Genomic DNA, 47,217 nt, shown 5'->3' on the forward strand with positions numbered 1-47,217 from the left:
TCCGTCGTCGGCAGCGTCAGATGTGTATAAGAGACAGGGGCTCACACCCCGGCGTCGAGCCAGGCGGCCACGTCCTCGAGCGCCTGCTTGCGCACCCGTTCCGGCGCGAGGCTGGCCTCCAGCGAGCCCCTGGCCAGCGCGGCCAGGCCCGCGTCGTCGAACCCGAGGTCGCGGGCCGCGGCGTACTGGGCGGCGAGCCGCGACCCGAACAGCAGGGGGTCGTCGGCCCCGAGGGCGACCCGCACCCCGGCGTCGACGATCTGCCGCAGCGGCACGTCGGCCGGATCGGCGTACACGCCGAGCGCGACGTTGCTGCCCGGGCACACCTCGAGGGTGACGCCCGCCTCGGCGACTGCGTCGAGCACCTGCGGGTCCTCGACACAGCGCACCCCGTGGCCGATGCGGTTCGGGGAGAGTGCCTCCAGCGTCTCCATGACGGCCTGGGCGCCGAGCAGCTCGCCGCCGTGCGGCACGAGCACGAGGCCCGCCCGTCGGGCGATCTGGAAGGCGTGCGCGAACTCGGCGGTGCTCCCGCGCCGTTCGTCGTTGCTCAGGCCGAACCCGACGACGTGGCCCGGCTCGTCGCCGGCATACCTCGCCGCGAGCCTCGCGAGCGTGCGGGCCTCGAGGGGATGGCGCATGCGGCTGGCCGCCACGACGACGCCGACGCCGATGCGGCCCGATGCCGAGACGGACCGTGCCTCGTCGAGGACGACCTCGAGCGCGGGCGTCAGGCCGCCGACGAACGGCGCGTACGACGTCGGGTCGACCTGGATCTCGAGCCAGCGCGACCCCTCGGCGGCGTCGTCCTCGGCGGCCTCGCGCACGATGCGGCGCATGTCCGCCTCACCGCGCACGCAGCTGCGGGCGGCGTCGTAGAGGCGCTGGAAGCGGAACCAGCCCCGCTCGTCGGTGGCCCGCGCCAGGCGGGGCGGCCACGCACCGAGGAGCGCGTCCGGCAGCCGCATCCCGTGCGTCTCGGCGAGCTCGCGCACCGTCGCGACGCGCATCGACCCGGTGAAGTGCAGGTGCAGGTGGGCCTTGGGCAGGGCCCGCACGTCGCGCGTCATGGCCGACAGCATGGCACCGCGCCGGCCGCAGCCCGAGGACCGGCGTTTCGCGCGCTTCTGAACGGAGCGCGCGAAACCCGGTCGGTGCGCGGGAAATGTCGCGCGCCCGAACCTGGATTCGCGCGCTTCTGGACGGAGCGCGCGAAACGTGGTCGGAGCGCGGGAAATGTCGCGCGCCGGAACCTGGATTCGCGCGCCGACGCGGCCGCGTCGTGCGTTGTGTCCGGGGTCAGCGGTCCTCGGGCTCGTCCGCGATCTCGTCGACGACGTGCACCGCGGCCTCCTCGGCGGACGCGGCAGCCCCGTCGATCCCGACGTCGGTGGCCCACACCTGCTTCTCGGCGTCCTCGTGCGCCCCCTCGTCGTCGGCGACGAGGCGACCGGCGCGCTGGTCGCCGACCTCGTTGTCACCGAGCCAGTCGTCCTCGGCCGCGATGGAGTCGGGGTCGTCACCGCCGAGGCGGTCCTCGTCGAGGCCACTCTCGTTCTCGGGCCGCCCGTACGCCGAGGCGGGGTCGGGCTCCTCCTGCAGGATGCGCTGGTCGATCGTCTCGTCGAGGGACTGCTCGTAGGCGGTCGTCCCGAACGCGTCGGTGCCTCGCTCGGTCTCGGGCGGGGAGTAGCCCCGGTCCAGCGGGTCGTCGACGTCCTCGTCGTCCAGGTCCTCGATGTTCGAGGGCTGGTCCTCGTCGTCGACGCTGTAGGTCGTCAGGTCGTCGCTGATGCTGTCGTCGGGCCCGGTGTCGCTCACCGTGTCGCTCCTTCCGCGGCGGGGACGGTGCTCTGCGAGGTCCCTACCCCGGCTGCACGCTCCCGTGTCACCTTCTCGGCGGCGGCGAGGGCCACGCACGTCGCGACGCCCGCCATGGCGGTGCGGACCTCCTCGAGGGTCGGGAAGGTCGGGGCGAGGCGGATGTTGCGGTCGCGCGGGTCCTGACCGTGCGGGAACGAGGCCCCCGCCGGGGTCAGGGCGATGCCGGCCGCCTTGGCCAGCTCGACGACGCGCGAGGCCGTGCCGTCGAGCACGTCGAGGTTGACGAAGTAGCCGCCGGTCGGGTGGCTCCACGTGGCCACCTCGAGCCCCGCCAGGCCCGCGGTCAGGGCCTCGTCGACGGCGGCGAACTTCGGGGCGATGATCTCGCGGTGCCGGCGCATGTGCGCGCGGACGCCGTCGGCGTCGCGGAAGAACTCGACGTGGCGCAGGTGGTTGACCTTGTCGGGACCGATCGAGGCCATCGACAGGTGCTTGAGGTACCACCGGACGGTCGCCTCGCTCGCCGCGAGGACCGCGACGCCCGCCCCCGCGAAGGTGATCTTCGAGGTCGAGGCGAACATGATCGGCCGGTTCGGGTTCCCCGAGGCGGCCGCCAGCGTGAGGATGTCCGCACTCTTGCCCTCGTCGTCGGTGAGGTGGTGGAACGCGTAGGCGTTGTCCCAGAAGATCGTGAAGTCCGGCGCCGCGGTCGGCATCGCGGCGAGGCGGGCCGCGACCTCCTGCGACACGACGGCCCCCGTCGGGTTGGCGTAGGTCGGCACGATCCAGATGCCCTTGACGGTCGGGTCGTCCTTGACGAGCGCCTCGACGGCCGCCATGTCCGGGCCGTCGTCGTGCATGTCGACGTTGACCATCTCGATGCCGAGCTCGGCGAGCATCGAGAAGTGGCGGTCGTAGCCGGGCACGGGGCAGATGAACTTCACGGCGGGCTCCTGCGACCACGGCCGCGGCGAGCCGACGCCGCCGAACAGGAGCAGGTCGACGACCGTCGTGTACATCATCGTCAGGCTCGAGTTGCCGCCGGCGACGACCTGCGACGCGTCGACCCCGAGCAGGTCGGCGAAGATCTCGCGCAGCTCGGACAGCCCCTCGAGGCCGCCGTAGTTGCGGACGTCGACGCCGCCGCGGTCCTTCGTCGTCGTCGGCAGCCGGAGCAGGTCGTCGGACAGGTCCAGCTGGGCGCTCGAGGGCTTGCCGCGCGTCAGGTCCAGCGTGAGGCTGCGGTCCTTCAGGGCCGCATAGGCTGCCTGCTGCTCCGTGAGGAAGGCGGCGAGGTCGTCGTCGGACAGGGACGCGAGGGGGCTGCGCGAGTTCGTCACGTCCACGATCCTGCCACCGGGTGCGCGACCCGAGCAGGGCGGTCCGCATGCCGGTGGTGTGGCGCCGCGACGGCCGGTTCGCGTCGGGCCGATCCGTCCCGTATGATCGTCGCTCGGACGGCTGACGCTGGCCATGCTGTCGCATGCCGTCCCGCCGCGGTCGCCCCACGACCACGGCGAAGGGCAATAGCTCAATTGGTAGAGCACTGGTCTCCAAAACCAGCGGTTGGGGGTTCGAGTCCCTCTTGCCCTGCGCATCCCAGTGATGTGGTCGTCGTGCAAGGCGGCACGCGGCTCCTGCCCCGGACCTCGGGGCCTGTCGCGGGCCGTTTCCCAGGCAGAAAGTAGGAATCGTGACGGAGACGAGCGCCAAGCGCGGGTCCGGCCGGGCCGGCCAGGCTCGCGGCGGCAACCCGCTGTCGCGGTTCTTCGGTGCGATGAGCCTCTTCGTCCGGCAGATCCTCGACGAGCTGCGCAAGGTCGTGCGTCCCACGGGTCCCGAGCTCGTGCGGTACACGACGGTCGTCGTGGTCTTCGTCGTGGTCATGATGGCCCTGGTGTCGGCGCTCGACTTCGGTCTGAGCAAGCTGATCTCGTGGGTCCTCACCGGTTCGACGACCTAGGTCGCGCATCGGGCCGGGCGCGCGGGACACGGCCGCCCCCGTCACCGGGAGTCAGCCCAGCCGCACCGGCTGGTCCACGAGCAAGGAAGTAGGTCAGAGCGTGTCCGAGCAGTTCGCCCCGCAGGGCGCCCCGAACGGCGAGAACACCGAGAGCGACGTCGTCGAGCCGCTGGTCGACGCGTCCGACGCCTCGGTCGACGCCGCGGGTGAGGACACCGCCGACGTGACTCTCGACGAGACGACCGGTGAGGTCGCCCAGGGCGCCGCGGACGCCGAGGGCGACGCGGACGTCGACGCCGAGGGCGACGCCGACGCCGACGGTGCCGGCGCGCCGGAGAGCGCCGACCCCGTCGCGGACTTCAAGCGTGACCTCCGGATGCGTGACGGCGACTGGTTCGTCGTGCACTCTTACGCGGGCTACGAGAACCGGGTCAAGGCCAACCTCGAGACGCGCATCCAGACCCTCAACATGGAGGACTTCATCTTCGAGATCGAGGTGCCCATGGAGGAGGTCACCGAGATCAAGAACGGCCAGAAGAAGCAGGTCCGCCGCGTCCGGATGCCCGGGTACGTCCTCGTGCGCATGGACCTCACCGACGAGAGCTGGGGCGCCGTGCGCCACACGCCGGGCGTGACCGGTTTCGTCGGCAACGCCCACCAGCCCGTGCCGCTGTCCGTCGACGAGGTGTTCACGATGCTCGCGCCGAGCCTCGAGGCCGCCGCCCCCGCCGGTGGCGCCGCCGCGGCTGCGTCGAGCGCGCCGAAGGACGTGCGGGTCGTCGACTTCGAGGTCGGCGAGTCCGTCACCGTCATGGAGGGCCCGTTCGAGACCCTCCCCGCCACGATCTCCGAGATCAACACCGACACCCAGAAGCTCAAGGTGCTGGTCTCCATCTTCGGCCGGGAGACCCCGGTCGAGCTGTCCTTCGGCCAGGTCGCCAAGATCTGACCGACCGGACCACGCGGTCCGCACCATCGCCCCCGCGGCACCCCGCGGAGGCATGCAACCGGGTCATCGCCCACGGCGTCGGCCCACAACGAAGAAGGTAGGCACCCATGCCCCCCAAGAAGAAGGTCTCCGGCTTCATCAAGCTGCAGATCCAGGCCGGTCAGGCCACGCCCGCTCCGCCCGTCGGCCCGGCCCTCGGCCAGCACGGCGTCAACATCATGGAGTTCGTCAAGGCGTACAACGCCGCGACGGAGGCCCAGCGCGGCAACGTCATCCCGGTCGAGATCACGGTCTACGAGGACCGCTCGTTCACGTTCGTCACCAAGACGCCGCCGGCCGCCGAGCTCATCAAGAAGGCCGCCGGTGTGGCCAAGGGCTCCGGCGAGCCGCACAAGACGAAGGTCGCCAAGCTCTCGCGCGACCAGGTCCTCGAGATCGCCCGCCAGAAGATGGAGGACCTCAACGCCCACGACGAGGAGATGGCGGCGCGCATCATCGCCGGCACCGCTCGCTCGATGGGCATCGACACCGAGCTCTGAGAGCCCGGGTCACCCTGATGTCGGGAGCCCGCCCCCTCGGGGGCGGGCCGCCCCGAACCGAGCCGCACGGCACACCGGCCACCGAGGCCGGCCCCCGGCCGGCGGCTCCGTGGGAGACCAGCGCACGGTCGCACCACGACTCCACGAAACAGCAAGGAGCAGTCATGAAGCGCAGCAAGAACTACCGCGCAGCCGCCGAGCTCATCACGCCCGGCAAGGTCTACGCGCCCCTCGAGGCCGTCCGCGTCGCCAAGCAGACGGCCAAGGCCAAGTACGACGAGACCGTCGAGGTGGCCTTCCGCCTCGGCGTCGACCCGCGCAAGGCCGACCAGGCCGTCCGTGGCACCGTCAACCTGCCGCACGGCACGGGCAAGACGGCCCGCGTCCTCGTGTTCGCCAACGCCGACAAGGCCGAGGCTGCCCGTGAGGCCGGCGCCGAGTACGTCGGCTCGGACGACATGCTCGAGAAGGTCCAGGGCGGCTGGCTCGACTTCGACGCCGTCGTCGCGACGCCCGACATGATGGGCAAGGTCGGTCGACTCGGCAAGGTCCTCGGCCCGCGCGGTCTCATGCCGAACCCGAAGACCGGCACGGTCACGATGGACGTCGCCAAGGCCGTCACCGACATCAAGGGCGGCAAGATCGAGTTCCGCGTCGACAAGCACGCGAACCTCCACTTCATCATCGGCAAGGCCTCCTTCGACGAGAAGTCGCTCGTCGAGAACTACGCCGCGGCGCTCGAGGAGATCCTGCGTCTCAAGCCGGCCAGCTCGAAGGGCCGCTACATCGAGAAGGCCACCATCTCCACGACGATGGGCCCCGGCATCCCGCTCGACTTCAGCAAGACGCGCAACCTCCTCGTCGAGGAGGACGCGACCGCCTGAGGTCGCTCCACGCCCTCGGTCACCGACGGCCCACGGCCGGTCCGACGCCAGAGCCCGCCACCCCTCGGGTGGCGGGCTCTGCTCGTGTCCGCCGAATCGGCCGGGTCGCCAGGGCGCCCGAACGGCCTTGCGCGAGTACGGTCGACGGATGAGCCGACAGACACGCAGCACCAGACGTTGGGTCGTGGCGGGTGTCAGCGCGGGCCTCCCGCTCGCCCTGCTCGCGCCTCAGGCGGGCGCGCAGCCCGCGACCCCGACCTCCGCCCCCAGCCACACGACCGACCGCGGATGGCACGGCCGCCCCGCCACGCTGCCGAAGGTGCCCGTCATGACGGGTTCCGGTGGAGCGGTCAGCTCCGTCGACCGGGACGCCTCGCAGGTCGGCATCGACGTCCTCGCCCGGGGCGGCAACGCGGCCGACGCGGCCGTGGCCACCGCCGCCGCCCTCGGGGTCACCGAGCCGTACAGCGCCGGCATCGGCGGTGGCGGCTTCCTCGTCTACTACGACGCCCGCACCAAGAAGGTGAGCACGATCGACGGCCGCGAGACGGCGCCGATGTCCTTCACCGACCAGGCCTTCATCGACCCGGCGACCGGCCAGCCCTATGCCTTCAACACGGCTGTGAACTCCGGCCTGTCGGTCGGTGTCCCGGGAACTCCCGCGCTGTGGGCCAAGGCCCTGCGCGACTACGGCACGCTCTCCTTCAACGAGGCGCTCAAGCCGGCCGAGCGCCTGGCGGCGAAGGGCTTCGTCGTCGACCAGACCTTCCACGACCAGACCGCCCAGAACGCCGACCGCTTCTCGAGGTTCCCCGCCACGGCGCGGGTGTTCCTGCCCGGGGGGCAGCCGCCCGCCGTCGGCTCGACGTTCACCAACCCCGACATGGCCAAGGCGTACCGGACGCTGCGCACCCAGGGGGTCGACGTCCTCTACCGCGGGCGCCTCGGCGAGGCGATCGTCCGCGAGGTCAACGCGCCGCACACCAAGCCCGGTCAGGAGGTCATGGGCGGCACGATGACGCTGCGCGACCTCGCGGCCTACCGTGCGCTGACCAAGGCGCCGATCCACTCGCGGTACGAGGGTCTCGACGTCTACGGCATGCCGGTGCCGAGCTCGGGCGGCATCGCCGTGGCCGAGATCCTCAACCTCATGAAGGCCTACGAGGACCGCACCGGGGTGGCGACCAGCGACGTCAGCGACGTCCAGTACCTCCACCGCTTCTCGGAGGCGTCGGCCACGGCGTTCGCCGACCGCAACCGGTACGTCGGTGACGTCCCCGGCGTGCCGGTGTCCCAGCTCGTCAACCCCGACTTCGCCGCCGAGCGCGCCTGCCTGTTCGACCCGGCCAAGGCCCACTCGCGGCCCATACCTCCGGGCGTGCCCGACGGCTCCTACGACACCTCGTGCGCCACCGCACCCGCGTCGGCGCAGCCCAGCGAGGGGCAGTCGACCACTCACCTCACGGCGGCGGACCGGTGGGGGAACGTGGCGTCCTACACGTTGACCATCGAACAGACGGGCGGCTCGGGGATCACCGTGCCGGGCTGGGGCTTCCTGCTCAACAACGAGCTGACCGACTTCAACTTCGCCCCGACGCAGGGCGATGCGCCCGACCCCAACCTCCCGGGCCCGGGCAAGCGGCCGCGCTCGTCCATGAGCCCGACGATCATCCTGAAGGACGGCACGCCGTTCCTGGCGGTCGGCTCGCCCGGTGGCGCCACGATCATCACGTCGGTGTCGCAGACGATCCTCGGCTACCTCGACCGTGACCTCTCCCTCGTCGACGCGATCGCCGCACCGCGGCTCTCGTCGCGCAACAGCGCCTCGGGGGAGGGTGCGGAGCCGGCGTTCCTGGCCAGCCCCGCGGCCGCCGGTCTGCGCGCCCTGGGCCACACGCTGACCGACGCCGGCGAGATCGGTGCCGTCACGGCCATCCGCAGCCTCGGCGACGGGATCTTCGAGGCGGCGGCCGAACCGGTGCGCCGGGGCGGGGGGTCCGCGATGGTGGTCCACCCGGCTCCCTGACGCGGGATCGACCTGCTGCGACCGACGCGCTCGCCGCCTGCCCACAGGAGCAGGTGGCGGGCGCGTCGCACGTGCGGGTCCGGCCCTCCCACCTGCGTTCTGCTGGGGAGCGCTTCGACAATTCGGGCCAACCACCCATAACACCTCGAGCTGCGCGCTCGTTTGCCGGGTGGGTCGGTCACAGGGGACCGACGCTGTGTGGGATCGAGTCAGGAGCTTCCATGAGCACCATGCATCGCGCGGTACGGACCGCGTTCCTCTCGGCGGCGCTTGCCGTCTCCACCCTCCCGCTGACGGGACCCGCGCAGGCCGCCGGCCTCCCGAACGTCGGGGTCCTGTCATACGCCTACGGCACCTACGCCGCCGTGGGCTCGAAGGTGGTGTCCGGGCCGGTGGCCTACGCCGGCATCGGGTGCACGACGACGTTCGGGCGTACCGTCAAGGGCACCGCTGCCGCCGTCAACGCCGCGCCCCTCGGCACCGTCGGGGCGACGTCGACCACGGCCTCCTCGTCCATCGAGAACGGGCTCAAGGTCAGCCGCACGACGGCCACGACGGGCGCTGTCAACCTCGTGGGCGGGCTCGTGCGCACCAGCGCCGTCAGCTCGGCCAGCACCGCCGTCGTCAACGGCAGCACCACGTTCACCGGCGGCAACCGGGCTCAGCTCGTCGGTCTCACGGTTGCCGGTCAGGCCCAGAGCGCGACCCCCGCGCCGAACACGGCCCTCTACCTGCGCGGCAGCGACGGCAAGCCGTACGCGACCGTCTACCTCAACCGCCAGACCAAGGCGTGGGTCGGCTCGGAGTGGCGGGTCCAGACCGTCGCGCTCCAGGTCGTCGTCACCGGCCGGAACCCGTTCGGCATCGACATCGGGTCCAACGTCCTCGTCGGCGTCTCCAGCTCGTCGCTGACCCGCCCGGTCGTGGGTCTCGTCGCGGGCACCGGCTACGCCACGAGCGCCAACGCCGCCGACGGCCGAGTGCTGTCGAGCCCGACGGCCCTGGCCCACCCGCAGTGCGCCGGCAGCACCGGCTCCGCCAACGTCGCGTCGGCCACCGTTCCGGGCGTCGTCACGACCGGCACGACGACGACCACGGTGGCCGCCACGGCCACGACGTCCTCCCGGGCGGTGCGGGTCGTCAACCGGGTCGGCTCCCCGCGGGTGCTCGCCGGTGTCATCGGGGCCGACGCGCTCGTCGCGGACACCGCGGTGACACAGTCGAGCCCGTCGGCTGCGCCCGTCCTCGTCGACCGCAGCTCGTTCACCGGGCTGAGCATCCCCAAGCTTCCGGCCGTCAACGGGTCGGTACCGCCGAACACCGTCGTCACGGTGCCGGGCCTGGGCAAGGTGACGCTGCACAAGGTCACCCGCACCGCGAAGTCGATCGAGGTCGTCATGGTCGAGATCGTCACCGACCGCGTCCTCGGCTCACTGCCGACCGGTTCGGTCATCCGCATCGGCTACAGCTACAGCGCCGTCCTCTGACGGACGCGACCGGGGCGTCGGGCCGAGCACGGTGCCCGGCGCCCCGGGCGCGCCCCCTGGACGACGGGCCGCGGGGCCGGGAACCGGCGCGGGCTGCCGGACGCGTCAGGCGGGCTTCGGGCTCGGCCAGTTCCAGGCGGTGCAGCCCTTGAGGCCGTAGCTCTGCTGCATCATCACCGGCGCGGCCTGGCCGGGACCCCCGCAGTAGGCGTGCGCGTGACCGATGCCGTGGCCCACCTCGTGGTTGACGAGGTAGGTGCGGTACCCGGTGACGTCCTTGCCGTACGCATCGGCGCCGAGGACCCACCGACGCAGGTTGAGCACGACGCGCCCCGAGTTGTGGCAGCTGACCTGGCCGCGGGTCTCGAGCGGGGCGCAGAGGCGGTCGGTGGTGTCCGGGCTCGCGAGGGTGATGCGCAGGTCCGGCGTGGTGCCCGCGGCGACCTGCTGGGGCGAGACACCGACGAAGCGGACGTGGTCGACGCCCTGCCAGCCCCGTCCGTCGGTGAGCACCGAGACGACCGTCCGCGTGTACTCGTCGGGATCGACGTCCAGGCCGCCCTCCATCTCGAGCGTGTAGCGGACGACGCGTCCGCTCGAGACGTGCGTGCGCTCGGCGTCGGTGGGCACGGCGAGGACGGTGAAGCGTCCGTCGCCCCGCTCGACGACGTGCGTCGCCGACGAGGTCGACGTGCCCTCCGACGCGGTGCCGGACGTCGGGCCCTGCGTCGTCGAGAGGGGACGCTGGCCCGCGACCGCGGCGTCGGAGCCCGGCATGAGCGGCGACGTCGGCACCGTCTCCACCGCGTCGACGTGGACGAGGGGGCCGGTCCCGGCGGTGAGGGCGACCCGGGACAGCACTGGGAGGGCGGCGGGGGAGTCGGTCTCACGCGCACCGGCCCAGCTCACCGACCAGACGTCGGCCGCGACGCAGGCCAGCACCGCTGTGCCGGCCCAGAGCCGCCGGCGCCGGAGGGCCCGCACGCCGGGGTGCTCGTGCCGGCGTGGTCCACCGCCAGTCACCATGGCCCCACGCTAGGTGCTCGTGGGGACGATTGCGAGGATGCTGGCGCGGACCCGCCGGATCGGGCGGGCCGCCGTGTCGCGTGGCGGGACTTCGCCGCGCGCTCGCGGCGCGCTCGCCGAGCCTGACGGGTTCTCGCCGGGCGCGGGATGGCTCGATTTTGTCGTGGCGGCCCGAGCACGTACGCTGGTCCGCGACCAATGACCGCCGGTTGGAGACGTGGTTCCACGACTCCCGAAGGTCCCGCACGATGCGGGCAACCGGCGCAGGCCGATCGAGCGAGAGCGGCACGCCCACGTGCCCGTCCGAGCCCCGAGCGCCTGCGCCGGGGCTCTTTTCGTGCAGGCCCTACGGAGATCCTCCGCCCGGCGTCACCACGCAAGGGAAGGAGGCCCAGATGGCGAACGCCGAGAAGACGGCAGCCATCGCCGAGATCACGGACCGTTTCCGTGAGTCCGGCGCGGCCGTTCTCACCGAGTACCGCGGTCTGACCGTGAAGCAGCTGTCCGAGCTGCGCAGCTCGATCCGAGAGCACGCCACCTACGCCGTGGTCAAGAACACGCTCACGGAGCTCGCCGCCAAGGAGGCCGGGATCACGGCCTTCGACGGCCAGCTCCAGGGCCCGTCCGCGATCGCCTTCGTCACCGGTGACCCGGTCGAGGCGGCCAAGGGCCTGCGTGACTTCGCCAAGGCACACCCGCTCCTCGTCATCAAGGCCGGCGTCCTCGACGGCAAGCCGCTGACGGCCGAGGACATCACGAAGCTCGCGGACCTCGAGTCCCGCGAGGTTCTCCTGGCCAAGCTGGCGGGCGCCATGAAGGGCTCGCTCACCAAGGCCGCGTACCTGTTCGTCGCTCCTCTGTCGCAGACGGCCCGTGTGGTCGACGCGCTGCGCCAGAAGGTCGAGGCCCAGGGACCCGCCGCGCCGGCTGCCGCCGACGAGGCCACCACCGACGTCGCCGAGGGTGGCGACGAGAGCTGACGCACGGCGTCGCTCAACCACCACAACGCCACTCACGGCAAGAAACAGGAAGGAAGCCATCATGGCGAAGCTCAGCACCGACGAGCTCCTTGACGCCTTCAAGGAGATGACCCTCATCGAGCTCTCCGAGTTCGTGAAGCAGTTCGAGGAGACCTTCGAGGTCACCGCTGCTGCCCCCGTTGCCGCCGCTCCGGCGGCCGGCGGCGGCGCCGCTGCCCCCGTCGAGGAGGAGGAGAAGGACTCGTTCGACGTCGTTCTCACCGCCGCGGGCGAGAAGAAGATCCAGGTCATCAAGGAGGTCCGCGCCCTCACGAGCCTCGGCCTCAAGGAGGCCAAGGACCTCGTGGACGGCGCCCCGAAGCCCGTTCTCGAGAACGTCGACAAGGCTGCGGCCGAGAAGGCCAAGGAGCAGCTCGAGGGCGCCGGCGCGACCGTCGAGCTCAAGTGATCTGACCCGGCACTTGCCGGGATCACTGCCTCGCGAAGGCGGGTCCGACCATGCGGTCGGGCCCGCCTTCGCGTTGTCGCGCCGCGGGTCGAGGTGGCTCGTCGCGGTGGATTGCGACGGGATACCTCGAACCAGATGGCGTCGTCAGAACCCCGATCCGGGGTTGAGGATGCCCTGGGGGTCGAGGGCGGACTTGATGCGATGCGTCAGCGCCATGACGTCCGGGCCCACTTGCTCCGGGAGGGCGGCGCGCTTGAGCCGCCCGACGCCGTGCTCGCCCGTGATGGTGCCGCCGAGGCCGATGGCCAGGGTCATGACCTCGCGGAAGGCGATGGCCGCGCGCGCCCGGGCGGCCTCGTCGCCGGGAGGGTGCACGATGACCGGGTGGGTGTTGCCGTCGCCGGCGTGGGCGACGACGGGGATCTCGACCTCGCGACGGCGCGCGATCTCGGCGATGCCGGTGAGCAGCTCCGGCAGGCGGGGCACCGGCACACCGACGTCCTCGAGCATGAGCAGGCCCCGGCGCTCGATGGCCACGATGGCCGCCCGGCGCGCGGCGACGAACAGCTCGCCCTCGTCGGGGTCGGTCGTCGTGAAGCACTCCCGCGAGCCGTTCGCGGTGCACAGCTGCTCCATGACCGCGATCTCCTGGGCCCGGGCCTCGCCGGGCGCGTCGGACTGGGCCACGAGGAGGGCACCGGCGTCCCGGTCCAGGCCCATCGCGCGGTGGTCCTCGACGGCGTTGATCGAGGCCTGGTCCATCAGCTCCATCATCGAGGCGCGCAACCGCCCACCGATCGCGACGACCGCGCGGGCGGCGTCGGCGACGTCGTCGAAGGTGGCCACGAGCGTCGCCGGCGGGGCCTGGGCCGGCACGAGGCGCAGCGTCGCCCGGGTGACGACCCCGAGCGTGCCCTCGCTGCCGACGAAGAGCTTGACGAGCGACAGGCCGGCGGAGTCCTTGATGCGCGCGCCGCCGAGCCGGACCAGGGTGCCGTCGGCGAGGACGACGTCGAGCCCGAGGACGTAGTCGCTCGTCACGCCGTACTTGACGCAGCACAGGCCGCCGGCATTGGTCGCGACGTTGCCGCCGATCGAGCAGATCTCGAACGAGGACGGGTCCGGCGGGTACCAGAGGCCGTGCTCGGCGGCGGCCCGTTTGACCTCGGCGTTGAGGGCGCCGGGCTCGACGACGGCCGTGCGGGTGGCCGGGTCGACCTCGACGCGGCGCATCCGCTCGAGGCTGAGCACGACGCACCCGTCGACGGCGTTCGAGCCGCCGGACAGGCCGCTGCCGGCGCCGCGGGGCACGACGGGCACGCCGTGCGCCGACGCCCACCGGAGCGTGGCCTGGACGTCGGCGGCGGTCGTGGCGCGCACGACGACGCTCGGCGTCCCGGCACCGGGGTCGGCCGTGTAGTCGAAGCGGTAGGCCGCGACGCTGTCGGGTGCCGTGAGGACCGCGCCCGCCGGCAGCGCGTCGACCAGTTCGGAGAGGTCCTGCAGCTCGGGAGCGTCCTTGCCCACTGTCGTCACCACTCCACCGTAACGACGCCGGAGCACGCTCGCCGCCGCGGCGGCCGGTGCCCGTGGGCGCGGTGCGCCTGCCGGTAGGTTGACCGCATGGGATGGCGCTCGCATGCCAAGGGCCTCGCCTCCGGAGCGGTTCCGGGGGCTGCTCCGCGAGCAGTTCCGGGAACAGTTCCGGGGGCTGGCGAGGGGTCGACGCCGCACGGGACGCCGCCGGGTGGTGCGGCACCCTCGGGTCGCTACGGACCTCTCGTCAGCGTCACCCGGTTCGACGTCGCGCCGCCCGAGCTCGAGTGGCAGCTACCCCTCAACGGTGAGCTCTACCGGCTCATGCCGGGCTCGGACCGGCCCGACTACTCGCTGCTCGTCCTCGAGCGCCCGGTGCACTTCTATCCCGCGGAGGGGTTCGACCTCGGCCGCGTCGAGCCGGAGCAGCGCGTCCAGGACCGGCGCGGCCGCCGGATGGTGCGGGTCCACGCGATGCTGCTGTGCGCGCGCTTCGTCGGCCAGCAGCTGCACCCGGGCATGAGGGATCTGGCGGTCAACCTCGCCTACGTCATCGACAACTCGCTCGCGCGCGACGCCGTCGTGGACTTCGCCAAGATCGAGTTCGCCGCCGTCGGCTTCCTCAGCGAGGGACACTCGCCGCGCCGGTCCGAGGGGTCCGCGTCCGGGTCCGCACCGGAGGTCGTCGACCCCGACGACGCGTCGGCACGCGTCGGCGAACTGCTCGACGGTGTGGCCCGCACGCTGCACGCCGGCGTCGTCGCGTTCCGGGGCCGGGACGTCGAGCGCCTCGCGGCCACCATCACGGTCGGGCCCGACCACCGGCTCACCGGCCTGTCCGGCAACGCCGACGGGCAGGCCCCCGTCCCGACGCCCGAGACGTTCGACCGGCTCAACGCGGCTCTCGCGGGGCTGGCCCGGCTCGGGGCGGCCGGCCGCGTCGCGTCGGTGACGCTGCACGTCGAGGACGGCCGGCCACGGCACGAGGTCACCGCCACGCACGGCTAGGGATCCGGGGTCGCCGGCTGCGCGGTGGGCTCAGCCGACGACGTCGTGGTAGGCGGTCACGGCCTCCGGGCGGGCCCGCCGGCCGGTGCTGATCTCCCAGACGCCGCCGTCGAAGCTCTCGAAGACGAGGACGGCATCGGCCCCCGACGTGTACTCGACGAACTCGCACGTGCCGTCCCGGCCGGTGCCGGTGTCGCCCGTGGCCGTGTACGTGGCCGTGCCGGCCTCGTCGAGGTCCCACTCGCGCCCGTCGAGGGTGAGGCCGCGCAGATCCGGCTCGCCGACGAGGTCGTGGCGCGCGGTCCACTCGATGACGGTGTCGCGGTCGCGGGGGCTGATCGCGACCCACTCGCGGCTGCCCGACCGTGACCCCTCGACGCAGTGCTCGCGCCACCGACGCCCGTCGCTGACGAAGCGGAGCGTCCCGAGCACGCGCCGGGACCGGCCCTCGACCTCGATGACGGCACCGGGCTCGACCTGCGAGGCCAACAGCTGTGCCCGCATCAGCCCTCCTCGTCGCTCCCGGCTCCCATCCCCGCCATGCGGCCTGCTCACAGGGTAGGGGTGACCGACGCCGAATGGGGGGAGGGTGAACTCGCGCGTAACTTCGCCCCTGACCACTCGTTTCCCAGACAACCGAGTCGAGACGGTCGAGACAACGAGTAGGTGCCACATGGGTGTGGAGATCGCGGTCAGCGGTCTGACCAAGACCTTCGGGTCGCAGACGATCTGGAAGGACGTCACCCTGACGCTCCCCGCCGGGGAGATCTCGGTGATGCTGGGCCCCTCGGGCACCGGGAAGTCGGTCTTCCTCAAGACCCTCGTCGGGCTGCTCAAGCCCGACGCCGGGTCGATCGTCATCAACGGCCAGGACCTCACGCGGCTGCGTGAGCACGACCTCTACGAGGTCCGCAAGCTCTTCGGCGTCCTCTTCCAGGACGGTGCCCTCTTCGGGTCGATGAACCTCTACGACAACATCGCCTTCCCCCTCCGCGAGCACACGCGCAAGTCCGAGTCGGAGATCCGGGGCATCGTCGGGGAGAAGATCGAGCTCGTCGGGCTCCAGGGCGCCGAGGGCAAGCTGCCCGGCGAGATCTCCGGGGGCATGCGCAAGCGGGCCGGCCTCGCCCGGGCCCTCGTGCTCGACCCCGAGATCATCCTCTTCGACGAGCCGGACTCCGGCCTGGACCCGGTGCGCACGGCCTACCTCAACCAGCTGATCGTCGACCTCAACGCCCAGATCGAGGCGACGTTCCTCATCGTCACGCACGACATCAACACGGCCCGCACGGTGCCCGACAACATCGGGCTGCTCTACCACCGCCACCTGGCGATGTTCGGCCCCCGCGAGATGCTCCTGTCCTCCGAGGAGCCGGTCGTGCGCCAGTTCCTCAACGCCCAGCGCGTCGGGCCCATCGGCATGTCCGAGGAGAAGGACGCCGACGAGCTGGCCGCCGAGTCCGGCCAGGAGCTGCCGCCGCTGCCACCGATCGCCCTGCAGCTCGAGCCGTCCGACGGGTCGGCGCGGCGCACGGCCCGACCCGCCGGTGCATGGTGCCGTGAGAACGGGGTGACGCCGCCGCCCGGCTCGTTCGCCACCGACGGGCACCTGCGCCCGACGCCAGTGGGCCCGACGCCGCCCGCCTCGACGCCGCCTGCCTCGACGCCGCCTGCCTCGACGCCGCCTGCCTCGACGCCGCCGGCCCCCGCCACGGCGCAGGCGGCGGCCCTGGACGGGGTGCGCTGACGTGGCCGCACCCCTCACCGGCGCCCTCCGGCAGTCCGGCTCGCTCTTCGCGCTCGCGCTGGACGTCATGCGGTCCCTGCCGCGACGACCGTTCCAGGTCAAGGAGTTCGTCCAGCAGGCGTGGTTCATCGCCAGCGTGACGATCCTGCCGACCGCCCTCGTGTCCATCCCGTTCGGCGCCGTCATCGCCCTGCAGCTCGGCACCCTGACGCGTCAGCTCGGCGCCCAGTCCTACACGGGGGCGGCGAGCGTGTTGGCCGTCCTGCGTGAGGCGAGCCCCATCGTCACGGCGCTGCTCATCGCCGGCGCCGGTGGTTCGGCCATCTGCGCCGACCTCGGCTCGCGCAAGATCCGCGAGGAGATCGACGCGATGGAGGTGCTCGGGATCAGCCCGATCCAGCGCCTCGTCGTGCCCCGGGTGCTCGCCTCGATGCTCGTCGCCGTCCTTCTCAACGGCCTCGTCTCCGTCGTCGGTGTCGTCGGTGGCTACGTCTTCAACGTCATCGTCCAGGGCGGCACGCCGGGCGCGTACATCGCCAGCTTCACCGCGCTCGCCCAGCTGCCCGACCTCTGGACGGCCGAGGTCAAGGCGCTCGTCTTCGGCGCGATCGCCGCCGTGGTCGCCGCCTACAAGGGGCTCAACGCCGGCGGTGGGCCCAAGGGCGTCGGGGATGCCGTCAACCAGAGCGTCGTCATCACCTTCATGCTCCTGTTCGTCGTCAACTTCGTCATCACGGCCGTGTACTTCCAGGTCGTCCCGCAGAAGATCTGAGGCCGCGATGACGACGAAGACCCAGAACCCCGCGGCGGAGCGCCTGCTCCATCTCGCCAGCGCGCCGTCGCGCACGCTCGACTCGCTCGGGGAGCAGATGCGCTTCTACGTGCGCTCGCTCGCGTGGAGCGGCCGCACGCTGCGCCGCTACAAGAAGGAGGTCGTGCGCCTCCTCGCCGAGGTGTCGCTCGGCACGGGCGCGCTGTCGGTCATCGGCGGGACCGTCGGCGTCATCGCGTTCCTCGCCTTCTTCACCGGCACCGAGGTCGGCCTGCAGGGCTACTCCTCGCTCGACCAGCTGGGCACCGGCGCCTTCACCGGGTTCTTCTCCGCCTACCTCAACACCCGCGAGATCGCCCCGCTCGTGGCCGGGCTCGCGCTAGCGGCGACGGTGGGCTGCGGGTTCACCGCCCAGCTCGGCGCGATGCGCATCTCCGAGGAGGTCGACGCGCTCGAGGTCATGGGCATCCCCTCGCTGCCCTTCCTCGTCACGACCCGGATGATCGCCGGGTTCGTCGCCGTCGTGCCGCTCTACGTCCTCGGCCTGCTCAGCTCCTACGCGGCCACCCGGTTCATCTCGACCTCGTACTTCGGCCAGAGCGAGGGCACCTACGACCACTACTTCCACCTGTTCCTGCCACCGGGCGACGTCTTCTGGTCCTTCTGCAAGGTCATGGTGTTCGCGGTCGTCATCATCCTCATCCACTGCTACTACGGCTACACGGCCTCGGGAGGCCCGGCCGGCGTCGGCGTCGCGGTCGGCAAGGCGGTGCGCACCTCCATCGTGGCGATCAACATCGTCGACTTCTTCCTGTCCCTCGCGATCTGGGGCGCGACGACGAGCGTGAGGATCGCCGGATGACCGCCACCGCGCACCAGCCCGTCACCGACGTCAGCACGGACTCGACACCCGGGCCGGTCACCCAGCACACGCGCAAGCGGCTGGGGCAGAAGGCCTACGGCATGGTCTTCGTCGTCGTCGTCACCCTCCTCGTCGCCCTGTCGGTCGCCACCTTCCAGAAGCGGTTCACGCCGGTCGTCATGGTCACCCTCGAGACCAACCGCCTCGGCAGCCAGCTGCAGGAGAGCAGCGACGTCAAGCTGCGCGGCCTGCTCGTCGGCGAGGTCCGAAGCGTCTCGGTGACGCCTGACGGCGCCCGGCTCGAGCTGGCGCTGCAGCCGGACCAGGTCGGCCGGATCCCCGCGAACGTCAACGCCCGCCTCCTGCAGAAGACCCTCTTCGGAGAGCGGTACGTCGACCTCGTCACGGTCGCCGCGCCGAGCGCGAGGCACCTGCAGGCCGGTGACGTCATCACCCAGGACCGCAGTGCCGTCGGCATCGAGCTCGAGAGCGTCCTCGACGACCTCTACCCGCTGCTGCGCACCGTCCAGCCGGCCAAGCTGGCCACCACCCTGAACGCCCTCTCGACGACGCTCGACGGGCGTGGGGACCGCATCGGACGCAACCTGCAGCTGCTCGACCGCTACCTCAAGGCGATCAACCCGCAGATGCCCGTCATCGCCGACGACGTCAGCCTCCTCGCCGACGTCGCCGGCCTCTACGCCGACGTCAGCCCGGACCTCTTCCGGCTCACCGAGTCGCTGCGCGTCACCAACCGGACGGTCGTCGAGAAGGACCAGCAGCTGGCCGCGTTCCTCGTCGGCACGGCGGGGTTCGCCGACACCACGGCAGGCTTCCTGCGCGACAACGGCGACCGGATCATCCAGGTCGGACGCGTGTCGCGCCCGACGCTGCAGCTGCTGTCCGAGTACTCCCCGATCTACCCGTGCATGGCCTCCGGTCTCGTCAACTGGCTGCCGCGGGTCAACGAGGCCTTCTCCGGCGGCACCTTCCACATCACGCTCGAGGTCGTCCCACCGCGTCCGGCCTACCAGCCCGGGGAGGAGCCGCGATGGCAGGACAAGCGCGGCCCGAACTGCTACGGCCTGCCGAACCCCGCTGGCTCCCAGTCGAACCCGTTCAAGGGCCACCACTTCGACGACGGCACCCGACCGGCCGGCAGCGGCACCCCGTTCAGCGGAGTTCCGCAGGCGCTGCTCGGGGAGGCCGGTGCCTCCGACTCCGGCACGGCCGGAACCGTCGACGAGCAGCGCGTCGTCGCGGCGCTGCTCGCCCGTGACGACTCGGACGACGCCGCCCCGAGCGGCATCCAGACGCTGCTCGCCGGGCCGCTCATGCGCGGGACGGTGGTGAGCACCCGATGAGGTGGAAGGCATCGCTCGTCAAGCTCGTCGTGTTCGCGCTCGTGACCCTCGCGGCCACCGGCGTCCTCGCGATGACCATCGCCAACATCCAGCTCGGTTCCAAGGCGACGTACACCGCCCTGGTCACCGACGCCACCGGCGTCGTCGAGGGACAGGACGTGCGGATCGCGGGCGTCCGGGTGGGGGAGGTCGAGGACGTCCGGGTGGCCCGGGCGCCGGGCACCGGGCAGGCGGTCGCGCAGGTCGACTTCACGGTGCTCAAGAGCTCGGTGCTGACCCGCGGCACCGAGGTCACCGTCAAGTACCGCAACCTCGTGGGCCAGCGCTACCTCGCGCTGACCCAGGGGACCGGGTCGGCCGCACCGCTGCCCGATGGTGCGACGATCCCGCTGGCGCGCACGCACCCGGCCCTCGACCTCACCGTCCTGTTCAACGGCTTCAAGCCGCTCTTCGCGGCGCTGTCGCCCAAGGACGTCAACGAGCTGTCGGGCCTCCTCATCGAGACGCTCCAGGGCGAGGGCGGCAACGTCAACGCGCTGCTGGCCAAGACCGCGAGCCTCACCTCGACCCTCGCCGACCGCGACGCCGTCATCGGACGCACCATCGACAACCTCAACGCCGTCCTCGGCACCGTCGACGCCCACGACCAGCAGCTGCTCGACCTCATCGACCAGCTCCAGCGGTTCACCAGCGGCCTTGCCGCCGACCGCGAGACCATCGGGCGCACCCTGTCCGGGATCAACGACCTCTCCGCCGAGACCGCCGACCTGCTGGTGACCACGCGTCCGCTCATCAAGGACGACGTCGCCCAGCTGCGGACCCTGTCGACGACGCTCAACAAGCCCGCCAACGTCAAGCTGTTCGAGGACTTCGTCACGTCGGCGCCGCGGCGCATCGAGACCCTGACCCGTACCGCCACGTACGGCTCGTGGTTCAACTTCTACCTGTGCCGCTTCGACACGAGGAGCCCCATCCTGCCCGGCGTCTCCCCCTCCTACGACGTCTCGTCCGCGAGGTGCCAGCCATGAGGTCGCGCAGCATCCCGTTCCGCGAGCGCAACCCCGTCCCGATCGGTGCCGCCGGGCTCGTCGTCATCGCGCTGCTCCTGTTCCTCGCGTTCAACGCCTCGAGCCTGCCGGTCATCGGCGGCGGCACCGGCTACAGCGCGGCCTTCACCGAGGCCGGCGGCATCCGCCCCGACGACGACGTGCGCCTCGCCGGCGTCAAGGTCGGCAAGGTCACCGGCGTCGACCTCGAGGGGTCGCACGTGCGCGTCGACTTCGTCGTCACCGACGACTCCGTGCAGCTCGGCTCGCTGACCGGCGCCTCGATCCGCATGAAGACCCTGCTGGGGGAGAAGTACGTCGCCCTCGACCCGAAGGGCAGCGGGCGGCTCGACGCCGGGTCGCAGATACCGACGACGCGCACCGTCAGCTCCTACGACGTCATCAACGCCTTCCAGGACCTCACGACGACGACCGAGCGCATCGACACCGACCAGCTCGCGAAGTCCCTGACCGTCATGGCCACCGAGTTCCGCGACAGTCCGAAGTACGTCCGCTCGACGCTCGACGGCCTGTCGCGCCTGTCGCGCACCGTCGCCGGCCGCGACGAGCAGCTGTCCGCGCTGCTCCAGCGGGCCAACCGGGTCACCGGGCTGCTCAAGAGCCGCAACGAGCAGGTCGGCACGCTGATCCGCGACGCCGACGCACTCATGGTCGAGCTGGCCAAGCGTCGGGAGGAGATCCGCACGCTGTTCCGCAACACCTCGGCCCTGGCCCAGCAGCTCACCGGGCTCTCCCGCGACAACCGCGCTCAGCTCAAGCCCGCGCTCGACGAGCTGGACCGCACCCTCGCCCTGCTCCAGAAGCACGACGCCGACCTCCAGAAGACGATCAAGCTCATGGCCCCCTTCACCCGCGTCTACGCCAACACCCTCGGCACCGGCCGCTGGTTCGACACATGGGTCAGCAACCTCGTCGTGCCGGTCGGCACGCCCGGGCTCTCCCTTCCCGGCACCTCGCTGCCGCAGCTGCTCGGGGGTGGACGCTGATGGCCGCCGCCGTTGCCGCCCGCTCGCGGTCCCTGCTCACGATGCTCGTGGTCGCCGTCGCGGTCGTGGCGCTCGCCGCCGGGGCGTACACCTTCTGGCCGCGTGCCGAGCAGACGACCGTCAGCGCCGACTTCACCCGCGCCGTCGGGCTGTACCCCGGCTCGGACGTCCGCATCCTCGGCGTCCGCGTCGGGCAGGTCGACACGGTCGTGCCCGAGGGCGACCACGTCCACGTCACCTTCAGCTACGACGCCAGGTACCGCGTGCCCGCCGACGCCAAGGCCGCGATCGTCGCGCCGTCGCTGGTGTCCGACCGGTACGTGCAGCTCCTGCCCGTCTACACCTCCGGTCCCGCCCTCGCGGCCGGTACGCGAATCCCGTTGGAGCGCACGGCGGTCCCCGTCGAGCTCGATCGCGTCTCGCAGAGCCTCGACGACCTCATGGTGGCACTCGGCCCGGACGGCGCGAACAGGCAGGGAGCCCTGTCGCAGCTGCTCGAGACGTCGGCCGCCAACCTCGACGGCAACGGCACGAAGATCAACGGCACGGTCCACGACCTGTCCACGGCCCTGTCGACCCTCTCGGGCAGCCGCGAGGACCTCTTCGGCACGGTGCGGAACCTGCAGTCCTTCACCTCGATGCTCGCGACGAACAACGACCAGGTGCGCCGCCTCAACAGCGACCTCGCGACCGTGGCCGTGCAGCTGTCCGCCGAGCGCGACGACCTCCGGTCGGCGCTGAAGAACCTCGGCGTCGCGGTCGACGAGGTGCAGTCGTTCGTCAGGGACAACCGCGCGCTCGTCAAGACCGACCTCGACCGCGCCGTCGCCGTCACCGGCTCGCTCGTCAAGCAGCGTGACGCGCTGGCCCAGGTGCTCGAGAACGCACCGACCGCGCTGTCGAACCTGCAGAACGCCTACCACCCGCAGACCGGCACTCTCGACACCCGCAACAACGCCAAGGGCCTCGACGACCCGCTGCTGCTCGTCTGCTCGATCCTCACCGGGCCGACGCACAGCGGCAACAGCAAGCTGTGCGACACCCTGCGCTCGGCCCTGCTGCTCAGGCTGCCGCAGCTGCCCGCCCTGCCGAGCGGCACCCTGCTGCGTGGCACGCCGCAGCCGGGCGGCCTCGTCGACCTCCGCGGAGCCGACCCGTCCCTCGGCGGCCTGCTCGGGGGTGGTCGCTGATGTCGGCCCACACCCCGCAGGAGCCCTCGATGCGTCCGGTCCGCACCGCCCTCAAGGCCACGGCGACCGCCGTCGTCGCCTGCCTCGCCGTCGGTGGCTGCAACGCCTACGACCTGCCGCTGCCCGGCGGAGCCGGCACGGGCGACGACGCCTACACCGTCACCGCCGAGTTCTCCGACGTGCTCGACCTCGTGCCCCAGTCCTCGGTCAAGGTCAACCAGGTCAGCGTCGGCACCGTCGAGGACATCTCGGTCAACGGCTGGACGGCGACGGTGCGCCTGCGCCTGCCCCGCTCCGTCGTCCTGCCCGACAACGCGACCGCCGAGCTCAAGCAGACCTCCCTGCTCGGCGAGAAGTACGTGGCGCTGGCCCCGCCCACCGGGGTCGCGCCCGAGGGACGCCTGTCCGACGGCGACCGCATCCCGCTGTCGCGCACGACCCGCAACCCCGAGGTGGAGGAGGTGCTCGGCGCGCTGTCCCTGCTGCTCAACGGCGGCGGCGTCGCGCAGCTCAAGACGATCGAGGCCGAGCTCGACAACGCCCTGCGCGGTCGCACGGCCGACGTCCGCGACGTCATCGGCCAGCTCGACACCTTCGTCGGCGGTCTCGACGCGCAGAAGTCCGAGATCGTGCGGGCGCTCGACGGCATCGACCGGCTGAGCGCCACGCTCGCCGAGCACCGCGACGACATCGGCAAGGCCCTCGAGGAGCTGCCCAAGGGCCTGAAGATCCTCGCCGACCAGCGCCGGCAGCTGACCGCGATGCTCACCGCCCTCGACCACCTCGGCGCCGTCGGCACTCGCGTCATCAAGGGCTCCAGGGCCGACCTCGAGGCCAACCTGCGGGCCGTCAGCCCGATCCTGCACCAGCTCAACAAGGCCGGCGACGACCTGCCCAAGAGCTTCCAGCTGCTGCTGACCTACCCCTTCCCGAACAACGCCCAGTCGACGATCAAGGGCGACTACACCAACCTCTGGGCCACCCTCGACACCGACGTCGGCACCATCGCCGACAACCTCGGCATCGGCAGGCTGCCCGCCGGGGGCCTGCCGTCGCTGCCGGGTGTCCCGCTGCCGTCCGTTCCCTCCGTCCCCTCTGTGCCGAAGGTCCCGGTGCCCACCGTCCCCGGCGTGCCCCTGCCGACGACCCTGCCCGGGCTGCCGCTCGGCCAGTCGGCGTCGGGGCCGGGCTCCGACGGGTCGGCCTGGTCCTCGCTGTTCCCGACGGGAGGCTCCCGGTGATCACCCGTACCGTCCGCATCCAGCTGGCCGTCTTCGCGCTGCTGTCCGTCGTGCTCGTGGCCGTGCTGTCGGCCAGGTACGTCGGCCTCACCGACAAGATCATCGGCGGCAGCTACGTCGTGTCGGCCGACCTCGCCGAGTCCGGCGGCATCTTCGTCGGGGCCGAGGTCACCTACCGGGGTGTCACAGTCGGCCGCGTCGAAGCGATGCGCCTGTCCGGCAACGGAGTTCGCGTCGACGCCCGCCTCGACCGAGGCACCGAGGTGCCCAAGGACACCAGGGCCGTCGTCGAGAACCGGTCAGCCGTCGGCGAGCAGTACCTCGACCTCCAGCCGCGCACCGACCGCGCGCCCTACCTCGCCGCGGGTGACGTCGTGCCCCGCGAGGACACCGCGTTCCCGATCCGCATCGACCAGCTGCTGCGGCACGTCGACCGGACCGTCGCGTCGGTGCCCCGCGACGCGCTCGTCACGACCGTCGACGAGCTCGGTGACGCCTTCGCCGACGGCGGGTCCGACCTCCAGCGGCTCGTCGACGCGGGTGACCGGCTGACGGTCGCCGCGACGCAGGCGCTCCCCGAGACGACGACGCTCATCGACGACGGCCGAATCGTCCTGACGACCCAGAAGCAGAGCGGGAGGGACATCCGCGCCAGCATCGCGGGCTTCGCCGACGTCGCGGACGCCCTGAAGCAGGCCGACCCGGACCTGCGCCTGGTCCTCGACCGCGGGGCCACCGCCGTCACCCAGCTCGACGCCCTCATTCGCGAGAACAAGCAGAGCCTCGCGGCGCTGCTCGCGAACTTCATCACCATCGGCAACGTCACGACGGCGCGGCTCGACGGCATCGAGCAGATGCTCGTCACCTACCCCGACGTCGTCACGGGCGGCTTCACCGTGATCCCCGGAGACGGCACCGCGCACTTCGGTCTGGTCCTCAACGCCGACGACCCCAAGGCCTGCGTGGCCGGCTACGAGGGGACCCGGAAGGTCGAGCCGCACCGGACGACGAACCTCCCGCCGACCAACTTCGACGCACACTGCGCCGCCGCCCGCGGCTCGGGCACCAACGTCCGGGGTGCGCAGAACGAGCCGAAGCCCCGCCCCGGCGGTGGCAGCGCCCAGAGCGGTGCCAGCTACCCGATGGCCTTCGGGTCGACGCCGGTGGCCCTCGGAAACGCGGCCGTGACCTCCGACAGCCCCGCCTCGTTGTCCGTACAGGCACCGGTCGCCCCGACCGGTGGACCCGGTTCGACACCGAACCCGACCAGCACCACCGACAACGGTCCGAGCTGGCTCTGGATGATGCAGGAGGCGCTCCGCTAGGCGTCGCACACCCAGGGTCGTCCGGGCCGGTGACGGAAGGACACCCCTCGAATGACCACGGTCACCCAGCGACCCACCGACCGGGGCGGACCGACGCCCGACGACACCGAGGCCCGGCAGCCAGGCACCCGGCAGCCAGGCACCCCGGAACCGCGCACCACGGAACCGCGCACCCGGCAGCCGCGCACCAGGCGTCCTTCCGCGCGCGTCCTCTGGGCGCTGGCGGCGGTGTTCCTCCTCGCGGCCCTCGCCGTCACGGCGACGCTCGGGCGCGCCGCGTGGCAGGCCCGTCAGGCCGACGAGTCACGCTCGGCGGCGCTCGCCGCCGGACGGCAGATCGCCGTGAACTTCGTGACGATGCGTGCCTCCTCCTTCGACGCGGACACCAAGCGCGTCCTCGACGACGCCACCGGCCAGTTCCGCACCGAGTACGCCTCCACCCTGGCCCAGCTCAAGCCGGTCGTCACCGCGAACAAGACGGTTTCGACCGTCGAGCGCGCCGAGGCCGCTCTCGTCTCCGCCGACGACGACTCGGCCCGCGTCATCGTCGGGGTGGTCGCCCCGACGACCAACGCGTCGACGAGCACACCCGAGAAGAAGACGTACCGCCTGCGCCTCGACCTCGTGCGCGTCGGTGACGCCTGGAAGGTGAACGCCCTTGACTTCGTCAGCTGACACCCGCCGGACGACGCCTCCCGCCGCGTCGCCGAGGACGGCCGGCGCCCGCCGCCGCGTCGCCGGCTCCCGCCGCCGCGAGACCACCGGTCCTGGCCGTGCCGAGGTGCTGCCCACCCTGACCGCCCCGCCGACCGGCGCGGTCACGGCTCCCGCGGCCCGCGCCGTGCGCGTCGAGGCGTCCCCGGAGGCCGTGACCCCCACGGCCCCCGACGTGCGCGTCGGAGCACCCGCCGAGGCCGGCGCGGACGCGCCGCAACCTGGGCGCCGGCTGTGGCCGGCCGCCACCGCGGCGGTCCTCGCGCTCGCGCTGCTCGCGACGACGCTCGTGCTGTCGCTGCGTCCGACCGTCACGGACGCCGACCGCAGCGCGGCCGTCGGCTCGGCTCGCACGACGCTCGAGAGCCTCCTGAGCTACAGCGGCACCACCTTCGACCAGCACGTCGCCCAGGTGACGCCGCAGCTCGCCTCGCCGTTCCGCGAGCAGTTCACGAAGGTCGCGGCGGCCGACATCAAGCCGATGGCGGTCAAGAACGGTGCGACCGTCCAGGCCAAGGTCTACGACGCCGGCGTCATGGACGCGACCGGCGACGGCGGTGAGGGCACGACCGTGCGCGTCCTCGCCTTCGTCAACCAGGCGACGACGACGAAGGCGAGCACGACCCCCGCGATCGACCAGAACCGGGTCATCGCGACGATGCGGAAGGTGGGGGAACGCTGGCTCGTCAGCGACCTGGCCGCATTCTGAAAGGGGCTGGTCCCGGGCGCCCAGAGGGGGTCGTCCGGGACCGGGGCGGGGGAGCCCAGCGGTTGGCATACTGCCTCCTGTGAAGCTCATCCAGGCCAACGGTGTCCCCGAGTCCCTCGCCCGCGTCCACGCTCCGCAGGCCCCTCCGGTCCGTGTCGGAGTCGTCCAGCACGCGTGGGTCGAGGGCCCCGCGGCCCTCGTCGACACCCTCCGGGACGGCGTCCGGACGGCAGCCGAGGCGGGAGCGTCGGTCGTCTTCCTGCCCGAGCTGACCCTGTCGCGCTACCCGGCCGACGCGCTGCCCGAGGGCACCCCGAACGCGACCGCCGAGGACCTCGAGACCGGTCCGACGGTCACCTTCGCCCGTGACGCTGCCCGGGACTTCGGCGTCCACGTGCACGCCTCGCTCTACGAGCGGGCCGACGCCCCGGACGGGGCGGCCGACGGCCTCGGCTTCAACACCGCCGTCCTCGTGGCCCCGAGCGGGCAGCTCGTGGCCCGCACCCGCAAGACCCACATCCCCGTGACGGCCGGGTACTACGAGGACCGGTACTTCCGCCCCGGCCCGCCCGAGGCCGCCTACCCGGTCGTCGAGCTCGACGACCCGGCGATGCGCCTCGGCCTGCCGACGTGCTGGGACGAGTGGTTCCCCGAGGTCGCGCGGCTCTACTCCCTCGCGGGGGCGCAGGTGCTGTGCTACCCGACGGCGATCGGGTCCGAGCCGGACCACCCCGACTTCGACACGCAGCCGCTGTGGCAGCAGGTCATCGTCGGCAACGGCATCGCCAACGGCCTGTTCATGGTCGTGCCGAACCGCTACGGCACCGAGGGCCTCATCACGTTCTACGGCAGCTCGTTCATCTCGGACCCCTACGGCCGGATCCTCGTCCAGGCCCCGCGGGAGGAGGCAGCGGTCCTCGTCGCCGACCTCGACCTCGCCCAGCGGCGGGACTGGCTCGAGCTGTTCCCCTTCCTGGCCACCCGGCGCCCCGACTCCTACGCCGCTCTCACCGAGCCGGTCCGGGCCGAGCACCGCCGCGAGGTCGACGCGTGAGCGTGCCCGCCACCGACGCCACGGGCGCCAGCGGAGACACCGACGCCACCAGTGACACCGACGCGGCGGCTGCCCCGGCGGCGCCCGGCTGGCGGATGCCCGCCGAGACCGAGCCGCACGACTGCACGTGGATGGCCTGGCCGAGTCGGGGCTACACGCTCGGGGAGACCCCCGAGGAGGTGGCGACCGCGCGCGCGACGTGGGCGGCCGTCGCCGCCGCCGTCGTCGAGTTCGAGCCGGTCAGGATGGTCGTCACCCCGGCCGACCTGCCGGTCGCCGAGTCGCTCCTGCCCCCTGACGTCGAGCTCGTGCCCGCCGCCCTCGACGACGCGTGGATGCGCGACATCGGCCCGACGTTCGTCCGCTCGGCGGACGGCACGCGGCTCGGCGCCGTCGACTGGGTCTTCAACGGCTGGGGGGCCCAGGCGTGGGCCACGTGGGAGCACGACGCCCGCATCGGCTCGTTCGTCGCGGGCCTGGCCGGCGCCGAGCGCATCGGCTCGGCACTCGTCAACGAGGGCGGCGGCATCCACGTCGACGGGATCGGCACCGTCCTGCTGACCGAGACCGTCCAGCTGGACCCGGGGCGCAACCCGGGCCTGACCCGGGCCGACGTCGAGGCCGAGCTCGCGCGAACCCTCGGAGCCACGGCTTTCGTGTGGCTCCCGCGCGGACTGACCCGCGACTACGACGAGTTCGGCACCCGCGGCCACGTCGACATCGTCGCGACGATCCCGAGCCCCGGTGTCGTGCTCCTGCACGAGCAGCAGGATCCGGCTCATCCGGACCATGCCGTGTCCCGGGTGCTGCGCGAGCTGCTCGAGGACGCCCGCGACGCGCGCGGCGAGCGCTTCGAGGTCGTCGGCGTCCCCGCCCCGCGCACCCTGTCCGACGCCGAGGGCCCCGTCGACTGGTCCTACCTCAACCATCTCGTCGTCAACGACGGCGTCATCGCCTGCACCTTCGGCGACCCGCAGGACGACGCGTCGCTCGGGGTGCTGCGCGAGGCCTATCCCGGGCGCCGCGTCGTCGGCGTCGAGGCCCGCCCGCTCTTCGACCGCGGCGGCGGCATCCACTGCATCACCCAGCAGCAGCCGGCGCTCTGAGCGTGTCCACGCAGGTCAGCCGGGCTGTCGGGGTTGAGGCAGCCGGCGGTGGACGTCCTCGCTCATCCGCACGACCGAGACACCGAGCTCGAGGCAGATGCGCACGATCGCGAGCCAGATGACGGCAGCGACCGGGCCGAAGACCAGGACGACGAGCCCTGTGCCGACGCTCGTGGCAAAGCCGCCGACGACGACGAGGACGTAGACGACCGCCGCCCAGACGATCGCCAGCACGTAGACGATGCGCACGATCGTCGGCGTGACGAAGGTCGTGAAGCTGACGTCGAACAGGGCCTGGAAGAAGCCGGCCGACGAGTCGGCGGGGGCCTCACCGGACGGGCCGGGAGCCGACGGGCCGGCAGGGGGCGATCCGGGAGCCGACGGGCCGGCAGCGGGCGACCCGGGCGCGGGTGATCCGGGCGCGGGTGATCCTGGCGCGGGTGATCCTGGCGCGGGGGAGCCGGGCGCGGGTGATCCGGGCGCGGGTGATCCGGGCGCGGGGGAGCCGAAGGCGCCCTGCTCCCGGGGTTCTGGTCTGACATGGTGGAATCTCCTTCTCGAGTGGGCCCCGGGGCACGCCCGGCACGGCCGGTCGCGCCCAGCCTAGGGACGCCCGGTGCGCGGCGACGGGACCGGCGCGGGACGCCTCCGGACGGTGGGCGAGGGGCCCTCGCGGAGGCTCCCGACGCGCCCGCGAGGTGGGTGGCTCTTGACGGGCCGCCCGTTGAGCGCCATATTCGACGCGTTCGCATTGCGAGCTCCCGGTCCGGGAGCGTGGCAGGCAGCCGCCGCGGCTGACACGGGTGACCACCTGTGGGCAGGCTCCGGCAGGCGTCTCCGCTCTTGACCCGGCTGGACACTCCTGCCCTTTGCCGGTAGGCTGGGCCTTTGCGCTGCCCTGCCCTCTCTCCGCGTGTCCAGTCAGGCTGACCACCGTGCCGTCCGGTACGAGTTCTGACCCGGGTCCCGTGAGCGAAGCCATGCGGCAACGCGGATCTGAAGATTCGAAAAGGCCCGTGGAAGGACCCTCCTTGGCTGCCTCGCGTACTGCGACGAACATGTCCACCGCACAGACCCCTTCGGGGCGTCTGTCCTTCGCGAAGATTCGCGAACCGCTCGAGGTCCCCGACCTCCTGGCCCTTCAGACGGAGAGCTTCGACTGGCTGCTCGGCAACGAGCGCTGGCAGGCCCGCGTCGCCGCGGCCAAGGCCGAGGGGCGCACCGACGTCCCGGACCGGTCCGGGCTCGAGGAGATCTTCGAGGAGATCTCGCCGATCGAGGACTTCAGCGGCTCGATGTCGCTGTCGTTCCGCGACCACCGCTTCGAGGAGACGCGCAAGACGATCGAGTCGTGCAAGGAGCGCGACCAGACCTACGACGCCCCGCTCTTCGTCACCGCCGAGTTCATGAACGCCCAGACGGGTGAGATCAAGAGCCAGACGGTCTTCATGGGCGACTTCCCGCTCATGACCGAGCGCGGCACCTTCATCATCAACGGCACCGAGCGTGTCGTCGTGTCCCAGCTGGTCCGCAGCCCGGGCGTCTACTTCGAGCGCACGCCCGACAAGACGTCCGACAAGGACATCTACACGGCCAAGATCATCCCGAGCCGCGGCGCCTGGCTCGAGTTCGAGATCGACAAGCGCGACATGGTCGGCGTCCGCGTCGACCGCAAGCGCAAGCAGTCCGTCACGGTGCTCCTCAAGGCGCTCGGCTGGACCGAGGCCCAGATCCTCGAGGAGTTCGGCGACTTCGAGTCGATGCGGATGACCCTCGAGAAGGACCACACGCAGGGCCAGGACGACGCCCTGCTCGACATCTACCGCAAGCTGCGCCCGGGCGAGCCGCCGACGAAGGAGGCCGCGCAGACGCTGCTCGACAACCTCTACTTCAACGGCAAGCGCTACGACCTCGCCAAGGTCGGCCGGTACAAGATCAACAAGAAGCTCGGCCTCGACGCGCCGATCAACGACTCGACGCTGTCCATCGACGACATCGTCAAGACGATCAAGTTCATCGTGACGCTGCACGACGGCGGCGACTCGATGAAGGGCGTCAAGCAGGGCGAGGAGATCGACGTCCGCGTCGAGGTCGACGACATCGACCACTTCGGCAACCGCCGCCTGCGGTCGGTCGGCGAGCTCATCCAGAACCAGGTCCGCACCGGCCTGTCCCGCATGGAGCGCGTCGTCCGCGAGCGCATGACCACGCAGGACGTCGAGGCCATCACGCCGCAGACCCTGATCAACATCCGCCCCGTCGTGGCGTCGATCAAGGAGTTCTTCGGCACCTCGCAGCTGTCGCAGTTCATGGACCAGAACAACCCGCTCGCGGGCCTGACGCACAAGCGGCGTCTGTCGGCCCTCGGCCCGGGTGGTATCTCCCGTGACCGCGCGCAGATGGAGGTCCGTGACGTCCACCCGTCGCACTACGGCCGCATGTGCCCGATCGAGACGCCGGAAGGCCCGAACATCGGCCTCATCGGCTCGCTCGCCTCGTACGGCCGCATCAACGCGTTCGGCTTCATCGAGACCCCGTACCGCAAGGTCGAGAAGGGCCACGTCACCGACGAGATCCACTACCTGTCCGCCGACGAGGAGGACCGCTACGTCGTCGCGCAGGCCAACGCCCAGCTCGACCTCGACGGCAACTTCGTCGACGAGCGGGTCCTCGTGCGCACCAAGGGTGGCGAGGTGGAGCTCGTGCCTGGTGAGGACGTCGACTACATGGACGTCTCGCCGCGCCAGATGGTCTCGGCCGCGACGGCGATGATCCCGTTCCTCGAGCACGACGACGCCAACCGTGCCCTCATGGGCGCCAACATGCAGCGTCAGGCCGTCCCGCTCGTCAAGAGCGAGGCGCCCCTCGTCGGCACCGGCATGGAGTACCGCGCCGCCCTCGACTCTGGCGACGTCGTCCGCGCCGACAAGCCCGGCGTCGTGCAGGAGGTCTCGGCCGACCTCGTCACGGTGGCCAACGACGACGGCACGTACCAGACGTACCGCATCGCCAAGTTCGCCCGCTCCAACCAGGGCACGAGCTACAACCAGGTCGTCGTCGTCAACGAGGGCGACCGCCTGGAGGCCGGCTCGGTCATCGCCGACGGTCCCGCCACGGACAAGGGCGAAATGGCGCTCGGGCGCAACCTGCTCGTCGCGTTCATGTCGTGGGAGGGTCACAACTACGAGGACGCGATCATCCTGTCGCAGCGCCTCGTGCAGGACGACGTCCTCTCCTCGATCCACATCGAGGAGCACGAGGTCGACGCCCGTGACACCAAGCTCGGCCCCGAGGAGATCACCCGGGACATCCCGAACGTCTCCGAGGACGTCCTCGCCGACCTCGACGAGCGCGGCATCATCCGCGTCGGGGCCGAGGTGCGCGACGGCGACCTCCTCGTCGGCAAGGTCACGCCCAAGGGCGAGACCGAGCTGACGCCGGAGGAGCGCCTGCTCCGTGCGATCTTCGGCGAGAAGGCTCGCGAGGTCCGCGACACCTCCCTCAAGGTGCCGCACGGCGAGACCGGCACGGTCATCGGCGTCAAGGAGTTCCGGGCCGACCAGGGCGACGACCTGCCCCCGGGCGTCAACCAGCTCGTCCGTGTCTACGTGGCCAACAAGCGCAAGATCACCGACGGTGACAAGCTCGCCGGCCGCCACGGCAACAAGGGCGTCATCTCCAAGATCCTCCCGGTCGAGGACATGCCGTTCCTCGAGGACGGCACGCCCGTCGACGTCGTGCTCAACCCGCACGGCGTGCCGCGACGGATGAACCTCGGCCAGATCCTCGAGCTGCACCTCGGCTGGGCCGCCTCCCGCGGCTGGAAGATCGAGGGCAACCCGGACTGGGCCAAGGAGATCGCGCCCGACGCCCACGAGGCCCCGCCCGGCTCCCGCGTCGCGACGCCCGTCTTCGACGGCGCGTCCGAGGACGTCGTGACCGGCCTGCTCGACTCGACGCTGAAGACGCGCGACGACGTGCGCCTCATCGACGCCTCGGGCAAGACGCGCCTGTTCGACGGCCGCTCCGGCGAGCCGTTCCCGGAGCCCGTCGCGGTCGGCTACATGTACATCCTCAAGCTGCACCACCTCGTCGACGACAAGATCCACGCGCGCTCGACGGGCCCGTACTCGATGATCACCCAGCAGCCGCTCGGCGGTAAGGCCCAGTTCGGTGGCCAGCGCTTCGGTGAGATGGAGGTCTGGGCGCTCGAGGCGTACGGCGCGGCCTACACGCTCCAGGAGCTGCTGACGATCAAGTCCGACGACGTCCCCGGACGCGTCAAGGTCTACGAGGCGATCGTCAAGGGCGAGAACATCCCCGACTCGGGCATCCCGGAGTCGTTCAAGGTCCTCCTCAAGGAGATGCAGTCCCTGTGTCTCAACGTCGAGGTCCTGAGCTCCGACGGCACGACGATCGAGATGAAGGAGTCCGACGAGGAGGTCTTCCGCGCGGCGGAGGAGCTCGGCATCGACCTGAGCCGGCGCGAGCCGTCCAGCGTCGAAGAGGTCTGAGAAGGCCCCCCAACGACAGGCGGTGCGTATGCCGCTGGGCCCGCTCAGCGGCATACGTCCCCTCGTCAACGAACACCACTCAGACCAAAGACTTAACGAGAGTTACGAGAGAAGGAACCACGTGCTCGACGTCAACTTCTTCGACGAGCTGCGCATCGGCCTTGCCACCGCGGAGTCCATCCGCCAGTGGAGCCACGGCGAGGTCAAGAAGCCCGAGACCATCAACTACCGCACCCTCAAGCCGGAGAAGGAGGGCCTGTTCTGCGAGCGCATCTTCGGCCCGACCCGGGACTGGGAGTGCAACTGCGGCAAGTACAAGCGCGTCCGCTTCAAGGGCATCATCTGTGAGCGCTGTGGCGTCGAGGTCACGCGCGCCAAGGTGCGCCGTGAGCGGATGGGCCACATCGAGCTCGCCGCGCCCGTCACCCACATCTGGTACTTCAAGGGCGTCCCGTCGCGCCTCGGGTACCTGCTCGACCTCGCCCCGAAGGACCTCGAGAAGGTCATCTACTTCGCGGCGTACATGATCACGTCCGTCGACGAGGAGCAGCGGCACGCCGACCTGCCCTCGCTCGAGGCGCAGATCCAGGTCGAGAAGAAGGAGATCGAGAACCGCCGCGACGCCGACGTCGAGGCGCGCGCGCAGCTGCTCGAGAAGGACATCGCCACGCTCGAGGCCGAGGGCGCCAAGGCCGACGCCAAGCGCAAGGTCCGCGACTCCGCCGAGCGCGAGATGAACAACATCCGCAAGCGCGCCGACCAGCAGGTCGAGCGGCTCGAGCAGGTCTGGGACCGGTTCAAGAACCTCAAGGTCCAGGACCTCGAGGGCGACGAGATCCTCTACCGCGAGATGCGTGACCGGTTCGGCCTCTACTTCGAGGGCGGCATGGGCGCGGCGGCGATCCAGAAGCGCCTCGAGTCCTTCGACCTCGAAGCCGAGGCCGAGGCGCTGACCGAGATCATCGCGACCGGCAAGGGCCAGAAGAAGACCCGCGCCATCAAGCGCCTCAAGGTCGTGTCGGCGTTCCAGACGACGACGAACCACCCGACCGGCATGGTCCTCGACGCGATCCCGGTCATCCCGCCGGACCTGCGCCCGATGGTGCAGCTCGACGGTGGCCGGTTCGCGACCTCGGACCTCAACGACCTCTACCGCCGCGTCATCAACCGCAACAACCGCCTCAAGCGACTGCTCGACCTCGGCGCGCCCGAGATCATCGTCAACAACGAGAAGCGGATGCTCCAGGAGGCCGTCGACAGCCTCTTCGACAACGGCCGCCGCGGTCGCCCGGTCACGGGCCCCGGCAACCGTCCGCTGAAGTCGCTGTCCGACATGCTCAAGGGCAAGCAGGGCCGGTTCCGCCAGAACCTGCTCGGCAAGCGCGTCGACTACTCCGGTCGTTCGGTCATCGTCGTCGGCCCGCAGCTCAAGCTGCACCAGTGCGGGCTGCCCAAGCAGATGGCGCTCGAGCTGTTCAAGCCGTTCGTCATGAAGCGCCTCGTCGACCTCGACCACGCGCAGAACATCAAGTCGGCCAAGCGCATGGTCGAGCGGGCCCGCCCGGTCGTGTGGGACGTCCTCGAAGAGGTCATCACCGAGCACCCGGTGCTGCTCAACCGTGCACCCACGCTGCACCGTCTCGGCATCCAGGCCTTCGAGCCGCAGCTCGTCGAGGGCAAGGCCATCCAGATCCACCCGCTCGTCTGCTCGGCCTTCAACGCCGACTTCGACGGTGACCAGATGGCCGTCCACGTGCCGCTGTCCGCGGAGGCGCAGGCCGAGGCCCGCATCCTCATGCTGTCGAGCAACAACATCCTCAAGCCGGCCGACGGTCGCCCCGTCACCATGCCGACGCAGGACATGATCACCGGTATCTACCACCTGACCGACGCGGTCGACGGTGGTGGTCTCGGTGCGGGTCGTGCCTTCACGTCCCCGGCCGAGGCCCGGATGGCCTTCGACCGTGGCGAGATCCAGCTCGGCTCGACGATCCGGCTGCGCCTGACCGACGTCGTCCCGCCGCTCGGCTACGCGCTGCCGGAGGGTGTCGAGGCCGGCGAGGACGGCCTCGTGCCGGCGCTGACGCTCGAGACGACCCTCGGTCGCGCGCTGTTCAACGACACGCTGCCGGTGGACTACCCGTTCGAGAACCGGGCCGTGGACCGCAAGCGCCTGTCGGCGATCGTCAACGACCTCGCGGAGCGCTACTCCAAGGTCCAGGTCGCCGCGTCCCTCGACGCCCTCAAGGAGGCCGGTTTCCACTGGTCGACCCGCTCGGGCTGCACCGTCTCGATCGCCGACGTCACGACGCCGAGCAACAAGACCGAGATCCTCGAGGGCTTCGAGTCGAAGGCCGCGAAGGTCCAGACCCAGTACGAGCGCGGTCTCATCACCGACGACGAGCGTCGTCAGGAGCTCGTCGAGATCTGGACGCAGGCGTCCAACCAGGTCGCCAAGGAGATGGAGACCAACTTCCCGCGCACGAACCCCATCTACCGGATGGTGTCCTCGGGTGCCGGTGGTAACTGGTTCCAGATCCGTCAGATCGCCGGCATGCGTGGCCTCATGGCCAACCCGAAGGGCGAGATCATCCCGCGCCCGATCAAGGCGAACTTCCGTGAGGGCCTGACCGTCGTCGAGTTCTTCATCTCGACCCACGGTGCCCGCAAGGGTCTGGCCGACACCGCGCTCCGGACCGCCGACTCGGGCTACCTCACGCGTCGTCTCGTCGACGTGTCGCAGGACGTCATCATCCGTGAGGACGACTGTGGCACCGAGCGTGGCCTCAAGCTGCCGATCGCGGCGATCAACGAGGTCACCGGCGGCCGCAGCCTCTCGGAGGTCGTCGAGGCGTCGGTGTACGCCCGGACGCTCGCCGAGGACGTCGTGGGCCCCGACGGCACGGTTCTGGCCGAGGCCGGCATCGACGTGGGCGACGTCGCCATCCGCAACCTCTACGAGGCCGGTGTCGACGAGATCAAGGTCCGCTCGGTCCTGACCTGCGACAGCCGCGTCGGCACGTGCGCGAAGTGCTACGGCCGTTCGCTCGCGACCGGCAAGCTCGTCGACATCGGCGAGGCCGTCGGCATCATCGCGGCCCAGTCGATCGGTGAGCCGGGCACGCAGCTGACGATGCGCACCTTCCACACCGGTGGTGCGGCCGCGGCCGACGACATCACCCAGGGTCTGCCGCGTGTCGTCGAGCTCTTCGAGGCGCGGACGCCCAAGGGTGTCGCCCCGATCGCCGAGGCCACCGGCCGCGTCGAGATCGAGGACACCGACAAGGCGCGTCGCATCCTGCTCACCCCGGACGACGGCTCGGACCAGCACGCCTACCCGGTCAGCAAGCGTTCGCGCCTGCTCGTCCAGGACGGCGACCACGTCGCGGTCGGCACCAAGCTCGTGCAGGGTGCCATCGACCCGAAGCAGGTGCTGCGCATCCTCGGCCCGCGTGCCGCCCAGAAGCACCTCGTCGACGAGGTGCAGGCGGTCTACCGCCAGCAGGGCGTGTCGATCCACGACAAGCACATCGAGGTCATCGTGCGTCAGATGCTGCGTCGCGTGACGATCATCGAGTCGGGTGACACCGAGCTGCTGCCGGGGGAGCTGGCCGAGCGGGGCCGCTTCGAGGAGGCCAACCGCAAGGCAATGGCCGAGGGCGGTCGCCCGTCCGCCGGTCGTCCCGAGCTCATGGGCATCACCAAGGCGTCGCTCGCGACCGAGTCGTGGCTGTCGGCCGCGTCCTTCCAGGAGACGACCCGCGTGCTCACGCAGGCCGCCATGGAGGGCAAGTCCGACCCGCTGCTCGGCCTGAAGGAGAACGTCATCCTCGGAAAGCTCATCCCGGCCGGTACGGGCCTGCCCCGCTACCGCAACATCAAGGTGGAGCCGACCGAGGAGGCCAAGGCCGCCATGTACTCGCTCCCGAGCTACGACGCGTACGACTACGCGGGCTTCGGGACGGGTTCCGGCGAGGCGATCCGCCTCGACGACGAGGCGCTCGGTCTCGACAAGTTCTGAGGGCCCGGCCGCGAGGCCGGACCGCGCGAACACCCGCCCGCAGGGCCGGCTCCCCACCCGGGGAGCCGGCCCTGCGGCCGTCTCGGCGGCCCCCGCGGCCGTCGCCGGGCGGGACTTCCTTGTCGCTGCCCAAAGCGCCGATACCGGGCAAAACGGACTAGCCTGCGGGGCAGGGTGACCGGGTCGGCGGCGCGGGTCGCCGGACGCGCACCCGAGGTCGCGATGCCCTTGGAGGTCGCCGTGCTCCGTCCGACGCGTGTCCTGTCCAGCCCGCTGCGTTCGCGGCCGGGACCGCGCGGCCCGGAGCGGGGGCCGGGCCGCCGACGACGTACCGCGGGGGTGGCCGTCGGCGCCGTCGTCGCAGGGCTCGCGCTCGTCACGGTGACACCCTCGGGCTCGGAGGCGGTCGGCTACCAGTCGCGCGACGCGGCCCTGCGCCGCGAGATCGGCCGGCTCATGACCGACCCGAGCGTCACCGCGGCCTCGGCCCGGGTCGGGGTGACCGTCCAGGACGCGTCGACGCGGGTGCCCGTGTACGTGCGGTACGCCAACACGCCCCTCATGCCGGCCTCGACGCAGAAGGTCTTCACCGCGGCCGCGGCCATGAACGTCCTGGGCAGCGGCTACCGCTGGACCACCGACGTGCTCGCGCCGGCGCCCCCCACCGGGGGTGTGGTCAGCCGCCTCTATCTCAAGGGTCGCGGCGACCCGACCCTCATGGAGAAGGACCTCACGGCCCTGGCGTCGGCCCTGCGGTCCAAGGGCGTGACGCGCGTGTCCGGGGACGTCGTCGGCGACCCGACCTACTTCGACGACCAGCGGTACAGCCCGTACTGGTCCACCTCGTACGCCTCGAGCTACTACGCGGCCCAGGTGTCCGGCCTGACGCTCGCGCCCGACACCGACTACGACGCCGGCACCGTGATCGTCGACGTCGCCCCCGCGGCCACGGTCGGGGCACGACCCCGCCTCACGCTGACCCCGCCGTCGGCGGCGCGCACGGTCACGCTCGTCAACCAGGCGACGACGGGTTCCGCCGGGTCGGCGACGACGCTGTCGGTCGCACGCCGGTCGGGGACGAACTTCGTCACGGTGTCGGGACGCATCGGCGCAGGGCACGCGACGGTGAAGAAGTGGGTGACGGTCAACGAGCCGGCGCTCCTCGCGGCCCGGGCCTTCCGTGACCGGCTGGCCGCCGCCGGCATCCGTGTGGACGGCGGCGCCGTCAAGGGACGGGCACCGTCGGGCCAGACCCTGCTGGCCCGCCACGCGTCGATGACGCTGGGCCAGCTGCTCGTGCCCTTCCTCAAGCTGAGCAACAACTCGCACGGTGAGGCCATCGTCAAGACGCTCGGGGCGCGCACCGGCCGGCCGGGCAGCTGGGCCGACGGCACCGCGGCGCTGCGGGCGTTCGCGGGCCGGGTCGGCATCGACGTGCGGGGGCTGCGGTTCGTCGACGGCTCGGGCCTGGCTCGTGCCAACCGACTCACGCCGAACCAGCTGGCCACGCTCCTGGACAAGGTGCAGCGCACGTCGTGGGCCGGGACGTTCCGTGCTGCCCTGCCGCTGGCGGGCACCGACCCGGTGCGCTGGACCGGCGGCACGCTCGCCGGCCGGATGCGGGGGACGGCCGCAGCGGGCAACCTCCGCGCCAAGAACGGCTCGCTGACGGGCGTGTCCTCCCTCGCCGGCTACGTCACGGGCGCAGACGGGCGCCGCTACGTCTTCGTGATGATGGGCACCTACGCCGGAGCCTCGACCCGGCCCGTCGAGGACCGTCTGGGGGTCCTGCTCGCCCGGTGGCGCATGACGAACCGCTGAGGCGCCGAAGGTGCGGAGGGCACGCACCCGTGGGTGCTCCCGAGGCGCGTCACCCTGCAGCCGGCGCCACGGTCTGAAATAGGCTGGCCGGCATGACCGAGCCCACGGCCGACGCCCCCAGCGACGCAGCGACCGCCCCTGCGACCGCCTCGCCCCTCGCCTCACCCGCGGCCTCACCGACAGTCTCACCGACAGCCGCACCGAGCGGTGCCGACAGCGGCACCGGGACCCCCGCGCCGACGATCATCATCCTCACCGAGGAGGCGCTCAAGCCTGCCGACGTCGACAAGATCGTGGCCCTGCACGTCGACGAGGCCCCGACCTACCGGGTGCTCGTGCCGGCCGACACCGAGCGCAACATGCTCTCGACGTTCCTCAACCACCTGAGCCTCTTCGAGATGCGCGAGGCGCTCGACAGCCTGCGCCCGGTCGACCGGGAGGAGGCGCGCGTCGGTGCCGACACCGCGCTGTCGACGACGCTGTCCGAGCTGGGCCGTCACGCGGCCACCGCGACCGGGGAGATCACGGGCGACGACCCCGTGCCGACCCTCGTCGAGGAGGTGTCGCGCCTCGGCGCCCGCGAGGTCGTCGTCGTCACCGAGCCGCACGCCGTCGAGGACACCTTCCACACCGACTGGGCCTCGCGCGCCCGCGAGGTCCTGGGCGTGCCCGTGCTGCACATGTACGCGGGGGACTGGCGCCTGGGCTGAGCGGAGCCCGCTCGCGCCGACCCGGGGTGACCCCTGGGCCCGACGCTCCGGGCGGCGCTCCGCGTGCTCATGTCCCTGCTCGAACCGATTTGGTAGCCGTGCCACGCGCCGGTACGCTTGAACACTGTGTCTGAGGCATGCCCTCAGGCATGCGCGATGACGGCCCTCGTGCCCTGTCCACCGCTCCGGCGGGGCGACATCACCGGGGTCCAGAGCACACCTCCCGCCGGGCAACCCGCGGAGCCCGACGCTCGTCGGCCCGTGGGGAGTGCAGGGGGGAGAACCGGCACCGACAGCCCCAGGACACACCCGACCTCGGGGGTCGAGGAGCCGAACAGTCAAGGAGCCGCCCACCCGGGCGACCGACAACAGCAACGTTACGGAGTCACCAGGTTGCCTACCATCAACCAGCTGGTCCGCAAGGGCCGCCAGGACAAGGCCTCGAAGGCCAAGACCCCGGCGCTCAAGGGCTCGCCCCAGCGCCGTGGTGTGTGCACGCGTGTGTACACGACCACTCCCAAGAAGCCGAACTCTGCCCTCCGCAAGGTCGCCCGTGTGCGCCTCTCGAGCGGCATCGAGGTCACGGCCTACATCCCGGGCGTCGGCCACAACCTGCAGGAGCACTCGATCGTGCTCGTGCGCGGCGGTCGTGTGAAGGACCTCCCCGGCGTCCGCTACAAGATCATCCGCGGCACGCTCGACACGCAGGGCGTCAAGAACCGCAAGCAGGCTCGTAGCCGCTACGGCGCGAAGAAGGAGAAGAGCTGATGCCTCGCAAGGGACCCGCTCCGAAGCGCCCGCTCGTCGTCGACCCGGTCTACGGCAGCCCGCTCGTCACCCAGCTCGTCAACAAGATCCTCCTCGACGGCAAGAAGTCCATCGCGGAGACGATCGTCTACGGCGCCCTCGAGGGCTGCCGCCAGAAGACGGGCACCGACCCGGTCGCGACGCTCAAGCGCGCGCTCGACAACGTCAAGCCGGCCATGGAGGTCAAGTCCCGCCGCGTCGGTGGTGCGACCTACCAGGTGCCGATCGAGGTCAAGCCGGGCCGCAGCACGACGCTCGCCCTGCGCTGGCTCGTCGGCTACTCGCGTCAGCGTCGCGAGAAGACGATGACCGAGCGCCTCATGAACGAGATCCTCGACGCGTCCAACGGCCTCGGTGCCGCGGTCAAGCGTCGGGAGGACACCCACAAGATGGCCGAGTCGAACAAGGCCTTCGCGCACTACCGCTGGTGACGCACCCCCCGGCCGGGTGCCACGGCGCCCCCGCTCCGGCGGAGGGCGCGGCACCGGGCCGGGGAACACCGGCCACAGCCGCCCGCGTTGAACGGGGCGCCCACGGGCCGGTCCTGTTCCGCCGGGCGGCCGCGGGACCACCGCAGACTTCACTACACGAATGAGACGAGACAACTGACGTGGCACTTGACGTCCTGACGGACCTGAAGAAGGTCCGCAACATCGGCATCATGGCGCACATCGACGCTGGCAAGACCACGACGACGGAGCGCGTCCTCTTCTACACCGGTGTCAACCACAAGATCGGTGAGACGCACGACGGTGCGTCGACGACCGACTGGATGGAGCAGGAGAAGGAGCGGGGGATCACCATCACCTCCGCCGCCGTCACCTGCTTCTGGGAGGGCACCCAGATCAACATCATCGACACGCCCGGCCACGTCGACTTCACGGTCGAGGTCGAGCGGTCCCTGCGCGTCCTCGACGGCGCGGTCGCCGTCTTCGACGGCAAGGAGGGTGTCGAGCCCCAGTCCGAGACGGTGTGGCGCCAGGCCGACAAGTACGACGTCCCCCGCATCGCGTTCGTCAACAAGATGGACAAGCTCGGTGCCGACTTCTACTTCACGGTGCAGACGATCAAGGACCGCCTCGGTGCGGAGCCGCTCGTGCTCCAGCTGCCGATCGGTGCCGAGAACGACTTCATCGGCGTCGTCGACCTCATCTACAAGCGCGCCCTGGTCTGGCCGGGCGACGCCAAGGGTGACGTCACGATGGGCGCCAAGTACGAGATCCAGGACATCCCGGCCGACATGGTCGAGAAGGTCGAGGAGTACCGCCAGGCCCTCGTCGAGCGTGTCGCCGAGTCCGACGACGACCTCATGGAGAAGTACCTCGGTGGTGAGGAGCTGTCCCCGGAGGAGATCAAGGCCGGCATCCGCAAGCTGACGGTCAACTCCGAGCTCTACCCGGTCCTGTGCGGCTCGGCCTTCAAGAACCGCGGTGTGCAGCCGATGCTCGACGCCGTCGTCGACTACCTCCCGTCCCCGGTCGACGTGCCGGCCATGATCGGCCACAAGCCGGGCGACGAGAGCGTCGAGATGACGCGCGAGCCGAGCAAGGACGCCCCGTTCTCGGCGCTCGCCTTCAAGGTCGCCGCGCACCCGTTCTTCGGCACGCTCACCTTCATCCGTGTCTACTCCGGCCGCATCGCCGCCGGCTCGCAGGTCATCAACACGACCAAGGGCCGCAAGGAGCGCATCGGCAAGCTCTTCCAGATGCACGCCAACAAGGAGAACCCCGTCGAGGAGGCCCTCGCCGGCCACATCTACGCGGCCATCGGCCTCAAGGACACGACGACCGGCGACACGCTGTCGGACCCGAGCGAGCAGATCGTCCTCGAGTCGATGACCTTCCCCGACCCGGTCATCCAGGTCGCCATCGAGCCCAAGACCAAGGGCGACCAGGAGAAGCTGTCGACGGCCATCCAGAAGCTCTCGGCCGAGGACCCCACCTTCCAGGTCCACCTCGACGAGGACACCGGCCAGACGATCATCGCCGGCATGGGCGAGCTGCACCTCGACATCCTCGTCGACCGCATGAAACGCGAGTTCAAGGTCGAGGCGAACGTCGGCAAGCCGCAGGTGGCCTACCGCGAGACGATCCGTCGCTCCGTCGAGAAGTACGACTACACGCACAAGAAGCAGACCGGTGGTTCCGGCCAGTTCGCGAAGGTCCAGGTGTCCTTCGAGCCGCTGGGCGAGACCGAGGACGGCTCGATGTACGAGTTCGTCAACGCCGTCACCGGTGGCCGCGTCCCGCGTGAGTACATCCCGTCGGTCGACGCCGGCATCCAGGACGCCATGCAGTACGGCGTGCTCGCCGGGTACCCGCTCGTCGGCATCAAGGCGACGCTCGTCGACGGCGCGTACCACGACGTCGACTCGTCCGAGATGGCGTTCAAGATCGCCGGCTCGATGGTCCTCAAGGAGGCCATCAAGAAGGCGGACCCGGTCCTGCTCGAGCCGATGATGGCCGTCGAGGTCCGCACGCCCGAGGACTACATGGGCGACGTCATCGGTGACATCAACTCCCGTCGTGGCCAGATCCAGGGCATGGAGGACATCAGCGGCGCCAAGGTCGTCAAGGGCCTCGTCCCGCTGTCCGAGATGTTCGGCTACGTCGGCGACCTGCGGTCCAAGACGCAGGGTCGCGCGAGCTTCTCCATGGAGTTCGACTCCTACGCAGAGGTCCCCAAGGCCGTTGCCGAGGAGATCATCAAGAAGACCCGCGGCGAGTGACGACGGGTCATCCCGGTAGTCTCTTTCTTCGGAAATCCCAACCCATCGCGCCACGTCCTGCCCTGGTCGTACGGCGTAACACTAGAAAGTCCTGAGGAGGACACACAGTGGCGAAGGCAAAGTTCGAGCGGACCAAGCCGCACGTCAACATCGGCACCATCGGTCACATCGACCACGGCAAGACGACGCTGACGGCTGCGATCTCCAAGGTCCTGCACGACAAGTACCCCGACCTCAACCCGCAGTTCGCGTTCGAGGACATCGACAAGGCTCCCGAGGAGCGCCAGCGCGGTATCACGATCTCGATCGCGCACATCGAGTACCAGACCGAGGGTCGTCACTACGCGCACGTCGACTGCCCGGGTCACGCCGACTACGTGAAGAACATGATCACGGGTGCGGCGCAGATGGACGGCGCGATCCTCGTCGTCGCCGCGACCGACGGCCCGATGCCGCAGACGAAGGAGCACGTCCTCCTGGCCCGCCAGGTCGGCGTCCCCTACATCGTCGTGGCGCTCAACAAGGCCGACATGGTCGACGACGAGGAGATCCTCGAGCTCGTCGAGATGGAGGTCCGTGAGCTGCTCTCGTCCTACGAGTTCCCGGGCGACGACCTGCCGGTCGTCAAGGTCTCGGCGCTCAAGGCCCTCGAGGGCGACCCGGAGTGGGGCCAGTCGGTCCTCGACCTCATGGACGCCGTCGACAGCGCCATCCCGGAGCCGGAGCGCGACGTCGACAAGCCGTTCCTCATGCCCGTCGAGGACGTCTTCACGATCACCGGTCGTGGCACCGTCGTCACCGGTCGTATCGAGCGCGGCATCCTCAAGGTCAACGAGGAGGTCGAGATCGTCGGCATCCACACCGGCCCGCCGGCCAAGACGACCGTCACCGGCATCGAGATGTTCCGCAAGCTGCTCGACGAGGGTCGCGCGGGCGAGAACGTCGGCCTCCTGCTCCGTGGCACGAAGCGTGAGGACGTCGAGCGCGGTCAGGTCGTCGTCAAGCCGGGTTCGATCACCCCGCACACCGAGTTCGAGGCGCAGGTCTACATCCTGTCCAAGGACGAGGGTGGCCGTCACACGCCGTTCTACGACAACTACCGTCCGCAGTTCTACTTCCGGACGACGGACGTCACGGGTGTCGTGCACCTGCCCGAGGGCACCGAGATGGTCATGCCCGGCGACAACACCGACATGAAGGTCGAGCTCATCCAGCCGATCGCCATGGAGGACGGCCTCAAGTTCGCCATCCGCGAGGGTGGCCGCACGGTCGGCGCCGGTCGCGTCACGAAGATCCTCAAGTGATCTGACGCTGCGACGCAGCACCTCTGGGAGGGCCCGTTCCGCTTCGGCGGGGCGGGCCCTTCCGCATGCCCGGCGTGGTGCCGCGTCGGGTCGAGGTGAGCGGACGCGTCCAGCCGCGACGGATCACCTCGAACCGCCGGTCCGTCCGTCGGGTGGAGGTGATCGGCCGCGTCCAGCCGCGACGGATCACCTCGGACCGCGTCTGCGCGCCCGGGCCGGCTCAGCCGTCGAGGACGGTGAGGGCCTGGCCGATGGCGGTGAGGCTCTCGACGGTGATGGGGTCGAGGACGAGCTGCACGTGCACCGCTCCGGCCTCGGCCATCGCGTGCAGGTGCTCGGCGAGTGCGCCCGGCTCGCCGCTGACGGGCGCGACCGACGCGGCATGGGGGGAGTCGCCCATCACCCGTCCGGCGCCCCCGGCGAGCCGGACCAGCACTGCGGCGGTGGCGCCGACCTCACCCGGCCTGCGGCCCGCCTCGGCGGCCGCCGCGTCGACGCGCTCGCGCAGGCGCGCGAACTCCGCCGGCGAGTTGGCGTACTGGCTCCACCAGGTGTTCCAGAGCTCGACGTGGGGCAGGCCGATGTGCAGCATGCGCGGCCCGGTCGAGCCGAGCATGAGCGGGGGCCCGCCCGGCCGCGTCGGCCCGGGGTCGAGCACGCAGTCGGTGAGGTCGTGGAACCGGCCGTGGTGGTCGATCCGTCCCTCGCGCAGGAGCGTGCGGATGACGGTGAAGGCCTCCTCGAAGCGGGAGACCCGCTCGTCGAAGGGGAACCCGTAGGCGGTGTACTCCCGCTCGTTCCACCCGGCCCCGAGCCCGAGAACCAGGCGCCCGCCGGAGATGCCGTCGACGGTCGCGGCCATCTTCGCGAGCATGGCCGGCGCGTGGAAGGCGGTCGAGGCCACGAACGGTCCGAGCTCGACACGGGAGGTGACCGCGGCGACGGCAGCGAGCGAGGTCCACACCTCCCACGGCCCGCGGGTGAGCCCGCCCGGCAGGTCGTAGAGCAGGTGGTCGCCGAGCCACAGCGAGTCGAGGCCGACGTCCTCGGCCGTACGGGCCATGGCGAGCAGCTCGGGCCAGTCGACCCGGCGCTCGACCTCGGGCAGCTGGACGCCGACCCGGAGCGGGCGGCTCACTGGCCGAGGGCCACGAGCACGACGGTGTCGGAGTCGGCCGCGAGGTAGGCCTTGGCGCGGAACGAGCCCTGGGCGAAGGCGGCGTCGAGGGCGTCGGAGCGCAGCAGCTGCCCGGTGGGCAGGGCGGAGCGGACGCCGTCCTCGACGTCGGGTGTCTCCGTGGTCGGTGCGGGGGAGTGGGCACGCAGGGCCGTGGCAGTGTCGGGCGACAGCCGGACGACGGCGTCGATCCAGTACGTCGAGGGCCCGGGTGCCTCGCCGTCCAGGGTGCCCGACATCCACGTCGCCGCGACCGGCCGGCCGAGGGCGGTGAAGCGCTTGGTCAGCGGGTCGAGGTCGTGGCGCACCTGCCCGGTGCCGGTCTTCGTCGCTGCGTTCACGGTGCTCCTCGGTCGGTCGGTCGGCGGCGTGGGCGACGACGTGCTGCACGCGGCGGTCGTCAGGGCGAGCAGGGCGGTGGTCACGGACATCGTCACGGCGGTGACGCGTCGGGCGCGGGTCATCGGCTGCTTCCTCGTTCGTCGGCCCGGTCCTCTCGACCGAGTCCGGGGGTGCGCTCGACGTCGCCCGGGCCGACGTCGACGGAGGGCGGCGGCGAGCCGACCGGCCACGTGACCGTCCGCGTGACGTCACCGCTCGACGGGAACGGCTTGGCCCAGCCGATCTCGGCGAAGCGGCCGTTCTCGTTGTCACCGGCGCCGCTGGCGATGTCGGCCTGACCCGGGTTGAAGTTGTAGTAGTCCTCGGCGTGGACGGTGACCGTCATCGTCACCTGACCGTTCTCGACGGTCACGTCGGCGCTGCTCCACTGCTGGTAGCCGCCGATCGTCTTCTGCCAGTTCTCGGTCGTGGGATAGGCGGTGGCCGGGTGGGCGTCGCCGGTCATGCTGAAGTGCGTGTTGCCGTTGCGGACCATCTCGTCGACGGCCGCCGCGGTGCGGGACACCTCGCCGTTGACGTTGGCGGCGATGGCGGGGTCCTCCTTGTAGCCCTCCTCGTAGTCGAAGCGGGCCGGCTCGCCGTCGTTGTCCCAGTAGTGGGCGTACATCGCCGTCGCGTCGTCGAGGTCGGACTTGAGCGCCCGGCCGGCCTCGAGCTTGGCCATCCACTCGGCCTTGGCGACGTAGTCGTGCCAGGTGGCCTCCTTCGAGTCGTACTCGAAGCCCTCGTCCCACTCGATGTCCGGCTTGTGCGGCGCGCCGAAGTCGTAGCCGTCGACGGGACCCCCCGTGCCGGTCGTCGCGGGCGGGACGGGCGCGGGACCGGGCGTGGGGGAGGGGCCCGGCGCTGTCTCTTATACACATCTCCGAGCCCACGAGACGGAGCTACATCTAGGAGGCGGGTTTTTGCTTTGGGAGGGGGGGGGG

At 71.1% G+C, this 47,217-nt stretch carries 40 protein-coding genes and 1 tRNA gene; 31 read left to right on the forward strand and 10 right to left on the reverse strand.

Annotated elements, in window-relative coordinates; all coding sequences use genetic code 11:
- Nucleotides 1-41 precede the first annotated feature (41 nt).
- From ACR9ZK_RS04400 to ACR9ZK_RS04410, 3 genes are all read right to left on the reverse strand, one after another.
- Nucleotides 42-1,070: an adenosine deaminase gene (locus tag ACR9ZK_RS04400; RefSeq protein WP_481340663.1), complete on the reverse strand. Its 1,029-nt coding sequence runs from the start codon at nucleotides 1,068-1,070 to the stop codon at nucleotides 42-44.
- Between the two features lie 229 nt (nucleotides 1,071-1,299).
- Nucleotides 1,300-1,821, reverse strand: a complete 522-nt coding sequence (locus tag ACR9ZK_RS04405; RefSeq protein ID WP_481340664.1) for a DUF5709 domain-containing protein — start codon at nucleotides 1,819-1,821, stop codon at nucleotides 1,300-1,302.
- Nucleotides 1,818-3,164 (reverse strand): aspartate aminotransferase type Ic, encoded by a 1,347-nt coding sequence (locus ACR9ZK_RS04410; RefSeq protein WP_481340665.1) that lies wholly within the window; start codon nucleotides 3,162-3,164, stop codon nucleotides 1,818-1,820. Before ACR9ZK_RS04410 ends, ACR9ZK_RS04405 begins: the two co-directional genes overlap by 4 nt.
- A gap of 180 nt (nucleotides 3,165-3,344) precedes the next feature.
- On the opposite strand from ACR9ZK_RS04410, the gene ACR9ZK_RS04415 reads away from it, so the two are divergent.
- From ACR9ZK_RS04415 to ACR9ZK_RS04445, 7 genes are all read left to right on the forward strand, one after another.
- Nucleotides 3,345-3,417 (forward strand) — tRNA-Trp (locus ACR9ZK_RS04415).
- A 100-nt stretch (nucleotides 3,418-3,517) separates the two neighbouring features.
- The gene (gene secE / locus ACR9ZK_RS04420; protein WP_481340666.1) at nucleotides 3,518-3,787 is read left to right on the forward strand and encodes a preprotein translocase subunit SecE; all 270 of its coding nucleotides are present in this window, start codon (nucleotides 3,518-3,520) and stop codon (nucleotides 3,785-3,787) included.
- 100 nt (nucleotides 3,788-3,887) lie between these two features.
- Nucleotides 3,888-4,736, forward strand: coding sequence for a transcription termination/antitermination protein NusG (gene nusG / locus ACR9ZK_RS04425; RefSeq protein WP_481340667.1), 849 nt, complete (start codon nucleotides 3,888-3,890; stop codon nucleotides 4,734-4,736).
- Between the two features lie 107 nt (nucleotides 4,737-4,843).
- Nucleotides 4,844-5,275 carry a 50S ribosomal protein L11 gene (gene rplK, locus ACR9ZK_RS04430; RefSeq protein ID WP_481340668.1) on the forward strand — a complete coding sequence of 144 codons (432 nt, stop codon included), beginning with the start codon at nucleotides 4,844-4,846 and terminating at the stop codon, nucleotides 5,273-5,275.
- Nucleotides 5,276-5,439: 164 nt separating this feature from the next.
- On the forward strand, nucleotides 5,440-6,159 hold the full coding sequence (gene rplA / locus ACR9ZK_RS04435) for a 50S ribosomal protein L1 (protein WP_481340669.1): 720 nt from the start codon (nucleotides 5,440-5,442) through the stop codon (nucleotides 6,157-6,159).
- Nucleotides 6,160-6,307: 148 nt separating this feature from the next.
- The gene (gene ggt, locus ACR9ZK_RS04440) at nucleotides 6,308-8,185 is read left to right on the forward strand and encodes a gamma-glutamyltransferase (protein WP_481340670.1); all 1,878 of its coding nucleotides are present in this window, start codon (nucleotides 6,308-6,310) and stop codon (nucleotides 8,183-8,185) included.
- 221 nt (nucleotides 8,186-8,406) lie between these two features.
- Nucleotides 8,407-9,672: a choice-of-anchor P family protein gene (locus ACR9ZK_RS04445; RefSeq protein ID WP_481340671.1), complete on the forward strand. Its 1,266-nt coding sequence runs from the start codon at nucleotides 8,407-8,409 to the stop codon at nucleotides 9,670-9,672.
- 105 nt (nucleotides 9,673-9,777) lie between these two features.
- On the opposite strand, the gene ACR9ZK_RS04450 is transcribed toward ACR9ZK_RS04445, so the two are convergent.
- The gene (locus ACR9ZK_RS04450) at nucleotides 9,778-10,698 is read right to left on the reverse strand and encodes a DUF3152 domain-containing protein (RefSeq protein ID WP_481340672.1); all 921 of its coding nucleotides are present in this window, start codon (nucleotides 10,696-10,698) and stop codon (nucleotides 9,778-9,780) included.
- A gap of 395 nt (nucleotides 10,699-11,093) precedes the next feature.
- Here ACR9ZK_RS04450 and rplJ point away from each other — a divergent pair, with 395 nt between their 5' ends.
- Together rplJ and rplL are read left to right on the forward strand one after the other, a co-directional pair.
- Nucleotides 11,094-11,678 (forward strand): 50S ribosomal protein L10, encoded by a 585-nt coding sequence (gene rplJ, locus ACR9ZK_RS04455; RefSeq protein ID WP_481340673.1) that lies wholly within the window; start codon nucleotides 11,094-11,096, stop codon nucleotides 11,676-11,678.
- Between the two features lie 61 nt (nucleotides 11,679-11,739).
- Nucleotides 11,740-12,126 (forward strand): 50S ribosomal protein L7/L12, encoded by a 387-nt coding sequence (gene rplL, locus ACR9ZK_RS04460; RefSeq protein ID WP_481340674.1) that lies wholly within the window; start codon nucleotides 11,740-11,742, stop codon nucleotides 12,124-12,126.
- Nucleotides 12,127-12,270: 144 nt separating this feature from the next.
- On the opposite strand, the gene ACR9ZK_RS04465 is transcribed toward rplL, so the two are convergent.
- Entirely contained in the window at nucleotides 12,271-13,653 is a 1,383-nt protein-coding gene (locus ACR9ZK_RS04465) for an FAD-binding oxidoreductase (protein ID WP_481340699.1), read from the reverse strand.
- Between the two features lie 96 nt (nucleotides 13,654-13,749).
- Here ACR9ZK_RS04465 and ACR9ZK_RS04470 point away from each other — a divergent pair, with 96 nt between their 5' ends.
- Nucleotides 13,750-14,670, forward strand: coding sequence for a hypothetical protein (locus ACR9ZK_RS04470; protein WP_481340675.1), 921 nt, complete (start codon nucleotides 13,750-13,752; stop codon nucleotides 14,668-14,670).
- Nucleotides 14,671-14,700: 30 nt separating this feature from the next.
- Here ACR9ZK_RS04470 and ACR9ZK_RS04475 read toward each other — a convergent pair whose 3' ends face one another.
- Nucleotides 14,701-15,174, reverse strand: a complete 474-nt coding sequence (locus ACR9ZK_RS04475; RefSeq protein WP_481340676.1) for a DUF4178 domain-containing protein — start codon at nucleotides 15,172-15,174, stop codon at nucleotides 14,701-14,703.
- A gap of 169 nt (nucleotides 15,175-15,343) precedes the next feature.
- Between ACR9ZK_RS04475 and ACR9ZK_RS04480 the strand changes: the two genes are divergently transcribed.
- The 13 genes from ACR9ZK_RS04480 (at nucleotide 15,344) to ACR9ZK_RS04540 (ending at nucleotide 28,807) form a co-directional block, all read left to right on the forward strand.
- Nucleotides 15,344-16,417, forward strand: coding sequence for an ABC transporter ATP-binding protein (locus tag ACR9ZK_RS04480; RefSeq protein ID WP_481340677.1), 1,074 nt, complete (start codon nucleotides 15,344-15,346; stop codon nucleotides 16,415-16,417).
- Nucleotide 16,418: 1 nt separating this feature from the next.
- Nucleotides 16,419-17,189 carry an MlaE family ABC transporter permease gene (locus ACR9ZK_RS04485; protein WP_481340678.1) on the forward strand — a complete coding sequence of 257 codons (771 nt, stop codon included), beginning with the start codon at nucleotides 16,419-16,421 and terminating at the stop codon, nucleotides 17,187-17,189.
- A gap of 7 nt (nucleotides 17,190-17,196) precedes the next feature.
- The gene (locus tag ACR9ZK_RS04490; RefSeq protein ID WP_481340679.1) at nucleotides 17,197-18,051 is read left to right on the forward strand and encodes an MlaE family ABC transporter permease; all 855 of its coding nucleotides are present in this window, start codon (nucleotides 17,197-17,199) and stop codon (nucleotides 18,049-18,051) included.
- Nucleotides 18,048-19,415, forward strand: coding sequence for an MCE family protein (locus ACR9ZK_RS04495; protein ID WP_481340680.1), 1,368 nt, complete (start codon nucleotides 18,048-18,050; stop codon nucleotides 19,413-19,415). Before ACR9ZK_RS04490 ends, ACR9ZK_RS04495 begins: the two co-directional genes overlap by 4 nt.
- Entirely contained in the window at nucleotides 19,412-20,443 is a 1,032-nt protein-coding gene (locus ACR9ZK_RS04500) for an MCE family protein (protein WP_481340681.1), read from the forward strand. Before ACR9ZK_RS04495 ends, ACR9ZK_RS04500 begins: the two co-directional genes overlap by 4 nt.
- Nucleotides 20,440-21,468 carry an MCE family protein gene (locus ACR9ZK_RS04505; protein WP_481340682.1) on the forward strand — a complete coding sequence of 343 codons (1,029 nt, stop codon included), beginning with the start codon at nucleotides 20,440-20,442 and terminating at the stop codon, nucleotides 21,466-21,468. The genes ACR9ZK_RS04500 and ACR9ZK_RS04505 overlap by 4 nt, the downstream gene beginning before the upstream one ends.
- Nucleotides 21,468-22,658, forward strand: a complete 1,191-nt coding sequence (locus ACR9ZK_RS04510; protein WP_481340683.1) for an MCE family protein — start codon at nucleotides 21,468-21,470, stop codon at nucleotides 22,656-22,658. Before ACR9ZK_RS04505 ends, ACR9ZK_RS04510 begins: the two co-directional genes overlap by 1 nt.
- On the forward strand, nucleotides 22,658-23,899 hold the full coding sequence (locus ACR9ZK_RS04515) for an MCE family protein (protein ID WP_481340684.1): 1,242 nt from the start codon (nucleotides 22,658-22,660) through the stop codon (nucleotides 23,897-23,899). The genes ACR9ZK_RS04510 and ACR9ZK_RS04515 overlap by 1 nt, the downstream gene beginning before the upstream one ends.
- Nucleotides 23,896-25,224 (forward strand): MCE family protein, encoded by a 1,329-nt coding sequence (locus tag ACR9ZK_RS04520; protein ID WP_481340685.1) that lies wholly within the window; start codon nucleotides 23,896-23,898, stop codon nucleotides 25,222-25,224. Before ACR9ZK_RS04515 ends, ACR9ZK_RS04520 begins: the two co-directional genes overlap by 4 nt.
- Nucleotides 25,225-25,275: 51 nt before the next feature.
- Nucleotides 25,276-25,899, forward strand: coding sequence for a hypothetical protein (locus ACR9ZK_RS04525; RefSeq protein WP_481340686.1), 624 nt, complete (start codon nucleotides 25,276-25,278; stop codon nucleotides 25,897-25,899).
- Nucleotides 25,883-26,647 carry a hypothetical protein gene (locus tag ACR9ZK_RS04530; protein ID WP_481340687.1) on the forward strand — a complete coding sequence of 255 codons (765 nt, stop codon included), beginning with the start codon at nucleotides 25,883-25,885 and terminating at the stop codon, nucleotides 26,645-26,647. The genes ACR9ZK_RS04525 and ACR9ZK_RS04530 overlap by 17 nt, the downstream gene beginning before the upstream one ends.
- A 79-nt stretch (nucleotides 26,648-26,726) precedes the next feature.
- Complete coding sequence (locus ACR9ZK_RS04535; protein ID WP_481340688.1) at nucleotides 26,727-27,701, forward strand: nitrilase-related carbon-nitrogen hydrolase; 975 nt, start codon at nucleotides 26,727-26,729, stop codon at nucleotides 27,699-27,701.
- Between the two features lie 95 nt (nucleotides 27,702-27,796).
- Nucleotides 27,797-28,807 carry an agmatine deiminase family protein gene (locus ACR9ZK_RS04540; RefSeq protein WP_481340700.1) on the forward strand — a complete coding sequence of 337 codons (1,011 nt, stop codon included), beginning with the start codon at nucleotides 27,797-27,799 and terminating at the stop codon, nucleotides 28,805-28,807.
- Nucleotides 28,808-28,822: 15 nt separating this feature from the next.
- Here the strand turns inward: ACR9ZK_RS04540 and ACR9ZK_RS04545 are convergent, their stop codons facing one another.
- Complete coding sequence (locus tag ACR9ZK_RS04545; RefSeq protein ID WP_481340701.1) at nucleotides 28,823-29,098, reverse strand: DUF4282 domain-containing protein; 276 nt, start codon at nucleotides 29,096-29,098, stop codon at nucleotides 28,823-28,825.
- Nucleotides 29,099-29,838: 740 nt separating this feature from the next.
- Here ACR9ZK_RS04545 and rpoB point away from each other — a divergent pair.
- From rpoB to tuf, 8 genes are all read left to right on the forward strand, one after another.
- Nucleotides 29,839-33,321, forward strand: coding sequence for a DNA-directed RNA polymerase subunit beta (rpoB, locus tag ACR9ZK_RS04550; RefSeq protein ID WP_481340689.1), 3,483 nt, complete (start codon nucleotides 29,839-29,841; stop codon nucleotides 33,319-33,321).
- A gap of 121 nt (nucleotides 33,322-33,442) precedes the next feature.
- The gene (locus tag ACR9ZK_RS04555) at nucleotides 33,443-37,342 is read left to right on the forward strand and encodes a DNA-directed RNA polymerase subunit beta' (RefSeq protein ID WP_481340690.1); all 3,900 of its coding nucleotides are present in this window, start codon (nucleotides 33,443-33,445) and stop codon (nucleotides 37,340-37,342) included.
- A 174-nt stretch (nucleotides 37,343-37,516) separates the two neighbouring features.
- Nucleotides 37,517-39,163 carry a D-alanyl-D-alanine carboxypeptidase/D-alanyl-D-alanine endopeptidase gene (gene dacB, locus ACR9ZK_RS04560; protein WP_481340691.1) on the forward strand — a complete coding sequence of 549 codons (1,647 nt, stop codon included), beginning with the start codon at nucleotides 37,517-37,519 and terminating at the stop codon, nucleotides 39,161-39,163.
- A 92-nt stretch (nucleotides 39,164-39,255) separates the two neighbouring features.
- Nucleotides 39,256-39,873, forward strand: a complete 618-nt coding sequence (locus ACR9ZK_RS04565; protein ID WP_481340692.1) for a hypothetical protein — start codon at nucleotides 39,256-39,258, stop codon at nucleotides 39,871-39,873.
- A 393-nt stretch (nucleotides 39,874-40,266) separates the two neighbouring features.
- Entirely contained in the window at nucleotides 40,267-40,641 is a 375-nt protein-coding gene (gene rpsL, locus ACR9ZK_RS04570) for a 30S ribosomal protein S12 (RefSeq protein ID WP_076264083.1), read from the forward strand.
- The gene (gene rpsG, locus ACR9ZK_RS04575; RefSeq protein WP_481340693.1) at nucleotides 40,641-41,111 is read left to right on the forward strand and encodes a 30S ribosomal protein S7; all 471 of its coding nucleotides are present in this window, start codon (nucleotides 40,641-40,643) and stop codon (nucleotides 41,109-41,111) included. The genes rpsL and rpsG overlap by 1 nt, the downstream gene beginning before the upstream one ends.
- Before the next feature lie 179 nt (nucleotides 41,112-41,290).
- Nucleotides 41,291-43,408 (forward strand): elongation factor G, encoded by a 2,118-nt coding sequence (gene fusA, locus ACR9ZK_RS04580; RefSeq protein ID WP_481340694.1) that lies wholly within the window; start codon nucleotides 41,291-41,293, stop codon nucleotides 43,406-43,408.
- Nucleotides 43,409-43,515: 107 nt separating this feature from the next.
- The gene (gene tuf, locus ACR9ZK_RS04585; RefSeq protein ID WP_481340695.1) at nucleotides 43,516-44,712 is read left to right on the forward strand and encodes an elongation factor Tu; all 1,197 of its coding nucleotides are present in this window, start codon (nucleotides 43,516-43,518) and stop codon (nucleotides 44,710-44,712) included.
- A 220-nt stretch (nucleotides 44,713-44,932) separates the two neighbouring features.
- Here tuf and ACR9ZK_RS04590 read toward each other — a convergent pair whose 3' ends face one another.
- From ACR9ZK_RS04590 to ACR9ZK_RS04600, 3 genes are read right to left on the reverse strand one after another with little or no spacing between them, the layout of a single operon-like run.
- Nucleotides 44,933-45,850 carry an LLM class flavin-dependent oxidoreductase gene (locus ACR9ZK_RS04590; RefSeq protein ID WP_481340696.1) on the reverse strand — a complete coding sequence of 306 codons (918 nt, stop codon included), beginning with the start codon at nucleotides 45,848-45,850 and terminating at the stop codon, nucleotides 44,933-44,935.
- Nucleotides 45,847-46,353 carry a hypothetical protein gene (locus tag ACR9ZK_RS04595; protein WP_481340697.1) on the reverse strand — a complete coding sequence of 169 codons (507 nt, stop codon included), beginning with the start codon at nucleotides 46,351-46,353 and terminating at the stop codon, nucleotides 45,847-45,849. Before ACR9ZK_RS04595 ends, ACR9ZK_RS04590 begins: the two co-directional genes overlap by 4 nt.
- On the reverse strand, nucleotides 46,350-46,955 hold the full coding sequence (locus tag ACR9ZK_RS04600) for a hypothetical protein (RefSeq protein ID WP_481340698.1): 606 nt from the start codon (nucleotides 46,953-46,955) through the stop codon (nucleotides 46,350-46,352). Before ACR9ZK_RS04600 ends, ACR9ZK_RS04595 begins: the two co-directional genes overlap by 4 nt.
- Nucleotides 46,956-47,217 lie beyond the last annotated feature (262 nt).

This window comes from Monashia sp. HAY1-5C (assembly GCF_056755255.1).

Coding starts and splice junctions, on each gene's coding strand:
- ACR9ZK_RS04400 (WP_481340663.1), bottom strand. CDS start 1,070: ATGACGCGCGACGTGCGGGCCCTGCCCAAGGCCCACCTGCACCTGCAC.
- rplK (WP_481340668.1), top strand. CDS start 4,844: ATGCCCCCCAAGAAGAAGGTCTCCGGCTTCATCAAGCTGCAGATCCAG.
- rplA (WP_481340669.1), top strand. CDS start 5,440: ATGAAGCGCAGCAAGAACTACCGCGCAGCCGCCGAGCTCATCACGCCC.
- ggt (WP_481340670.1), top strand. CDS start 6,308: ATGAGCCGACAGACACGCAGCACCAGACGTTGGGTCGTGGCGGGTGTC.
- ACR9ZK_RS04445 (WP_481340671.1), top strand. CDS start 8,407: ATGAGCACCATGCATCGCGCGGTACGGACCGCGTTCCTCTCGGCGGCG.
- ACR9ZK_RS04450 (WP_481340672.1), bottom strand. CDS start 10,698: ATGGTGACTGGCGGTGGACCACGCCGGCACGAGCACCCCGGCGTGCGG.
- rplJ (WP_481340673.1), top strand. CDS start 11,094: ATGGCGAACGCCGAGAAGACGGCAGCCATCGCCGAGATCACGGACCGT.
- rplL (WP_481340674.1), top strand. CDS start 11,740: ATGGCGAAGCTCAGCACCGACGAGCTCCTTGACGCCTTCAAGGAGATG.
- ACR9ZK_RS04470 (WP_481340675.1), top strand. CDS start 13,750: ATGGGATGGCGCTCGCATGCCAAGGGCCTCGCCTCCGGAGCGGTTCCG.
- ACR9ZK_RS04475 (WP_481340676.1), bottom strand. CDS start 15,174: ATGCGGGCACAGCTGTTGGCCTCGCAGGTCGAGCCCGGTGCCGTCATC.
- ACR9ZK_RS04480 (WP_481340677.1), top strand. CDS start 15,344: ATGGGTGTGGAGATCGCGGTCAGCGGTCTGACCAAGACCTTCGGGTCG.
- ACR9ZK_RS04490 (WP_481340679.1), top strand. CDS start 17,197: ATGACGACGAAGACCCAGAACCCCGCGGCGGAGCGCCTGCTCCATCTC.
- ACR9ZK_RS04495 (WP_481340680.1), top strand. CDS start 18,048: ATGACCGCCACCGCGCACCAGCCCGTCACCGACGTCAGCACGGACTCG.
- ACR9ZK_RS04500 (WP_481340681.1), top strand. CDS start 19,412: ATGAGGTGGAAGGCATCGCTCGTCAAGCTCGTCGTGTTCGCGCTCGTG.
- ACR9ZK_RS04505 (WP_481340682.1), top strand. CDS start 20,440: ATGAGGTCGCGCAGCATCCCGTTCCGCGAGCGCAACCCCGTCCCGATC.
- ACR9ZK_RS04510 (WP_481340683.1), top strand. CDS start 21,468: ATGGCCGCCGCCGTTGCCGCCCGCTCGCGGTCCCTGCTCACGATGCTC.
- ACR9ZK_RS04515 (WP_481340684.1), top strand. CDS start 22,658: ATGTCGGCCCACACCCCGCAGGAGCCCTCGATGCGTCCGGTCCGCACC.
- ACR9ZK_RS04525 (WP_481340686.1), top strand. CDS start 25,276: ATGACCACGGTCACCCAGCGACCCACCGACCGGGGCGGACCGACGCCC.
- ACR9ZK_RS04540 (WP_481340700.1), top strand. CDS start 27,797: ATGCCCGCCGAGACCGAGCCGCACGACTGCACGTGGATGGCCTGGCCG.
- ACR9ZK_RS04565 (WP_481340692.1), top strand. CDS start 39,256: ATGACCGAGCCCACGGCCGACGCCCCCAGCGACGCAGCGACCGCCCCT.
- rpsG (WP_481340693.1), top strand. CDS start 40,641: ATGCCTCGCAAGGGACCCGCTCCGAAGCGCCCGCTCGTCGTCGACCCG.
- ACR9ZK_RS04595 (WP_481340697.1), bottom strand. CDS start 46,353: ATGACCCGCGCCCGACGCGTCACCGCCGTGACGATGTCCGTGACCACC.
- ACR9ZK_RS04600 (WP_481340698.1), bottom strand. CDS start 46,955: ATGGCCAAGCTCGAGGCCGGCCGGGCGCTCAAGTCCGACCTCGACGAC.